The sequence below is a fragment of the Peptoclostridium sp. AF21-18 genome (assembly GCF_003478825.1).
Lineage (GTDB): Bacteria > Bacillota > Clostridia > Peptostreptococcales > Peptostreptococcaceae > Peptacetobacter.
This window is the reverse complement of sequence record NZ_QUGE01000004.1, coordinates 57,672-115,342: the sequence shown is the minus strand read 5'-3', so window position 1 is coordinate 115,342 and position 57,671 is coordinate 57,672. Positions and strand designations below refer to the sequence as shown.

General features: G+C 32.7%; 51 protein-coding genes, 1 tRNA gene, 3 rRNA genes and 1 other annotated feature (2 of these 56 cut by a window edge). Of the genes, 50 read left to right on the top strand and 5 right to left on the bottom strand.

What is annotated here, in order from left to right:
- The 6 genes from DWX74_RS03650 to DWX74_RS03625 form a co-directional block, all read left to right on the top strand.
- Positions 1-1,309: the 3' portion of a MutH/Sau3AI family endonuclease gene (locus DWX74_RS03650; RefSeq protein ID WP_158573232.1), read on the top strand. It extends 266 nt beyond the left edge of the window; 1,309 of the gene's 1,575 nt are visible here — the last part of the coding sequence; the start codon falls outside the window, past its left edge; its stop codon occupies positions 1,307-1,309.
- Between the two features lie 267 nt (positions 1,310-1,576).
- A complete protein-coding gene (gene dcm / locus DWX74_RS03645) occupies positions 1,577-2,779 on the top strand; it encodes a DNA (cytosine-5-)-methyltransferase (RefSeq protein ID WP_118548754.1) in 1,203 nt (400 codons plus the stop codon).
- A 263-nt stretch (positions 2,780-3,042) separates the two neighbouring features.
- Entirely contained in the window at positions 3,043-3,603 is a 561-nt protein-coding gene (locus tag DWX74_RS03640; RefSeq protein WP_118548753.1) for a CD3072 family TudS-related putative desulfidase, read from the top strand.
- Positions 3,604-3,625: 22 nt separating this feature from the next.
- Positions 3,626-4,456 (top strand): ABC transporter substrate-binding protein, encoded by an 831-nt coding sequence (locus tag DWX74_RS03635; protein ID WP_118548752.1) that lies wholly within the window; start codon positions 3,626-3,628, stop codon positions 4,454-4,456.
- Between the two features lie 12 nt (positions 4,457-4,468).
- On the top strand, positions 4,469-5,134 hold the full coding sequence (locus DWX74_RS03630; RefSeq protein WP_118548751.1) for an amino acid ABC transporter permease: 666 nt from the start codon (positions 4,469-4,471) through the stop codon (positions 5,132-5,134).
- Positions 5,122-5,859: an amino acid ABC transporter ATP-binding protein gene (locus DWX74_RS03625; RefSeq protein WP_118548750.1), complete on the top strand. Its 738-nt coding sequence runs from the start codon at positions 5,122-5,124 to the stop codon at positions 5,857-5,859. The genes DWX74_RS03630 and DWX74_RS03625 overlap by 13 nt, the downstream gene beginning before the upstream one ends.
- A gap of 75 nt (positions 5,860-5,934) precedes the next feature.
- Here the strand turns inward: DWX74_RS03625 and DWX74_RS03620 are convergent, their stop codons facing one another.
- The gene (locus DWX74_RS03620) at positions 5,935-7,386 is read right to left on the bottom strand and encodes a Sau3AI family type II restriction endonuclease (RefSeq protein WP_286164175.1); all 1,452 of its coding nucleotides are present in this window, start codon (positions 7,384-7,386) and stop codon (positions 5,935-5,937) included.
- A gap of 276 nt (positions 7,387-7,662) precedes the next feature.
- Between DWX74_RS03620 and DWX74_RS03615 the strand changes: the two genes are divergently transcribed.
- Positions 7,663-8,643: an FRG domain-containing protein gene (locus DWX74_RS03615; protein ID WP_118548748.1), complete on the top strand. Its 981-nt coding sequence runs from the start codon at positions 7,663-7,665 to the stop codon at positions 8,641-8,643.
- A gap of 2 nt (positions 8,644-8,645) precedes the next feature.
- Complete coding sequence (locus tag DWX74_RS03610; RefSeq protein ID WP_118548747.1) at positions 8,646-10,856, top strand: AIPR family protein; 2,211 nt, start codon at positions 8,646-8,648, stop codon at positions 10,854-10,856.
- 143 nt (positions 10,857-10,999) lie between these two features.
- Here the strand turns inward: DWX74_RS03610 and DWX74_RS03605 are convergent, their stop codons facing one another.
- On the bottom strand, positions 11,000-11,413 hold the full coding sequence (locus DWX74_RS03605; RefSeq protein WP_118548746.1) for a hypothetical protein: 414 nt from the start codon (positions 11,411-11,413) through the stop codon (positions 11,000-11,002).
- Between the two features lie 149 nt (positions 11,414-11,562).
- Between DWX74_RS03605 and DWX74_RS03600 the strand changes: the two genes are divergently transcribed.
- The 17 genes from DWX74_RS03600 (at position 11,563) to cobA (ending at position 28,329) form a co-directional block, all read left to right on the top strand.
- Positions 11,563-13,101 carry a cobyric acid synthase gene (locus DWX74_RS03600; protein WP_286164174.1) on the top strand — a complete coding sequence of 513 codons (1,539 nt, stop codon included), beginning with the start codon at positions 11,563-11,565 and terminating at the stop codon, positions 13,099-13,101.
- An 80-nt stretch (positions 13,102-13,181) separates the two neighbouring features.
- Complete coding sequence (locus DWX74_RS03595; protein WP_118548745.1) at positions 13,182-14,558, top strand: cobyrinate a,c-diamide synthase; 1,377 nt, start codon at positions 13,182-13,184, stop codon at positions 14,556-14,558.
- 18 nt (positions 14,559-14,576) lie between these two features.
- Positions 14,577-15,590, top strand: coding sequence for an adenosylcobinamide-phosphate synthase CbiB (cbiB, locus tag DWX74_RS03590; RefSeq protein WP_118548744.1), 1,014 nt, complete (start codon positions 14,577-14,579; stop codon positions 15,588-15,590).
- A gap of 39 nt (positions 15,591-15,629) precedes the next feature.
- The gene (gene cobD, locus DWX74_RS03585; protein WP_118548743.1) at positions 15,630-16,766 is read left to right on the top strand and encodes a threonine-phosphate decarboxylase CobD; all 1,137 of its coding nucleotides are present in this window, start codon (positions 15,630-15,632) and stop codon (positions 16,764-16,766) included.
- Position 16,767: 1 nt separating this feature from the next.
- Entirely contained in the window at positions 16,768-17,688 is a 921-nt protein-coding gene (locus DWX74_RS03580; RefSeq protein WP_118548742.1) for a GHMP family kinase ATP-binding protein, read from the top strand.
- Between the two features lie 21 nt (positions 17,689-17,709).
- Positions 17,710-18,348 carry a cobalt-precorrin-8 methylmutase gene (locus DWX74_RS03575; RefSeq protein WP_118548741.1) on the top strand — a complete coding sequence of 213 codons (639 nt, stop codon included), beginning with the start codon at positions 17,710-17,712 and terminating at the stop codon, positions 18,346-18,348.
- An 8-nt stretch (positions 18,349-18,356) separates the two neighbouring features.
- Positions 18,357-19,592, top strand: a complete 1,236-nt coding sequence (gene cbiD, locus DWX74_RS03570; protein ID WP_118548740.1) for a cobalt-precorrin-5B (C(1))-methyltransferase CbiD — start codon at positions 18,357-18,359, stop codon at positions 19,590-19,592.
- Positions 19,593-19,627: 35 nt separating this feature from the next.
- Entirely contained in the window at positions 19,628-20,239 is a 612-nt protein-coding gene (locus tag DWX74_RS03565) for a cobalt-precorrin-7 (C(5))-methyltransferase (RefSeq protein WP_118548739.1), read from the top strand.
- Between the two features lie 66 nt (positions 20,240-20,305).
- Positions 20,306-20,857, top strand: a complete 552-nt coding sequence (locus DWX74_RS03560; protein ID WP_118548738.1) for a decarboxylating cobalt-precorrin-6B (C(15))-methyltransferase — start codon at positions 20,306-20,308, stop codon at positions 20,855-20,857.
- A gap of 19 nt (positions 20,858-20,876) precedes the next feature.
- On the top strand, positions 20,877-21,647 hold the full coding sequence (locus DWX74_RS03555) for a cobalt-precorrin-4 methyltransferase (RefSeq protein ID WP_118548737.1): 771 nt from the start codon (positions 20,877-20,879) through the stop codon (positions 21,645-21,647).
- Complete coding sequence (locus tag DWX74_RS03550; protein ID WP_118548736.1) at positions 21,634-22,818, top strand: cobalt-precorrin 5A hydrolase; 1,185 nt, start codon at positions 21,634-21,636, stop codon at positions 22,816-22,818. The genes DWX74_RS03555 and DWX74_RS03550 overlap by 14 nt, the downstream gene beginning before the upstream one ends.
- Positions 22,819-22,822: 4 nt before the next feature.
- Positions 22,823-23,548, top strand: coding sequence for a precorrin-3B C(17)-methyltransferase (gene cobJ, locus DWX74_RS03545; RefSeq protein WP_118548735.1), 726 nt, complete (start codon positions 22,823-22,825; stop codon positions 23,546-23,548).
- A gap of 16 nt (positions 23,549-23,564) precedes the next feature.
- Positions 23,565-24,353, top strand: a complete 789-nt coding sequence (gene cobK / locus DWX74_RS03540; RefSeq protein ID WP_118548734.1) for a precorrin-6A reductase — start codon at positions 23,565-23,567, stop codon at positions 24,351-24,353.
- Between the two features lie 40 nt (positions 24,354-24,393).
- Positions 24,394-25,164, top strand: a complete 771-nt coding sequence (locus tag DWX74_RS03535) for a sirohydrochlorin cobaltochelatase (RefSeq protein ID WP_118548733.1) — start codon at positions 24,394-24,396, stop codon at positions 25,162-25,164.
- 11 nt (positions 25,165-25,175) lie between these two features.
- Positions 25,176-25,886 (top strand): cobalt-factor II C(20)-methyltransferase, encoded by a 711-nt coding sequence (locus tag DWX74_RS03530; protein ID WP_006439620.1) that lies wholly within the window; start codon positions 25,176-25,178, stop codon positions 25,884-25,886.
- A gap of 13 nt (positions 25,887-25,899) precedes the next feature.
- Positions 25,900-26,799 carry a hydroxymethylbilane synthase gene (gene hemC, locus DWX74_RS03525; RefSeq protein WP_118548732.1) on the top strand — a complete coding sequence of 300 codons (900 nt, stop codon included), beginning with the start codon at positions 25,900-25,902 and terminating at the stop codon, positions 26,797-26,799.
- A gap of 33 nt (positions 26,800-26,832) precedes the next feature.
- Positions 26,833-28,329, top strand: a complete 1,497-nt coding sequence (cobA, locus tag DWX74_RS03520) for a uroporphyrinogen-III C-methyltransferase (RefSeq protein WP_118548731.1) — start codon at positions 26,833-26,835, stop codon at positions 28,327-28,329.
- Positions 28,330-28,495: 166 nt separating this feature from the next.
- Here cobA and DWX74_RS03515 read toward each other — a convergent pair whose 3' ends face one another.
- Both DWX74_RS03515 and DWX74_RS03510 read right to left on the bottom strand, forming a co-directional pair.
- Positions 28,496-30,490 (bottom strand): oxidoreductase, encoded by a 1,995-nt coding sequence (locus tag DWX74_RS03515; RefSeq protein ID WP_118548730.1) that lies wholly within the window; start codon positions 30,488-30,490, stop codon positions 28,496-28,498.
- 362 nt (positions 30,491-30,852) lie between these two features.
- Entirely contained in the window at positions 30,853-31,737 is an 885-nt protein-coding gene (locus DWX74_RS03510; protein ID WP_118548729.1) for a LysR family transcriptional regulator, read from the bottom strand.
- 217 nt (positions 31,738-31,954) lie between these two features.
- On the opposite strand from DWX74_RS03510, the gene DWX74_RS03505 reads away from it, so the two are divergent.
- The 19 genes from DWX74_RS03505 (at position 31,955) to DWX74_RS03415 (ending at position 51,291) form a co-directional block, all read left to right on the top strand.
- Positions 31,955-32,827: a shikimate dehydrogenase gene (locus DWX74_RS03505; protein ID WP_118548728.1), complete on the top strand. Its 873-nt coding sequence runs from the start codon at positions 31,955-31,957 to the stop codon at positions 32,825-32,827.
- A gap of 112 nt (positions 32,828-32,939) precedes the next feature.
- A complete protein-coding gene (locus DWX74_RS03500) occupies positions 32,940-34,151 on the top strand; it encodes an MFS transporter (RefSeq protein ID WP_118548727.1) in 1,212 nt (403 codons plus the stop codon).
- 155 nt (positions 34,152-34,306) lie between these two features.
- Positions 34,307-35,068, top strand: coding sequence for a type I 3-dehydroquinate dehydratase (gene aroD, locus DWX74_RS03495; protein ID WP_118548726.1), 762 nt, complete (start codon positions 34,307-34,309; stop codon positions 35,066-35,068).
- Positions 35,069-35,186: 118 nt separating this feature from the next.
- Entirely contained in the window at positions 35,187-35,681 is a 495-nt protein-coding gene (locus tag DWX74_RS03490) for a TRAP transporter small permease (RefSeq protein WP_118548775.1), read from the top strand.
- 10 nt (positions 35,682-35,691) lie between these two features.
- Complete coding sequence (locus DWX74_RS03485) at positions 35,692-36,981, top strand: TRAP transporter large permease (RefSeq protein WP_118548725.1); 1,290 nt, start codon at positions 35,692-35,694, stop codon at positions 36,979-36,981.
- A gap of 11 nt (positions 36,982-36,992) precedes the next feature.
- Positions 36,993-38,066: a TRAP transporter substrate-binding protein gene (locus tag DWX74_RS03480; protein WP_118548724.1), complete on the top strand. Its 1,074-nt coding sequence runs from the start codon at positions 36,993-36,995 to the stop codon at positions 38,064-38,066.
- 145 nt (positions 38,067-38,211) lie between these two features.
- Entirely contained in the window at positions 38,212-38,982 is a 771-nt protein-coding gene (locus DWX74_RS03475; protein WP_118548723.1) for an arginase family protein, read from the top strand.
- Between the two features lie 53 nt (positions 38,983-39,035).
- On the top strand, positions 39,036-39,620 hold the full coding sequence (locus DWX74_RS03470) for a precorrin-2 dehydrogenase/sirohydrochlorin ferrochelatase family protein (protein ID WP_118548722.1): 585 nt from the start codon (positions 39,036-39,038) through the stop codon (positions 39,618-39,620).
- Between the two features lie 262 nt (positions 39,621-39,882).
- Positions 39,883-41,383 (top strand): 16S ribosomal RNA (locus DWX74_RS03465).
- Between the two features lie 52 nt (positions 41,384-41,435).
- Positions 41,436-41,511 (top strand) — tRNA-Ala (locus DWX74_RS03460).
- 103 nt (positions 41,512-41,614) lie between these two features.
- A 23S ribosomal RNA gene (locus DWX74_RS03455) occupies positions 41,615-44,516 on the top strand.
- A gap of 68 nt (positions 44,517-44,584) precedes the next feature.
- Positions 44,585-44,701 (top strand): 5S ribosomal RNA (gene rrf, locus DWX74_RS03450).
- The 16S, 23S and 5S rRNA genes sit together here with 1 tRNA gene alongside, the layout of an rRNA operon.
- 39 nt (positions 44,702-44,740) lie before the next feature.
- Positions 44,741-46,237 carry an aminotransferase class I/II-fold pyridoxal phosphate-dependent enzyme gene (locus DWX74_RS03445; protein WP_118548721.1) on the top strand — a complete coding sequence of 499 codons (1,497 nt, stop codon included), beginning with the start codon at positions 44,741-44,743 and terminating at the stop codon, positions 46,235-46,237.
- A 64-nt stretch (positions 46,238-46,301) separates the two neighbouring features.
- The gene (locus tag DWX74_RS03440; protein WP_118548720.1) at positions 46,302-46,976 is read left to right on the top strand and encodes a dTMP kinase; all 675 of its coding nucleotides are present in this window, start codon (positions 46,302-46,304) and stop codon (positions 46,974-46,976) included.
- Positions 46,977-46,989: 13 nt separating this feature from the next.
- Entirely contained in the window at positions 46,990-47,934 is a 945-nt protein-coding gene (locus DWX74_RS03435; protein WP_286164177.1) for a DNA polymerase III subunit, read from the top strand.
- Entirely contained in the window at positions 47,931-48,803 is an 873-nt protein-coding gene (locus tag DWX74_RS03430; RefSeq protein WP_118548718.1) for a PSP1 domain-containing protein, read from the top strand. Before DWX74_RS03435 ends, DWX74_RS03430 begins: the two co-directional genes overlap by 4 nt.
- 104 nt (positions 48,804-48,907) lie before the next feature.
- Positions 48,908-49,663, top strand: coding sequence for a tRNA1(Val) (adenine(37)-N6)-methyltransferase (locus DWX74_RS03425; protein WP_006441137.1), 756 nt, complete (start codon positions 48,908-48,910; stop codon positions 49,661-49,663).
- Between the two features lie 56 nt (positions 49,664-49,719).
- A complete protein-coding gene (rsmI, locus tag DWX74_RS03420; RefSeq protein WP_118548717.1) occupies positions 49,720-50,553 on the top strand; it encodes a 16S rRNA (cytidine(1402)-2'-O)-methyltransferase in 834 nt (277 codons plus the stop codon).
- 33 nt (positions 50,554-50,586) lie between these two features.
- Positions 50,587-51,291 carry an HD domain-containing protein gene (locus DWX74_RS03415; RefSeq protein WP_118548716.1) on the top strand — a complete coding sequence of 235 codons (705 nt, stop codon included), beginning with the start codon at positions 50,587-50,589 and terminating at the stop codon, positions 51,289-51,291.
- Between the two features lie 88 nt (positions 51,292-51,379).
- On the opposite strand, the gene DWX74_RS03410 is transcribed toward DWX74_RS03415, so the two are convergent.
- Positions 51,380-51,832, bottom strand: a complete 453-nt coding sequence (locus DWX74_RS03410) for an Lrp/AsnC family transcriptional regulator (RefSeq protein WP_118548715.1) — start codon at positions 51,830-51,832, stop codon at positions 51,380-51,382.
- A 392-nt stretch (positions 51,833-52,224) separates the two neighbouring features.
- Positions 52,225-52,450, top strand: a binding site (T-box leader).
- 71 nt (positions 52,451-52,521) lie between these two features.
- Here DWX74_RS03410 and metG point away from each other — a divergent pair.
- The 6 genes from metG to DWX74_RS03380 form a co-directional block, all read left to right on the top strand.
- Positions 52,522-54,456 carry a methionine--tRNA ligase gene (gene metG / locus DWX74_RS03405; protein ID WP_118548714.1) on the top strand — a complete coding sequence of 645 codons (1,935 nt, stop codon included), beginning with the start codon at positions 52,522-52,524 and terminating at the stop codon, positions 54,454-54,456.
- A 16-nt stretch (positions 54,457-54,472) separates the two neighbouring features.
- Positions 54,473-55,243, top strand: coding sequence for a TatD family hydrolase (locus DWX74_RS03400; protein WP_040410742.1), 771 nt, complete (start codon positions 54,473-54,475; stop codon positions 55,241-55,243).
- Between the two features lie 366 nt (positions 55,244-55,609).
- Positions 55,610-55,918: a PTS fructose-like transporter subunit IIB gene (locus DWX74_RS03395; RefSeq protein ID WP_118548713.1), complete on the top strand. Its 309-nt coding sequence runs from the start codon at positions 55,610-55,612 to the stop codon at positions 55,916-55,918.
- A gap of 46 nt (positions 55,919-55,964) precedes the next feature.
- On the top strand, positions 55,965-56,930 hold the full coding sequence (locus DWX74_RS03390) for a type I phosphomannose isomerase catalytic subunit (protein WP_118548712.1): 966 nt from the start codon (positions 55,965-55,967) through the stop codon (positions 56,928-56,930).
- A gap of 76 nt (positions 56,931-57,006) precedes the next feature.
- Positions 57,007-57,660: an HAD family hydrolase gene (locus DWX74_RS03385; protein WP_118548711.1), complete on the top strand. Its 654-nt coding sequence runs from the start codon at positions 57,007-57,009 to the stop codon at positions 57,658-57,660.
- A protein-coding gene (locus DWX74_RS03380; protein WP_118548710.1) for a PTS sugar transporter subunit IIA crosses the window boundary here: on the top strand, positions 57,645-57,671 show its start. Its footprint extends 420 nt past the window's final position; 27 of the gene's 447 nt are visible here — the first part of the coding sequence; the start codon lies at positions 57,645-57,647; the stop codon falls past the right edge of the window. The genes DWX74_RS03385 and DWX74_RS03380 overlap by 16 nt, the downstream gene beginning before the upstream one ends.

Sequence of the window (57,671 nt, the reverse complement as noted above, 5' to 3'; positions counted from 1 at the left end):
ACCTAAAAGGGGAAATAAAAAATTCGTTGCAAAAGAGCCAATGTCTATTACAGCAGTAGGTATTTATGATATTGCAAATCAAAAATTTTCAAATTCACACTTTTGGAGTAAGGCAGAAAATATGTTTATAATTTTTTATCATTACCTTGCTGATAAAGCGGTTAAACCATATGAATATGCTTCTTTTCCAATAAAAGATTATACTTTTCATAAATTTACAGAGGATGAAATTAAAGGTTTAGAAGTTGATTGGAATATTGTTCATGATTTTTGTAGTGAAATAGTATCTAATCACCCTGGAGAACATACAAAAGAATGGAAGGAGGAAATTAAGCAAGAGTACATTGATAGACACGGTTCTATGCGTAAAAAATTAAGTTATATAAATTTAGCACCCAAATTTCCACCAAGATTTAGATTAAAAAAATCAATGGTTGATACGATTGTAGCAAATTATTTTAATCATGATTTAGAAAAACTTGAGGATAAATATATAACAGTATCAGAGATAGATGAAAAATGTAAAGAACTTAGTAGAGAATATGGAGGGCTTACAATTGAAGAAATTGCAAGTAAACTAGGAGTTCCAATACTAAATAGTAATGGAACAGAGAATAAGAATATTGCGGAGCAAATTCTAGTAAGAATGTTTGGTGGAAAATCTAAGAAATTAAATGAAATTGAAATATTTAATAAATTTGGGCTTATTGCAAAGTCAATTACAATAACTCAAAATGGTGGAAGAACAGAGGATATGAAATTATATCAAATTGATTTTAATGAAATGACAAAAACTGACTATACTGATGAAGATGGTAATAAGCGTGAATTTGAATTTGAAGATTCAGAGCTATATGAGTATTTTTCTAGTAATGAATTTCTTTGCATTATTTTCCAAGAACCAAAGAAAGAATATTATAAAAACCCAAAAACAAATAGAAAAAAAGAGAAAAAACACCCATTAGCGATGAACAAATTTATAGGATTTCAACGTTTAGTATTTTCTGAAGAATTTATAAATACTGTAGTGAGAAGATGTTGGGAAGATACAAGAGAAAAAATATTTGAAAATTCTTTAGAAGATGTGGTACAAATGTACAAAGATGGTAGAAAAAAATATAATTCTAATGGTGAAGTTAGTACTGCACCTAATTTCATAAAAGTATCTCAAAATACTGTATTTATTCGAGGTGGGGGAAAAAATTCTCATAAGAAGAATAAAAAAGAATGTGTTAATGGAATAAAAATGATTCCACAACATATTTGGATTAGTGGAAAAGCAATTGTTGAAGAGCTAGGTCTTAAGTAAATTATGATAAAATAATAAAGTGATTAACTGTAATATTTGGTTAATCACTTTTTTTGCAGATATTTAAGTAAGAAATGAATTTTTTTATAGTATAAAGTAAATAATAAAATTAGAGTTAACTAAGTAAAAAATCAAAATGTGCAAAATAATAAAGTTAAGAATATGCCAACTTTATATTTATAAAATTAATTAAATGAAAAATGTATTGATCGAAATACAAAAGTATGTTATAATTACCTAAGAAAATAAAGAAAGGTGCGTAAAACAATGAAAAAAACAGTATGTGAGTTATTTGCCGGGGTTGGAGGATTCAGACTTGGTTTAAACAGAGCATCAGACGATTGGGATTTTGTTTGGGCAGACCAATGGGAACCAAGCAGAAAATTACAACATGCGTTCAACTGCTACTGTAAAAACTTTGGAGACACCGAAAACCATGTAAACATTGATATAGCACAAATTGATAAAAAAACTATTCCAGACCATAATCTTTTAGTAGGTGGATTTCCTTGTCAGGATTATTCTGTTGCTAGAACTTTATCTGGAAATACAGGAATACAAGGAAAAAAAGGTGTATTATGGTGGGAAATCAGAGAAGTATTAAAAGAAAAAAGACCAGCTTTTGTGCTACTAGAAAATGTAGATAGATTACTAAAATCACCTTCTACTCAGAGGGGAAGAGATTTTGGTATAATGTTAGCTTCATTCAAAGAATTTGGATACAATGTTGAATGGAGGGTTATAAATGCTGCCGAGTATGGTGGAACACAGAGAAGAAGAAGAACATTTATATTTGCATATAATGAAACAACTAATTATGCAAAAGAGATACTAGAATTTACACCATTAGAAAGAATAAATGAAAAAGGATTCTTTGCTAATGGATTTCATATTGAAAAAGTAGAGAAGTTAAATGAAACAGAAGTAGAAGGCGATTTAGTAGATGTATCAGATTCATTTAAATTTGAATTTAAAAACTCTGGTTGCTTAATAGGGAATAAAGTTTATACAGCAGAGGTTACGCCTATATATGAAGAACCGATACCACTAAGAGAACTTCTTGAAAAAGATGTTGATGAAAAGTATTATTTAGGTGATAAATTAGAGAAATGGGAATACCTAAAAGGAGCTAAAAAAATAGAAAGAGTTAGCAAAACTGGTCACAAGTATACATTTAGTGAAGGACCAGTAGGATTCCCTGATGATATAGATAAACCAGCAAGAACTATGCTTACAAGTGAGTCTAGTGTAAATAGAAGTACTCATGTTGTCAGAGATCCACAGACTGGTAGACTTAGACTTATAACTCCAGTAGAAGCTGAAAGAATAAATGGATTTGATGATAACTGGACTAAAACAGAAAAAATGCCAGAGAAATTTAGATATTTCTGTATGGGTAATGCCTTAGTTGTTCCAATGGTAACAAGAATGGGAAAAATATTAAATAAAATTTTTGATAATGAAAAGTAAAAAAGTACTGTTGTAAAAATGATTTAAAATTACATTTTACAACAGTACTTTTTTTATGAACTAAGAGAAAAATAATTATAGAAAAAATATATAAATATATAGAAATAAACTATTTTTTTAAAGAAGGGAAAAATGATAGTATAAGAGTTGGGAAAATATATATTAATTAAAGTTTAATATAAAAAAAGAAATAAAAAAATTAATTAATAAAATAAAATAAGATTTATACAAAATAATATTAATGTAAACTAAGGAGATAGGAAATGAAACGAGGAAAAAAAATAGTATTAATATCTCACTGTATATTAAATGTTAATGCAAAAGTCGAAGGAATAGCAAACTATTCTTCAGGACTAAAAGAGGTAATTTGTACACTTATAGAAAACGATTTCGGAATAATACAGCTTCCTTGTATAGAACAAGCTATGGGAGGTATAAACAGATGGGGACAGGTTAAGGAGCAGTTAGATTTCCCTAGCTTTAGAGATAAATGCAAAGAAATGCTTATACCTGTAATAAATCAAGTAGAGGACTTTTATAAAAATGGATATGAAATATCTGCAGTAATAGGTGTAGATGGGAGTCCTACTTGTGGTGTAAGTAAAACTTGTAGTGGAAAATGGAATGGCGAAATATGTGGTCAAAATAATATAGAAGAAAAGATAGCTACACTAAAAGAGATTGAATCATCAGGAGTTATGATGGAGGAATTAAAGATATTATTAGAATTAAAAGGAATTGATGTTAGATTTTTTGGGATTAATGAGTCAAATCCTCAAAATGGTATAAATACTATTTTGGAGAATATATGTAAAAAAAATTAATTATTTAGGAGGGCTTTTTATTATGAAATTAAAAAAAGCATTAGGTTTAATAATGGCATGTACAATGGCATTAACTGTATTTACTGGATGCGGTAATACAAAAGAAGAAAGTAAAAATGAAACAACACAGGAAGCAACAGATACTTCTTGGGAAGATTTAAAATCTAAAGGAACATTAAAAATAGGGATGTGTCCTGAATATCCACCATTTGAATCTATAAATGATTCAGGAGAAATAGAAGGGTTTGATGTTGATTTAGCAACAGCTATAGGAGAAGAAATGGGTATAAAGGTTGAATTTGCTAATATACCATGGGAAGGACTTATATCAGGACTTAATAATAGTGAATTTGACATGATAATGTCAGCAATGTCTCCAGAAGAAGCATCTGCAGCTAAGGATTCAGTAGAAGTAAGTGATGATTATTATGATATAAGTACAGTTATGGCTGTTAGATCAGACGATGATAGTATAAAGTCTAAAGAAGATTTAGCAGGAAAAACAATTGGTTATCAGACAGGAAGCTCTTCAGAACAGGTAGCTGCTAAATTAAAAGATATGGGTATAGAAGTTAAAGCTGAAAATCCATATAATAGAAATTCAGATGCATTTGCAGACCTTGAAAATGGTAGAATAGATGCAGTTATAGTTTCATTCCCATATGCTGTAACACAGTCAAAAGAAGATAAAAACTTTAAAGTTGTAAACGATGCTATAGATAAAACAAGTGTTGTAGCAGTAGTTAAAAAAGGATCTAAATCAATAATAGAAGAATACAATAAAGCTTTAAAAACTGTAAGAGATAGTGGAAAATATAAAGAAATAGAAAGTAAATGGCTTTCAGTAGAATAGTAGTGATATAAAATGATGAATTTAGACTTTTCAATATTATTACCATTTACAAACTTAGTTTGGGAAGCAGCAGAAATAACTATAAAAATAGGAGTTTTATCCTTTGTATTAGCATTAGTACTTGCTATAATAGTAGGTTCATTAAGAGCTGCTAATATACCTAAAGTTTTAAAATCAATATTATCTGTATATGTTGAGTTTTTTAGAGGAACACCATTAATGGTACAACTATTTATATTCTACTATGGATTACCATCTTTTGGAATGAAAGTAGACCCTATATTAGCATCTGTTTTAACTATGGGGTTAAATAGTGGTGCTTATTTATCAGAAGTTGTAAGAGCTGCTGTTTTATCTGTTGATAGAGGGCAGTATGATGCGGCTGCTGTTTTAGGTTATAATCATATACAAACAACTGTACATATAGTATTACCTCAGGCATTCAGAATTGCTGTACCAACATTTATGAATGGATTTTCTTCTATAGTAAAAGAGACTTCTTTAGTATCTGTACTTCCTATAATAGAACTTACTAAATTAGGAAACCAAGTTTATGCAAAAACATATCATCCATTTGAAGTGTATATATCTTTAGCTATAATTTACTTTATAATGACATATACAGTTACATTTTTAGCTAAATGGATAGAAAGGAGATTATCAATATGGATAGATTAATAGAAATAGATAATGTCCGTAAGTCATATGGAGGAAACCAAGTACTTAATGGAATTAGTATGGATGTTAAAAGGGGAGAAGTAATTGCAATTATAGGAGCAAGTGGATGTGGAAAAAGTACATTAGTTAAATGTATTTCAGGATTAGAAAATATACAAGATGGAACTATAACTATAGATGGAAAAGAAGTTAAAAGTGTTAAAGATACAGCAGGAAATGTAGGTATGGTTTTTCAAAGTTTTAATTTATTTCCACACTATACTGTTCTTGAAAATGTATCAAAACCATTAATGACAATAAAAAAAGTTAGTAAGTCTGAAGCGGAAAAAAAAGGATATGAACTGTTAAGTAAGGTCCAGCTAGAAAAACAGGCTAGTCAATATCCATCAACTTTATCAGGTGGACAAAAGCAAAGAGTTGCTATAGCTAGAGCTTTAGCTATGAACCCAAAGATAATGATTTTTGATGAGCCGACTTCAGCGTTAGATCCAGAGCTTTCTAGAGAAGTATTTAAGAGTATAAAAGATTTAGCAAAAGATGGTCAAACTATGTTGATTGTAACGCATGAAATAAATGCTATTAAAAATTTTGCTACAAGAGTGATATTCTTAAAAGATGGAAATATAGAAGCACAGGGAAGCATAGATGAAATATTCAAAGAAGGTAGAAATAAAAATTTAGATAAATTTATCAGAATGGTAGATTTTGAAGATTTAGATGATTAAAACAAAGATGCTGTTGTATAAATTTGTGTACAACAGCATTTTTGTTTTAAATTTGAAATATTTATGCGGTATAGTTTATTCAAAAAATCTATCTTCTAATTGAGATAATACGTATTTATTATTTAACCAGAAACATTGTTTAGTATAAGTATCCCCTGAAGGAAGAACATCTGGTTTGGCATCCTTTGTACTATGAGGTCTAACATGAGATACTCTATTTTCACTTGCTTTAGGGAAATTAGTTCTAACTCTTTTACCTTTATTAGTTGTATCTATTATATTGTTATCTAAAATAACCTGTTTAGTTTTTTCAAATACGGATTTAACATCAACATTTAAATCTTTATAAGGTATATTCCAGAATTGACAACCTTTAAGGATATATTTTTTATCCTCAACTTCCTTAAATACTACAAATAGGAATTTTGTTTCACTCAATTCTTTATAAAAGTCAGATTCCTCCCATTCTTGTTTGGCAATATCCATAAATTTAAATGCTGGGAAAGACATACTTTCTTTGATTTTATTATTTTTATTTAATCTGATAGTTTTAATCTTTATATTAGCTTTTTCAAATTCAGCAGCATGATTTCCTTTTATGCCTAAGATAGCATATACAATATTGGCTTTAGAACTTTTTGCTTTAGCCCCAACTTTAAAGTAGTCAAATAATTCGTCGACATCTCTATCTTTATATTCATTTATTCTATCTACAACATACTGCTCAAATGTAGTATTAACAAGTCTATCTTTAATTATGTTATTATCAGTATTGATAGTTACATTAGGTTTATAAGTATCTATTCCTTGAGAAATATAGTCTCTGAGTATATAAGTCATGTAAGAGTTTTTAAAGGCAAAAGCTCTTGGTTTGGCAGGAATATCACTAAAAGGTTGGCTTCTTCTATTTTCTGAAGTTGCTGCTTTTGGAGCAGCTTCAAGGTATAGAGTGTCAGAGCCAGATAATTCGTGAGCTTTACCAGTTTTTACTTTATTTACTATTGTATTAAAGTCATTTTCTATTATATCTAAATCAGCTTCTGGTGGAGTAAATAAAGATGCAAAATCAATTTTAAAATCTAATCTATTTTTTACTTCTTTTTCGTATAAGTAGTAGATTAAAAGTATTAAATGAGCCTTATTCCAAAAATGGCTATTGTAAAAAGTTTCATCAACTACTGTATGATAGTCAATCATATTTACAACCAATCTTTCTTTAGCTGATATTTGTCCATTTTTCAATTTTTTATATGGTGTTACTTTTAATTCAACACCAGCTTTGTCAAAATCTGGAGTTGGATCTGAATTAGCTTTATAATGGAAATGGCATTCTTCTATTAACTCACCAAGACCACCTTTTCTCTTTTTATTTTCGTGAGATACTGCATATTCTGAACTGTCTTCACTTACTAAAGTATTAATATTTTTCTCGTTTTCTTGTATAACATCATTGAAAGTTTTTCCAATTAATTTTTTTGCATAGGATTCTATGCTTAGAGGATTTGTTTCATCGTATAAATTGTTCATATGAATCACCATCTTTAATATAAATTAAAATTAAACTATTTATATATTATATCACATAAATAAAAATTGAAAGAAAAGAATAAGCATAATATTTCTAGATTAAACAACAAAAAAATAGTATAAAATTATGTTATTATAAGTATATAACTTTATATGTAAATAATACAGAATATGAATAATTAAAAAATAGTACAAAATATAAATGCCTTGTTTATATATTGAAAAGTAAACAGCAAGGGAATTTTGAAAAGAATAATTTTAATAAAGGAGAGAATAATGATATTAAGTAATTATCTTAAAAAAGTTGAAGAAGAGGTTGATAGTTTAATAGAAAGGCATAAAAAAGTTACAAATACTAATTGCTTAATTGCATTTAGAGGTGAAAATAAAGATTATGAAGAAACAAAATTAATGCCTTCGCTATTTCGTAATGAAAACTATATAGAAAAAGAGAAATATTTATTTGAACTTTTAGATGACTATGGGTTTATTCAACCAAATCAAAAGAGAAATATTGAAAAAGCTATAGAAGCTCAACATTATATTGCTATAAGTAGAATGTTAGATATAACTTTTAATTTATTTGTTGCAATATTTTTTGCTTGCAAGGGAAACGAGAATGAGAATGGAATTATATATATTTTCTGTTTTCCAGAACATTATTCACCACACTCACAATATATAGAAGAATTTTATACTCATATTTTGAATGATAAAAATATTTCTTATTCAAGCAATTTTAAAGTAATTTCACATAGTCATTCTAATAATAGAATAAAAGCCCAAAATGGAGGATTTATATTTTTTACAGGAAAAGAATTCAGACCAATTCCAAATGTATATTATAAAAAAGTAATAATAGAAAAAAATGATAAACGAAAAATATTTAAAGAACTAGACTTGATTTTTAATATGAATGAATCAACAATTTTTCCGGAAAAAGAAAAAATAATTCAAGTAGTTAAGCAAAAGTTTGAGCAAGGAGTATATAAGAAACGATTAATTACTATAGAAGGAGAAGTAGATTCATATTTTGAAAGAATTGATTATGAATTAAGTATGAATTGTTATGGAGATAATATTGATTTATTAAGATACTTGCGAAAGGAAAAAAGTGATTTACTATATTATATAAGTCAAAATTATTGCAATAGTATAGACAATAATATATCTGACAATCATATGTTAGAGAAAGAATTAATAAAAAAAATCGAGAATTCATTTAATTTCTTATTATTAAAGTATAGGAGGATATAAAGATGAGAGATTTTATAAATGAAATAATTGAAAAATTTCAAATAGATATAGAAAGTATTATTCAATTTCCAAAAGGAAGTCAAAGAAGTTGGCTTATTGAAGGAGAGGAAAAAAATGGAATAGAGAAAAAATTATTAGTTTATGATTGTTCTGGTGGAAAAAATAAATTTGATTATTATGAGTATACTAAAAATATAGAAGAAAAAGGTGAAATATTTCAATTAATAATGATATTTGATAATTGGGATAGTGAATGGAAAATTATGAAAGATGCGTATAAAAAATTAAAAAATTCTAAGGATAGGAAAGATTTATTGTATTTATTTGATAATAAAATTTCATATTATATTGATTTAAGTAACTCACTAAAAATAGAAGTTGATGAACAAGGAGAAAATTATCTAGAGTATTACAATTATGATAATGATGAGAATATAATAAGTTTAAAGGGAAGAGTTTATAATATTTCATTCAAGGAACTGAAAAAAATTTTTAATGTAACAGGTAAAGAACTTTTCAGAGAAAATGTAAGATATGGTTTGAAAAAAAATTCTCTTGGAAATTCATTGCAATTAAAATTTAAGGAATATATAAAAATTGGTGCATATATGAAATGGAATGAAGAAAATAAAGATTGTGATGATGAAAAAATAAAACAAGTATTCGAAATTGATAATGATTATAAAATAAGAAGTCCTAGAAACTTTTGGTTTTATCATAATGGAATTACAATATATGGGAAAGATGCATTTGACTTTAGTGGAAAATATGTAAGGGTGAATCCCAAAAATATAAGTGTTATAAATGGCGCCCAAACATTAACCAATTTTTTTGAGTGTACAAAATCATTGCCAGAAGAATTTAATAATATATGTGAAAATATTATTGATGATGAGGGTTTGAAGTTAGAATTAAAAAAACATATGGAATTATTTATATTAGAAGTAAAAGATATTATGAAAGTAAAAACTATTTTTATTGAAGGTAAAAAAGAATACTTACAACCTATCACTTGTGGTTTAAATACTCAAATTCCAATTAAAGAATCAGATATTTTAGCTATTTCTGATGATGTTAAGACAATTAATAAATATCTTCTAAAAAGAAATATGAAAATTGTAAAAGATGGCGAAAACTTGAATGTTGAAAAAATGTTTTCTGTAGTAGAATTTATTAAATATTATTTAATGATAAAAAATAAGCCAGGTGAAAGTAAAAATTTAAATCGTAAAGATATAAACAAATATTTAGTTGAAGCAAAAGAAGAATTTGAAAATGCTAAATATATTAATCAATTATTAGAAGCATTAATAAAAATAAATCGTATTGAATGCTGGTGGATTGAATCTAAAAAAATGAGAAATGAAATGTATAATAAAGAATCTGAAAAAAAATATTCAAAATATGGTAGAAATTATTTTTCTAGCTTTATGCTAAAACAGGATATAGATTTTTTAGATGATGAGTCACTTATTCAATTTTATGATATTTTTATAAAAACTTTTATGGAAATAAGTAGTTCTCCAGATTTATCTGAATTTAAAAATGATAAACTATTTGAAAAGTATTTAGAAGAAATTAATAAGAATAAATCAAAAGCAACACAATTATTTATAGATGATTATGATGATTTAAAAAAATATTTAAATTCTAATAAAAAATCACAATATACTCTTCAAAAGAGTATTCGTGAGTATTTAACTTTAAAAAATAAGGATATTTCAAAATTTATTTTTAGAGTAGTTCCAAGAAGTAATAACAAAGTTAATGAGGCATTTTCATTTCCAAATACTACTTTTAGTGATATATATCAAAATCAAAATATTGATGAGGGAAAAATATATACGGAGTTTAAAAATTCTCAATTCTATAAAGATATAAAAAAAATATTTCCAGTATTTATAATTGATTGGGAAAAAAAGAATAATGAAAAAATTATAAAAAATATAGGTTTAATAGAAGAATTTAGTTTTAAATCTCTAGAAGAAGAAGCTAAAAATGTATATGATAAAACAATAGAGGCTTTTAAAGAAGGTGATGAAACAAAATTTCCAAAAATGAGTGATAAATTATCATTTCATGTTAGACCAAAGGCTATTAACTCAGATGATACATTTGAATTTACAAATGGTATAGAAATTACAAAAAGAACATTTTGGGCAAATAAAGAAACAATGAATAAGTTAATAGATGAAATGTACAAAAATAGTTAGTAAAATATTTTAAATACATAATTATAATATAAAGATTTGTAGGTAAGATAATGTATTAAAACCTATAAAGTAATCTAAATATAAAAATTCTTTATGAGGTCCCAATTTGTTAAACTTTTGAAATATAGTTATTTCACAAAAGTTCAACAAATTGGGACTTCATCATATTTTTGAGTCATAAGTTGAATTTCTCTAACCTTCATTCCCATATCATTCCCAGAAAAACTATTCCAATCAGCTAAAACAACAATTTCATCTCCTGATTCAAAATCATCTAATGATAATCTTTTTAAATAGTCTGATGCAAATTCAGCATAAATTAAATCAGCATTAGAACAATCTAAATATCTGGGAGAACCAAAATCATTTCCATTATCTACTGATTCAGCATATAGTCTATTATTACTTGAATCAACTTTTGTCACGACTGCATTAAAAGAGATTGAATCAGAAGAATTTGAATTATCCTTTGTACAAGAAGTTGCGCCTAAAGATAAAGAAACAGTAAACAATATTAAAATTAATTTATTTAAAAATAATTTATTAAAAATTTTCATTCAAAAATCCTCCTAAAATTCCTATTTAACTAAATATATAACATAAAATGAGAAAAATAACATTAAAATCATTAAAAAAGATAATTATTATCGTTGTTAAATAGTATAATATAAGATAGGAAAATTATACGTTGAAAGGAGTGAAATTTTTGAAAGGAAAAATAATGTTTCAAGGAACTGCATCCAATGTAGGAAAGAGTATAATCGCTGCAGGTATGTGCAGAATTTTTGCTCAGGACGGATACAAAGTAGCTCCTTTTAAACCACAGAACATGGCGCTAAACTCTTTCATCACAGATGAAGGACTAGAGATGGGAAGAGCTCAGGTATTTCAGGCAGAAGCAGCAGGGATAAAGCCAAAAGCGGATATGAACCCAATCCTATTAAAGCCATGTGGAAATCATAGAAGTCAGGTGATTGTTAGAGGAAAAGTTGTTGGAGAGATGCATTCCTCTGAATATCATGAATATAAATTAGAGTTAGTAGATATTTTAAAGGACACATTTTATGATTTAGAAAATGAGTATGACGTAATTGTTATGGAAGGGGCAGGAAGTTGTGCCGAGATAAATTTAAAAGAAAGAGATATCTCAAATATGGGTATGGCACAAATCGCCGATGCTCCAGTTGTTTTGGTATCTGATATAGACAGAGGAGGGGTATTTGCCTCTATTGTAGGCACACTTGCACTTTTAACTGAGTACGAGAGAAAAAGAGTGAAGGGTGTAATTATCAATAAATTTAGAGGAAAAAAAGAGTACTTTGCTGAAGGTGTGAAGATGCTTGAGGATATTATACATATACCTGTTTTGGGAGTTGTTCCGTATTCTGATATTAAGATTGAGGACGAGGACAGTGTAACTACTAGATTTAAAAAGGCCACAAAGAAAAATGATATAAATATCGAAATAGTTAGGACTCCACATATGTCAAACTTTACAGATTTCAATATCTTTGAAACACAGAGCGATGTAAGTCTTAGATATGTTGATTTTGGTGAGTCTATTGGAAATCCTGATATGCTAATTATTCCAGGAACTAAGAGTACAGTAGAAGATTTAAAATATTTAAGAGAAACTGGTCTTGAGGAGCAGATAAAGGAATGTGCTAGAAGAGGAAAACTAGTATTTGGAATCTGTGGTGGATACCAGATGTTAGGCAAAAAAATCGTCGATAAATATGGTGTTGAAAGCGACGATTTAGAAGTAGAAGGAATAGGACTTTTGAATACTGTAACTGAATTTGAAAAAGAGAAAACTACTGTGCAGACAGAGAGAGTTATTTCTGATAGTGTGCGAGGCTATTTAAATGATGTATCAGGGAAAAAAGTTAAAGGCTATGAAATACACATGGGAACTACAACAAAACTAGATGAATGTGTAGACGAAATATTTGCGAGTGAGCCTACAGATTTAATAGAAAAAAATGCTGAGAACTGTTTAATAGGATGCTCAAATTCAGAAGGAAATGTTGTAGGAACTTACATACATGGAATTTTTGATGAGATAGACTTTACTAGAACTCTTCTAAACACAATAAGAGCTAAGAAGGGACTAGAACCTGTAGCTAGTGAAGTAGAATCATTTGAAGAGTTTAAAAATAGAGAATATGACAGACTTGCGGATATGCTAAGAGAAAACTTAGACATGGAAAAAATCTATGAAATAGTTAAAAACTCAAGCAAGTAATTAAATTAAATAAGTTAAGAAATAGAAAAGTTAGTCTGAAAAAGTGTATCAAAGTAGATTAATAATAGGAGATTTTAAATATGAAAAAGATTATGATTGCAGGTACTTCAAGTGGAGTTGGAAAGACTACAATTTCGCTTGGGATTATGCGGGCACTTACAAAGAGAAATCTAAAGGTGCAGCCATACAAGGTTGGGCCTGATTATATAGATCCGTCTTTTCACACATTTATAACTGGTAGAGATTCTAGAAATCTGGATTCTTATATGTTAGACGATGAAAAGATTAAATACATAGTAAATACTGCATCAAAGGATGCCGATATTTCTGTGATTGAGGGAGTTATGGGGCTTTATGATGGATTTGGAACTGATATAGATAACTGTAGCAGTTCTTACACATCAAAGATTACCAAAACTCCAGTAATACTAGTTATAAATGGTAAGGCAATGGCTGCATCTGCTGCAGCGACAGTACTTGGTTATTTAAACTTAGATAAAAATGTAAATATCATAGGTGTTATTGCAAATAACGTAAAAACTGAAAGCCACTTCAACATAATAAAAGAGTCTATAAAAAAATACTGTGGACTAGAAGTTTTTGGATATTTTCCACCAAATGATAAATTTGCACTTGAGTCAAGACATCTAGGTCTTGTTCCAATGGATGAGGTTGAAAAATTATCTGAGAAATTCTCATCTCTTGCGGATGAGATTGAAAAATACATAGACATAGATAGAATTATAGAATTATCAGAGAGCGAAGAGATTGCCAGCAAATTTGACTTAGCTGAGGAAATGGAAAAGAAGAATTTATTTGAATTAGCTAAGGAAAAAACTGTTGCGATTGCACATGATAAGGCATTTAACTTCTACTATAGAGAAAATATAGAGATTTTTGAAAAACTTGGAATAAAAATAAAATACTTTAGTCCTCTTAAAGATGAAGAAGTTCCAATGTGTGACTTTGTATATATTGGTGGCGGATTCCCAGAAATTTTTGCTGAGGAATTAGAGAAAAATGAGTCTATAAGAAAATCAATATTTGACTTATACGAAAACAATACTCCAATATATGCAGAATGTGGTGGACTTATGTATTTAGGAAAATCTATTATAGATAAGTCTGGAGTAGAGAGAAAAATGGTTGGTATTTTTGAAGGTGTCAGTGAAATGACTCCTAGACTTAGAAGATTTGGATATTGTGAAGGACAGGCGCTTGAAGATACAGCTATCTCAAAAGAAGGAGATTGTATAAAAGGACACGAATTCCACCATTCAATATTTAAAAGTGACGAAAAATGTGCATATAAGATGAGAAAAATTAGAGATGGAAAAGTTGTAGATGAATGGGAAGGTGGTTATAGCAAGAAAAATACACTTGCGACATATCTTCACACTCATTTTTACAACAATTTGGATTGTATAGAAAATATACTTAAAAACTGTGAAAGATAATAGAAGGAAATTTTAATTATGGGAAATTTATTTACACCACAGGTAACAAGTACGGTTGTTTTTACTGTGATTGGATATAGTTTTGCAAATATACTTATTATGATTCTTGGATACATAATGGACTTGGTGTTTGGGGATCCGTATTGGTTTCCACATCCAGTTAGATTTATAGGTAAGTTGATAAGCAAGACAGAAAAATTTATAAGAAAGCATGCGAAATCAGAGAAATCTCTAAAATATTGGGGAATTTTGATGTGGTTAGTGCCTGTTGTTACAACAGCGCTTGTTACAGCATTGATTGTAAAGATTGCAAGCTTCAATAAATATGTAGAAATTTTTATTAGTGCATTTATAATCTACACAACACTTTCTACAAAGTGTTTAAAAGATGAGGCTACAAAGATTTACAACGTACTTGAAACTGGAGATATAAAAAAATCGAGAGTGCAGCTTTCATATATAGTAGGTCGTGATACTACAAATCTTAGCCAATCTGAGATAATAAGGGCTACAGTTGAAACAGTTGCCGAAAATACTGTAGATGGAACAATTTCTCCTATGTTCTACGGATTTTTATTCGGCCCTGTAGGAGCAATGACTTATAAGGCGATAAACACATTAGACTCAATGGTCGGATATAAGAATGATAAATATTTAAACCTTGGATGTGTATCTGCAAAATTAGATGATGTAGCCAACTTTATACCAGCAAGATTAACTGCGATATTTATGCCTTTAGGAGCATTTTTATGCGGTATGAATGGATCAAACTCGTTTAAAATAGCGATTAGAGATAGAAAAAATCACAAAAGTCCAAACTGTGCATTTGCAGAAGGTGCAGCAGCTGGAGCTATTGGAGTACAGCTTGGAGGGACAAATATCTACTTTGGGAAGGAAGTATACAAGCCTACTATTGGAGATAAGAAAAGAGAATTAGAAAACTACGACATAGTTAGAATGAATAAGCTTATGTATGCGACAACAGCTAATGCACTTTTAATTTTATCAGCGTTGTTTTGCATTATGATATAATATATTAATACTGTTAAAAGGAGAGTTTGGAAAGAATTGATGGAAAATAATTTTAATAAAAAAAATAAATCTACCAAAGAAAAAGAGTTCAACAAAGAAAAAGTTAATATAAACTCAGTTCATGGGGCAGATATCAATTCAGCGGCCGAACTCTATGGACTTGAAGCAGATAAAATTATCGACTTTAGCTCAAATATCAATCCATTTATTGTAGATAGTATGGATAAGATTGTCGCAGCTGGAGTAGGTAGTTTACAAAAGTATCCAGATATAAAATACAGACGACTTAGAAAAAATATAGCAGACTACCTTGGAGTAGATGATAGTCAAGTTATTCCTGGAAATGGAGCAACGGAGATAATCTATCTCCTTATGAGAAATCTAAGTGGAAGACTTGCTATAATCAATCCAACTTTTTCTGAGTATAGAAAAGGTGCAGAGATTGCAGGTCTAAGTGTAGTAGATTTTGTGATGGATTGGAAGAAAAATTTTGAACTTGATTTAGACGAAATTTACAGAAGAAAAGACGAGTTTGACAGTATATTTATCTGCAATCCAAACAATCCAGATGGATCTGTTAGAGAAATAAAAAAACTATTGGAATTTGCGGAAAAAGAAGGGAAGTTGCTTATAGTGGACGAAACCTTTATCGAATTTGCTGACTCTGAAAAAGATAGAAGTCTTGTAAATATGGTCGAAAAATCAAAGAACTTATTCATAATTAGAGCAGTCACAAAATTCTTTGGAATACCAGGAATTAGGCTAGGTTATGGAATAAGCGCAAATAGGGAATTACTTCAAAAAATGTACGATGAAAAAGAGCCTTGGACGATAAACTCATTTGCAGATTCTGCATCTGATTTTATATTTAAAGAGGAGGAGTACATAAGAAAAAGCAAGGAGTATTTTTCTAAAGAAAGAGTATGTATGATAAATGAAATAAATAAAATAGATGGAATAAAGGCATTTAATTCAGATGCGAATTTTATTCTAGTTAGATTTGAAAATAGAAATGTATTGGATGTGAAAGAAAATTTATTAAAAAGGGCAGGTCTTCTCATTAGAGATGCGTCTAATTTTATTGGTTTAGACTCTAGTTTTGCTAGAGTAGCTATTAAAAATCATGAACAAAATATTGTACTTGTAGATGCACTTAGATCTGTATTGGGTGAATAGAGTGAAAGGTTACGCAAAATGCCCTGCTTCTTGTGGAGAGTTTGTTCAGGGAATGATAGGAAATGAAGAGTACCTCTGCTCCTATGCAGTAAATCTTTTTTCAGAAGTTTACCTTGAAGAGAGAAAAGATGGTGAGGAAGAGGATTTAACTGAAAGAGTTAAAGGAACAGAAAAGAAAATATACATAAGAAATGTAAAAAAATCGAGATTGGCTATAAGAAAAGTATTTGAAAAATACGATATACCAGTTGAAACGCTAAACAATTTATCTGTAAAAATAATAAGTGAGGTTCCTGTAAGCAAGGGAATGGGTAGCTCAACTGCAGATATAGGAGCTGCTATAGGAGCTGCATTAAATCTAATAGGTGAGGAAATGACTCCAGAAGAAATTGCAGAAATAGCATCGTCAATAGAGCCTACAGATTCTGTATTTATGGAAGATAATGTAATATTTAATCCAGTTAAGGGTAAAGTGAAGGAAAAACTTGGGTATATAGATGATATGAAGGTTCTTCTTTTAGAGCCTAATAAATATCTAAATACTGTAGACCTTAGAAAGAACAGAATGTACAAAGAGGCAAAGATGAGAAATAGAGAAATCATCGAAAATGCCTTTAGAATGCTTAAAAAAGGATTCACAGAAAAAGATAGAGAGATGATAGGTAGAGCTTGTACTGCTAGTAGTTTAGCAAATGAAAATATCTGTAAAAAAGAGTATCTACATGAGATTATCGAGGTATCTGATAAATGTGGTGGATTTGGAGTAAATGTGGCACATAGTGGTACAATAGTCGGAATTTTAGTGGATAAAGACTTTGATTGTACTGAGATGATAGCTGAATTAAAAAGAAGAGAGATAGACAAAGTTTATTCAGATATGTACACACTAGATATTATCAAAGGTGGAATAAGATACGAATAAAAAATAAAAGGAGGGATTTTTTTGGATTATATTAAAAACCCTATGAAGATTGAAGAGAGAAGCTTTGAGATTATACAGGGAATAATAGACGATATAAGACCTGGATACGAGTACAAAAGTGAAATAGAAGAAAAAATAATAAAAAGAGCGATACACACAACTGCAGATTTTGAGTATTTAGATATTCTAAAAATATCTGATAATGCAGCTGAGATAATAAAGGATGCTCTTGAAAATAAGGCTAGTATTTACACAGATACTACTATGGCTTTAAGTGGGATAAACAAGAGAAAGCTAGATAAATTAGGTTGTAATTATGCTTGTTTAGTTGCAGATGAGAGAACTGTTGCAAGAGCTAAGGAAAAAGAGATTACAAGATCTATGGCTGCGGTTGAGATAGCTGCTGAGGATAAAGGAAGAAAGATTTTTGTTCTTGGAAATGCGCCAACAGCATTGTTTAAGGTTATAGAAATGGTAGAAGCAGGAGAGATGGAAGTCGATGCAGTTATAGGTGTTCCAGTTGGATTTGTTGGAGCAGCTGAGTCAAAAGAAAAACTTGCAGAAACAGATATTCCATATATACTTTCTGAAGGAAGAAAGGGTGGAAGTAATCTAGCTGCTGCAATAATCAATGCGATACTTTACAGCATAGAGAGATAGTTTGTATTATGGAAGAATTTGTATATATAGACGGGAAAAAATACAGAAGAGGATATACAACAGGATCTTGTGCAACTGCAGTTTCAAAGGCTGCTGTGTATGTGCTTTTAACTAATGAAAAAATAGATACGGTAAATATAGATACACCTAAAGGAATATATTTATCTATTCCTGTTGTTTCTAGTGAGATTAAAAAGAATGAAGATACGGGAGAAATTTATTCAATCTGCTCTGTTCAAAAAGACGGTGGAGATGATATAGACGCAACAAATGGGATAGAGATATTTGCAAAGGCAACTTGGGTGTATGAAGATGAGATAGATAAAAGCGAGAATAATTTCTCTTTTGAAGGAGATGGATTCTGTGTATTTTCTGGAGAGGGAGTAGGAATTATCACTAAAAAAGGTTTGAGTGTAGAACCAGGTAGACCTGCGATAAACCCAGTTCCACAGAAGATGATTGCAAAAGAAGTAGAGTCCGTTTTAAAAGCAAGTGGAGAAAATGTATTAAACGATAAAAATAATTTAGATGATGAAAATAGATTAGATAATCTAAAAAAAGTAATAAAGATAACTATTTTCATACCTAAGGGAGAAGAAGTTGCAAATAAGACATTTAACCCTAGACTTGGAATTGTAGGTGGGATATCTATAATTGGAACAAGCGGCATTGTTGAGCCAATGAGCGATGATGGTTGGAAAAAGTCGCTTTCAATAGAGCTAAATATGAAAAAAGAGCTTGGAATGGATAAGATTATACTTGTTCCAGGAAATCATGGAGAGAGCTTTATTTCAGATAGGATTGGAGAAAATAGTTCTGTTGTTAGGACGAGCAATTTCTTAGGATATATGTTAATGGAAGCTAAGAGAATGGGATTTAAAAAAATTCTTTTGGCCGGACATATTGGTAAATTTATAAAATTATCTGCAGGAATTTTTAACACTCACAGCAAGGTCGCAGATGCTAGAAATGAGATACTTATAGCAAATTTGGCATTGATGGGTGCTTCAACAGAGTTAGTGAGAAAGATTGACTCTTGCCTTACAACTGAGGAAGCTACAGATATTGTATATGAAAATGGATTTGGAGAAGTTTTTGATATAATTTGCGAAAAGTGTAAAAAAAGAGCAGAGATGCATGTAGATAATGAGATTGAGATAGAAGTATTTATTTTTAAAATGGACAAGACAGTACTTGGAAAGAGTAAAAATGCCGAGGAGATGTTGGACAGTTTTAGAAAATAAAATGTTGATAGAGTTTTAATTCTTTGGAGGAAGATATGCTAAATGTAGTTGGGATAGGACCTGGAAACGAGGGCTATATAACTGAGGTTGGCAAAAAAATTATCGCTGAATCAGATGTATTAATCGGTGGTAAGAGAAATCTTGAGATTTTTGAGAATTTTTGTGGCGAGAAAATTGTTTTAGGTGCTAATCTAGTGGAAATAAAAAATTATATAAATGAAAATATAGAAAAAAATATAACTGTTATAGCATCTGGAGATCCATCAGTCTACGGAATAGGCAAGTATCTGAGCAAAAATGTAGATAATGAAAAGATGGAGATAATTCCAGGGATTAGCTCAATGCAGTATATGTTTTCAAGAATAAAAGTAGATATGAACGATTTATATATGACTAGCAGTCATGGAAGAGAGCCGGATTTTGATTATCTGCTATCTCACAGTAAAGTGTGTATGGTTACGGATTCAAAGATTGGGCCTAGAGAAATTGCCCGGGAAATAATTAAAAGGGATTTGAAAAAAACTATGGCTGTCGGCGAAAATCTTTCATATGATAATGAAAAAATAACTATTGGAAAACCAGAGGATATTTTAAAAATAGAAAACTACGATATGAATATCGTTGTAATATTGGACGATGAGCAATAGTTGATATATAAACAGAAACATAGATTTTAAGGAAATAATAGATTTTACGGAAATAGGTGAAACTTAATGAAAAATAGTAGCTTTATTACAGGTAAAGTGCCTATAACAAAGGAAGAGGTTAGGGCGATTGCACTTTCTAAGCTAGAAATAGAAAATGCCAAAAGTTTTCTGGATATAGGAGCTGGAACGGGGAGCGTATGTATAGAAGCAGCATTAAAAAATCCCAATATGAAGGTTGTAGCTGTTGAAAGACATGAGCACGCAGTTGAACTGATTGCGTCTAATAAGGAAAAATTTGGTGTGAAAAATCTAGATATTTTAGAAGGATACGCTCCTTTTGAAACAGATGAAAAGTTTGATGCTGTTTTTATAGGAGGAACTGCAAAAAAATTAGAGGAAATAGTGGATTGGACGTATGAAATTTTAAACGAAGGTGGAAAATTATGCGCCAATTTTATTATAATAGACACTTTTTATAAAGCATTAGAGCTTTTAAGAAATAAGGGATTTAAGGATATAGATGTAAGTCAGGTATCTGTATCAAAACTAGAAAAATTGGGTAGTGGGGATTATTTTAAACCACAAAACCCTATTTTTTTAATATCAGCGGAAAAATAAATTAATTTGGAGGTTTGCTATGAGTAAAGTTCATTTTGTCGGAGCTGGACCTGGAGATAAAGAGCTTATAACTTTAAAAGGTTACAAGCTTTTAAAAAATGCAGATATAGTTATATACGCAGGTTCTTTAGTAAATCCAGAACTATTAGACTACTGTAAAGAAGATTGTGAGATATACAATAGTGCGGTTATGGATTTAGGCGAAATAATAGATGTTATGGAAAGAGGAGTTAGAGAAAATAAAGAGGTTGTAAGACTTCAGACAGGAGATTTCTCTATATACGGATCAATAAGAGAACAGGTTGAGGAACTAAATAAAGTAGATGTAGGATTCGACTGTATTCCTGGAGTTAGCTCATTTTTAGGTGCATCTTCTGCGCTTGGCGTTGAATATACAGTTCCTGAAATTTCTCAGAGTGTGATTATAACTAGAATGGAAGGAAGAACTCCTGTCCCAGAAAAAGAGTCTATACAGGAATTTGCAAAACATCAGACTTCTATGGTTATTTTCCTATCTGTTCAGGAAATAGAAAAAGTTGTTGAAAGATTAATCGAGGGTGGATATCCAGAAGATACTCCGGTTGCAGTAGTTTATAAGGCTACTTGGCCAGATGAAATGGCTCTAAGAGGAACACTTACAGACATTGCAGCAAAGGTAAGAGAAAATGGAATAAACAAAACTGCACTTATAATGGTTGGAAGATTCTTAGGTCAGGACTACAACAACTCTAAACTATACGATAAAGATTTTGTACACGAGTACAGAGGAAACGAAGATGGAGAAAACTAAATTCGATTTGGATACTATTTCTATAGATAAAAATATTGATTTAAAGAATGAAGTAGACAGGATTTTAGAAAATGGAATATCTAAAAAAGATATCGTTATTGCTAAGAAAAATATAAGAATAGCTATTATAGCTGTTACAGAAAAGGGAAAAAATACTGCAGAAAAAATAGCTTCAGAGCTAGAAAATGTAGATGTATTTTTCCAAAAGAGAGGGATAAAAGAGCTTACAGGAGAGCTTTTTAATAAATACGAATGTATAATTTTTGTATCTGCCTGTGGGATTGCGGTTAGATGTATAGCACATTTTTTAAAAAGTAAGTTTGAGGATCCAGCTGTGTTGGTTGTGGACGATAATGGGAATAATGTGATTAGTTTACTAAGTGGACATATAGGTGGAGCAAACGAAATAACTTTAAAAATAGCAGATATTTTAAACGCAAATCCAGTGATTACAACATCTACAGATACTAATAAAAAGGGTGCTTTAGATGTAATTGTGTCTAAAATCGGTGGATATGTGGAAAACCTTAGAGAATCTGCAAAGCTTGTAAATTCATATCTTGTGGATGACAAGCGAGTGGGGATATATTTTGATTCGGATTATGAAAGTGAAAAAGATAGTCTAAATCTATCTGGATTTGAGTTGATAGATGAAAAAACTGAGATTGATGAAATAGTAAAACTAGACGCACTCGTTTCAGTTACTGATAAGCTTAGATGCTGGATAGATGAGATTGTTTATAATATAAAGAAAGATAATGAAGAAAAAGAGGATTTAATTTATATAAAGCTAGTTCCAAGAAGAATTGCACTTGGGATGGGGTGTAGAAAGAATACAGAAACTGAAAAAATGATTGAAGAGTTTTCTACGTTTTCTGCTTTGAAAAATATACATCCTGCTGCAATTGTAAAGACAGGGAGCTTGATTATAAAAAAAGACGAAAAATGTATGATAGATTTATCAAAAGCTCTTTGTGCAGAGTTTAATCTATTTGATGTAGACGAGATTTGTACTTGTGACTATATGTTTGATAAATCGGAATTTGTAAAGAAAAACACTGGTGTTTATTCTGTTGCACAGCCTTCAGCATATCTCCTAAGTGGAAATGTTATTTCGGATAAGTATAAAAATAATGGAACAACTTTTGCTTTTGGCAGAATGAAAGGATAAAGTTATGATTTACGTTATAGGAATTGGCCCTGGTGGAAAAGAGTACATGACTCTTGAAGCTATTGAGGCGATAAAAAATTCAGATGTAATAGTTGGATATAAGACATATATTAATTTAATAGAAGATATGATTTCTGATAAGGAAGTCGTACAAAATGGGATGAGAAAAGAAATTGACAGATGTAAGATGGCTGTCGAAATAGCTAAAGAAGGAAAAGATGTAGCTGTTGTAAGTAGTGGAGATTCTGGAATTTACGGAATGGCAGGGCTTATTCTTGAGCTTGTTGTTAAAGAGGACGAGGATATTAAAGTTAAGGTTGTACCTGGTGTAACTGCAAGTATTGCAGCGGCTTCTGTTTTAGGTGCACCGATAATGCACGACTTTTGCCATATAAGTCTTAGTGATCTTCTAACTCCTTGGGAGGTTATAGAAAAAAGATTAAGACTTGCAGCTGAAGCAGATTTTGTAGTTTGCCTATACAATCCAAGAAGCAAGGGAAGAAGTGAACATCTTGCTAGAGCTTTTGAAATAATGGGAGAATTTAAAGATGGAAGCACTCCTGTTGGAATTGTAAAAGATGCAGGAAGAGAAGGCGAAGAAAAACATATCTGTACATTTGATACAATGAATTTTGAAATAGTTGATATGACTACAATGGTAATTGTCGGAAATAAATCGACATTTATAGATAAGGATATGATGATAACTCCTAGAGGTTATACAGTTTAGAAAAGGGAGTGATTTTTTGGTACTAGTTTTAGGTGGTACTTCGGACAGCATAAAAATATGCGAATTAATAAATAAAAAAGGATTTTGTAATAGATATATACTTTCTGTAACAACTGAATACGGAAAAGATTTAGCTGATGGCATTGCGAAGAAGATTCATCTTGGTAAAATGAGTGAAGAAGATATGGAGAAATTTATAATTGAAAACGAGGTTTCATTTATAATAGATGCAACTCACCCTTATGCCACAGAGGTTTCAGTAAATGCTATAAAAGCTGCTGAAACTACAGATACAGGATATATAAGATACGAGAGAAAATCTTTACTTGAAGAGATAGATTATAAAGGTTGTCGTTTTGCAGATAGTATTGATGAGATGTGTGAAATGGCTAAAAATAACGGGTATAAGAGAATACTCATTGGAACTGGAAGTAAGAATTTAGCTAAGTATAGAGAAAATTTACCTGAGATAGAATTATTCCCTAGAGTACTTCCGACGTCAGAAGTTATTATAGAATGTGAAAAACTTGGATTTAATGCGGATAATATAATTGCGATGAAGGGTCCATTTTCAAAAGAGATGAATGTAGAAATGATCAAGCACTATGACATAGACCTTATGCTGACTAAAGAAAGTGGAGCTGCGGGTGGATTTTTAGAAAAAATCGACGCCTGTGAGGAATGTGGAATAGATGTACTCGTTCTTAAAAGACAGAGAATGGACTATCCAAATCAGACTAGTGAATTAAAAGATATTGAAGAGATACTAGATATTTGGAAAGACGAAGCAAAATTTGATTGCTAAGAAAATATAAATCTATTGTAGAGAAATGGAGATAAATAATATGAAAAAGGCGATACTTGTTGTAAGTTTTGGTACTAGCTACCACGATACTAGAGAAAAAACTATACATGCGGTTGAGGATAAGATAAAAGCTGCTTTTGAAGGATATGATTTCTTTAGAGCTTTTACATCTAATATGATAATAAATAAATTGAAAAAAAGAGATGGAATAGAAATAGATAATCCAATTCAGGCTATGGATAGACTTTATGAAATGGGATACGAAGAAGTAGTTATCCAGACATTACACATAATATGTGGACATGAATATGTAAAATTAAAAAATCAGATAGCTGAGTACAAGGATAAATTTAAGAGCATAAAATTTGGTAGACCGCTTCTTTTTGGAATAGAGGACTACAAAGAAACTGTTGAAGCTATAAAAGAGGTAACAGATGAAATGGACTCTACTGTTGTTCTTATGGGACATGGTACTGACCACGAAAGCCATAGCGCATACCCTGCAATAGAGTACTATTTCAGAGATATGGGTGCAGATGTATATGTTGGGACAGTTGAAGGTTATCCAGAAATAGACAGTGTAGTGAAAAGATTAAAAGAAAGAGATGTTAAAAAAGTACACCTTATGCCACTTATGCTTGTTGCAGGAGATCATGCACAGAATGATATGGCGGGAGATGAAGAGGACTCTTGGAAAACTATAATAGAGTCTGAAGGAATAGAAACAGAAGTTCATTTAAAAGGACTTGGGGAGATAGAAAAAATTCAGCAGAAATTTGTGCAGCACGCATTAGAAGCTGAAGAGGTTTAGAGGAGAAAAGAATGGCAAAATTTTACGGAATAGGTACAGGGCCTGGAGATAGCTCGTTACTTACGATAAAAGCAGTGGAAACTTTAAAAAAGATAGATATATTATTTACTCCAGAGCCTAAAAAGGGTGGAGAAAGTTTAGCTTTATCTATAGTTAAAGACTATTTACCAGAGGATTTAGAGATAAGACAGAGACATTTCCCGATGAATTTTAACGGAGAAGAGAAGATAAAGGCTTGGGAAGAGATAGCTCTAGAAATAGAAGATGAGATAAATATAAATGGAAAAGATGTAGGATTTGTAACTCTTGGAGATCCAATGATTTACAGTACTTATGTTTATATAATGGAAAGACTTAGCGAGGATGTGGAAGTGGTTACAATACCTGGAATTTCTTCGTTCTCTAATATAGCATCTTCTAATAATTTCCCTCTAGTTATGGATACAGATGCACTTGTTGTAACTCCATGTACAATAGAAGAGGAAAAGTTAGACTTTATACTTCAAAACTACAACTGTATAGTTTTGATGAAGGTTTATAAGAATTTTAAGGAAGTAATAGCTAAGTTAGAAGAGTATGGATTAATTGATAATGCAATACTTGTCAGCAATTCATCTCAGGAGAGAGAAGTTGTATATAAGGATTTAAGAGAGGCTGGACTTGAGGATAAGATTTCATATTTCTCAACAATTCTAGTAAACAAAAGCTATAAAAATAAATAGAAAGGCGATAAAAATGAAGATACGAGTAGGAACTAGGGGAAGTAATTTAGCGCTTATACAGACAAATTGGGCGATTGATAGATTAAAAGAAAAATTCCCTGAAGTTGAGTTTGAAGTTAAGATAATAAAAACAAAGGGAGATAAAATCCTACATTTATCATTAGATAAGATAGGGGATAAGGGACTTTTTGTTAAAGAGATAGAAAGTCAGCTACTAGAAGGTGAGATAGATTTAGCTGTTCACAGTATGAAGGATATGCCAGCTGAGGTGGTTGAAGGTTTAAAATTTGCAGCAGTTCCAAAGAGAGAAGACCCTAGAGATGTAATTATACTTAGAGAAGGGTTAAATAGTTTTGATGAACTTCCAATAGGAGCTACTATAGGAACTGGGAGCAAGAGAAGAAAATATCAGCTTTTAAGAAAAAGACCAGATTTAAATATTGTTCCAATAAGAGGAAACATAGAAACTAGAATATCTAAAATTGAATCTGAAAATTTAGATGGGATAGTTTTAGCTGCATCTGGTGTAATTAGAGCAGATTTAGAGGAAAAGATAACAGAATTTCTTCCTGTAGATTTAATGATACCAGCACCAGCACAGGGAGCCCTTGCTTTAGAAATAAGGGAAAATGATGAAGAGCTTGAAAAGATGATAGATGCTATAAAGGACGAGATTTCTCAGATTCAGATTGATGCAGAGAGAAGTTATCTTGCTGGAATAGACGGAAGCTGTCATATTCCAATGGGTGCATACTGTGAAGTAGACGGAGAAAAATTGACTCTTACTGGAATTTTTGGAGATGAGGACGGAGAAAAGATAACTGTTGCATCTCTTGAAGGGGAGAAAGATAATCCAAAAGAGCTTGGAAGTAAGTTGGCTAAGCTTGTTTTGGAAAAGCATAGAGAAGAATAAACTAAATTAAATAGATAGAAATGAGGATTTTTGATGAAAGGAAAGGTATATCTTGTAGGTGCAGGGCCTGGAGATACAAAACTTATGACTTTAAAAGGTCTTGAGTGTATCAAAAAGTCCGACGTAATAATATACGATAGACTTGCAAATGATGAATTTTTAAAAGAGGCTAAAGAAGGTTGCGAGTTTATTTATGTCGGGAAGAAGTCGAGCAATCACATTCTTCCACAGAATATGATAAATGAAGTAATCGCTCAAAAGGCACTTGAAGGAAAGACAGTAACTAGATTAAAGGGTGGCGACCCTTATGTTTTTGGTAGAGGTGGAGAAGAAGCCGAGGTACTTTATGATCAAGGGATAGACTTTGAAATTGTACCAGGGATAACTTCTGCAATAGGTGGACTTTGTTATGCAGGAATACCAATAACTCACAGAGATTATGCGTCTTCATTCCATGTAATTACAGGACATCTAAGAGAAGACGAGGATAAAGAAATTAACTGGAATGCACTTGCTAACTGCAAGGGAACACTAGTATTTTTAATGGGTATAGGAAATCTTAAACATATAAGTGATAGACTTATAGAAGAAGGTAGAGATCCTAAAACACCCGTTGCTTTTGTAAGTTGGGCTACTAGATACAATCAGAGAACAGTAGTTACAGATTTAGAAAATGCGTATGAAGTTGCACAGGAGAAAAAGGTAAAAGCTCCATCGTTAATCGTTGTTGGAGATGTTGTAAAGGTTAGAGATAAGCTGAATTTCTTTGAAAATAGAGATTTATTTGGCAAGAAAGTGGTTGTGACTAGAGCTAGAAAACAGAGCAGCGACCTTTCTGAAAAAATAAACTCTCTTGGAGGAAAGGCAGTAGAGCTTCCAGTTATCAAAATTGAGAAAAATGACGATACCGAGCTTAGAAAAGAGATAGAGAATTTAAGAGATTATACACATATTGTATTTACAAGTAGAAATGGTGTTGAACTATTCTTTGAAACTTTAGATGATATGGGACTTGATTCTAGGGTGTTCTTTGGAGTTAAAGTCTGTTCAATAGGAGCAGGTACTTCTGAGGAACTTATGAAGAGAGGTATAAAAGCCGATATAGTGCCTGAAAGATTTGTGGCAGAGTCGCTGTTTGAAGAGATGAAAAAGACTGTGAAAAACAGCGATAAAATTTTAATTCCTAGATCTGAAAATGCTAGAGAGTTTTTAGCAGATAGGTTGAAGGAAATATGTGAGGTAACAGAGGTATTTAGTTATAAGACTGTTATAGATGAGAAGAGTAGAGAGATTGCGGAGGACGTGCTGGAATCTGATGTGGATTATGTTACATTTACAAGCAGCTCTACTGTTAAGAATCTTGTTGAGATTGCAGGAGAGAATTATAAGGAGTTGCTTGAAGGCAAGAAGCTTGTGTCTATTGGGCCTGTGACTAGTAGGACGATAGAGGAGTTTGGGCTTGAGGTATATAAAGAGGCTGAAGTAAGTACGATTCAGGGAGTTATGGACGTGCTTGTAGGAGATAGATAAAAAGAAAAAAGCTACGAATAGTATAGAAAACTCGTAGCTTTTTCTTTTTTTAGTTTTATTAATATAAGGATTTAATATGGTAAGCTTTTTTAGTATCTGGCCTTCTAAGGAAGAAATTTCCTCTTGAAGGCCAGAGCTATATATATTTTATAGAGTGTATTGCTATCTATTTTAAGAAACCTTTTTTAGTAAGGGCAAGTATTACCTGATCTCTACCCTCAGAAGTACCTTCTATTATTCTTCTAGCACGCATACTGTCTCCGATGTTTATTATTTCAACACCATCTTTATCAAAGGCTTCATGAAGTCCTGATAATACTGGAGTCTGAGCTTTCATTCCTAAGCAGATAAATCCGTAATCAAAGTATAAATATTTAGGACCTTCTTTTGTTTCAACGTGGAAGTGATCTGCAAATACTTCTTTAAGTGCTGTGTTAGGCATCTGGTTAACACCATGTTTTTTCATTAATGTGTTTATATCAACTTTTGTTATTGGGTCTATTCCTGCACCGATTGCTGGCATCATTTCTATTATGCTAACTTCTGCTCCTCTTGGTGCAAAGAATTCTACAACATCAAGACCAACAGCTCCACCACCGATTACAGCAACTTTTTTGCCAGTTAAATCAGCTGGATATGAGTCTATGTGGTTTATCATATTTACTATTGAAGAAACTTTTCCATCTTCTTTATCTATATTGTCGTGAAGTCCTTTTATTGGTGGAAGAAGAGGAGCTGAACCTGTAGCATTAACTATTAAATCTGGGTTTAGTCCTTTTATAAATTCTGGATCTCCATTATTTGATGTAAATATGAATAAGTTGTGTAATTTTTTAGCTCTATTTATTAAATATTTAGGGAAATCACCTAATCTGTTTTTATCTGGTATCTGAGATATTAGAGCAGATAATCCACCTAAATGGTCATTCTTTTCTAATAGGAATGTTGTGCATCCTAATTCTGCTGCAGTACAAGCTGCTTCAAGTCCTGCTGTACCACCACCTACAACTACTACATTGCAAGCTTTTTCTATTTTTCTATTTTTGTATTCTTCACCGTCTATAACTGATGGGTTTATAGTACATCTTATTGGTTTATTAAGCCCTATACGATGTCCTGCACAACCTATATTACAAGATATACATTTTCTTAAGCAATCTAATTTACCAGCTTCAACCTTGTTTACCCATTCAGGATCTGCTATAAGCCCACGTCCCATACCTATTATATCTGCATCTCCATCTGCTAATATTTTTTCAGCAACTTCTGGGTTTCTTATATTACCTGTTGTAACGCAAGGTTTACCAAATTTTTCTTTAACAGCCTTAGCCATGTAAGATCTCCATCCGTCTTTCATGTAGTTTGCATCTATCTGATACTGAAGTGATGCATTAAGAGCAGCTGATACGTCTAATACGTCTGCCTCTTCCTGGAAATATTCAAGAAGTTCAAGAGTATCTTCTAAAGTATTTCCACCTTCAACAAAATCTTCTGCACTAAATCTTAAGAATATAGGGAAGAATGGTCCAACCTGTTTTCTAACTTCTTCTAAAACTAATTTAGCAAATCTTGCTCTGTTTTCTGGACATCCACCAAATTCATCAGTTCTTTTGTTATATACTGGTGAAAGGAACTGGCATAAAAGATATGAGTGCCCTGCATGTATTTCAACTGCATCAAATCCAGCTATCTGAGCTCTTTTTGCTGCTTCTCCGTATTTTTTTACAATAGCGTATATTTCTTCAACTTCTAGTTGTCTAGGAATTTCTCCACCGTCTTTTGATGGTATATTAGATGCTGATACTGGCTGCATTCCTGTTCTTGAAGACATTGCAGATGCTCCAGCATGATTTATCTGAATTCCTATACAAGCTCCATATTTATGTACTGTTTCTGTAAGATTGTAAAGTCCTGGGATGTAGCTATCGTGGTCTATTCTTAACTGAGTAGTTCCGTTTGATCCTTCTGGTGAAGAAACACTTGCGTTTTCAACCATTATAAGACCAGTTCCACCTTTTGCTCTCTGTTCGTAGTATTTTATATGTTTTTCATTTATTTCTCCGTTCTGTCCTGCAAAGTTTGTTCCCATTGGAGTCATCATAACTCTGTTTTTCATTGTCATTCTTCTTATAGTAAGTGGCTCAAAAATATGATTGTACATTTTTTATTCTCCTTTAATAATCTGTGTAAATTTTTAATTTATAAGTTGTTGTTAAAAAGTGTTCAAATTCTCTAGAGGTTGTTGTTTTAAAATTTTTAAGTTTGAAAATCATTAGAATGTCTAAAAACTAATGCTTTGTTTGTTGTGATAATTATATAACGACTTTAATGATAAATCTAATACTAATTTAATTCAAAATTGATAGTTTATAACTATCAATGAAACGTTTTTATTTTTAAAAAATTAACAGACTATATTTTAGCTATAATTAGTAGTGGAGTTTTGATGTAATTAAAAATTTTAAAAGTAAAGAGTCAAATGAAAAATGATATTTGAAAAAATAAAATAAAAAGAGCTCAATTTTATTCGAGCTCAAAAGTATTTACGAATTTTATGAAGTTTTTAAGTGATTTTGGTTGGAAACTGTCTTTTTTATAGGCTAGACAAACTGTATGGTATAAATTTTCTCCATCTATTTTAATTTTTTTGATATTGTAATTTTCAAGAGAGTCTATATCGGCTACGATAGCTATTCCGAAATCTTCAACTACAAGTGAGGCGATAGAGTTTTCGTCTGGGCATTCATATATTATATCCGGATGTATTTCGTTATCTTTCAAAATAGCTCTAGTGTAATTACCAAGGGCTGATGTTTTATCGTATCCTATGAAAGGATATTTTTCTATATCTTTTAGTTCTATTGAGTCATTATCTGCTAGTTCGTGGTTGATAGAAGTTATAACGACCATTTCTTGTTTTATAAGAGGTGTAAATTCTATATCATTTTGATAATCTTCTACAAATGCACAAAATCCAGCATCGTACTTATCTTTCATTATCCCGTACAATACGTCCTTAGTTAAACATTGGTGGAAACTAAATGTGACTTCTTTGTTTTCGTCTTCTTCTAAGAAGTTTCTTATAAGTTTTGGGATGTATATATAAGATAGAGGAGCAACATATGCGATATCTATATGACCTCTATTCCCAGAAAGCCGCTTCATCTGCTTTTCTGCTAGATGAATTTCAAATAATATAGAGTCTACTTTTTCTAAGAAAATCTTCCCATATTTTGTTAGAGTTACATTTCTTCCGTTTCTTTGAAATAATTTTACTCCGAGCTCATCTTCTAAAGATGCTATCGAGTGGCTTAGACTTGGCTGAGATATGTTTAATTCTTCGGCAGCTTTTCTAAAATGTTCTAATTTAGCTACAGTTTGAAAGTATAGAAGTTGATTTAATGTCATAATTCTCCTCCTTTAAAAATTTTAATCTTGTTATAATAAGTATAACATTATTGATAGTTTAATACTATCAAAAAAAGATGAAAGATATATTGGAATTATTAATTGAGCGTGGATATAATATGGGTAAAGAGGTTGTTTGATAAATATTAAATAAAGTATCTGTGATAGAACAGACTTGAAACAAAAATATACTTTATAACTTTTGGAGGAAAAGAAAATGGCAGAAAGAATAACAGGACATACAGAATTAATAGGATTAATGGCTTACCCAATAAGACATTCAAGCTCACCAGCAATGCAGAATGAAGCTTTTGCAAAATTAGGTTTAGACTACGCATACCTAGCATTTGAAGTAGATAACGATACTTTAGAAGATGCAATAACAGGGCTTAGAGCATTAAAAATGAGAGGATCAAATGTTTCAATGCCTAACAAAACAGTAGTTCATAAATATTTAGATGAATTATCACCAGCAGCAGAAATGTGTGGAGCTGTAAATACAATAGTAAATGATAACGGAAAATTAACAGGACATATAACAGACGGAATAGGATATATGCAGTCATTAAAAGACAATGATATCGATGTCATCGGTAAAAAAATGACAATAGTTGGTGCAGGTGGAGCTGCAACAGCAATAGAAATACAGGCAGCACTTGACGGTGTAGCAGAAATATCTATATTCAACAGAAGAGATGAATTTTGGGCAAATGCAGAAAAAACTGTAGAAAAAATAAACACAAAAACAAATTGTAAAGCTACTTTATATGATTTAGCAGACTTAGATAAATTAAAAGAAGAAATAGCAGATAGTTACTTATTTGCAAATGCAACAGGAATGGGAATGAAACCACTTGAAGGACAGACTTATATACCTGATAAATCATTCTTTAGAAAAGATTTAATAGTTACAGATGTTGTTTACTTCCCAAGAGAAACAGAAATGTTAAGAATGGCTAAAGAAGTTGGATGTAAAACAATGAATGGTTTAGGAATGATGTTATTCCAGGGATCAGCAGCATTTGAATTATGGACTGGACAGCCAATGCCAATAGAATACATGAAAGAAACTCTAGGAATAAAATACTAAAAAAGAAATAAACACCTTATAGAAATAGAAAAAATAAACATAAAAAACGGGAATAGATACAAAAAACTAAAAAAGGGTAGATTTAAAAATATTAAATGGATGGAGATTTAAAATGGGAAATACTCAGACACAGGAAAAGAAATTATACTCAAGTGCTTTTATACTGTACCTTAACTATTTTATACATGGTATAGGTTGTAGTATATTAGGACAGCAGGTTATAAAAGAATCATTAGCTATGCAGTGGAATTCATCAGTGGACTCAGTTACTATGATAGCTGCAGCATTGGGACTTGGAAGACTTATAACACTTCCATTCTCAGGGCCGATATCAGATAAATTAGGAAGAAGAATATGTTCTCTTATAGGTGTAGCATCTTATGCAATATTCTTTATAGGATTAGCATTTTCACCAAATGTTCAGGTTGCTTATATAGTAGCAATATTAGGTGGGGTAGCAAACTCATTCCTTGATACAGGGGTAATACCAGCATGTGTTGAAATACTTGCTCCAAAATCAGGACTTGCTACAATGCTTACAAAATTATTCATATCAGCAGCTCAGTTATTATTACCAATAACTCTTGGATTATTTGCAACAAACAATATATCTTACTCAACATTTATGATAGGTTGTGCAGTAGCTTTAGTAGTTATAGGTTTATTAGTTACTAGAATAAAACTTCCAGAAATTAAGGTTGAAAAAGGAGAAAAAGCTCCTGGTCTTATAGAAAATATAAAACATACTAAATTTACAAAAGAAAGTGTAGCTTTAATAGCTATAGGATTTACATGTACAGCTACATTCCAGTTATGGTTAAACTGTGCTCAGACTTTTGGGACAGAAGTAGCGGGAATGCGGGATGCAGGACAGATGCAGGTATGGTACTCAGCAGGTACAATAGTTGCGATAATACTTACTTCAATACTTGTAAATAAAATAAAAGAAGTTAGATTCTTATTCTTATATCCATTAATATCTTTAGCGATGTTAGTTGCTGTATTAATGATAAAAACTCCAACAATATGTATGATAGGATCATTTGTTATAGGTTATTCAGCAGCAGGTGGGGTTTTACAGCTTGCAACAGCTACAGTAAACGACTTATTTCCTAAAATAAAGGGAACTATAACAAGTATAATAATGATAGCTTCATCATTATCAAACTATACTATATTAACAGCTGCTGGTAAAATAGGTGCTACAAGTGGACCAGAAGCAGTTATGATGATGAACATAGTTATAACAGCTATAGGTGTATTACTTGCACTTCTAGTAAATATGAGATTTTCTAAATTAGAAGAAGCAGCTAGAGAAAACTAATAGAAATAAAGTATAGATATAGTAGAAAAGAAAACATAGACAAACGGTGAAATCATAAGATATATTTTAAATTAATATAGTTAGAGTATATCGGACAAATAAAAGGAAATAAGGTTATTAAAATAAAAAATAGAGTTAGATTTGTGGAGGAAAGTATGAATACTTGTAAAATAAGAAATATAGTACTAGGAGAAGGGACTACAAAAGTATGTGTACCAATAGTAGGACAGACAAAAGAAGAAATAATAGATTCAGCTAAAAAAATAAATGAAGTTGGAGCAGATATAGTAGAGTTCAGAGTTGACTGGTTTAATGATATATTCGACTTTGGAAAAACTGAAGAAGTTTTAAAAGAACTTAGAGAAGCTCTAGGAGAAACTCCAATATTATTCACTTTCAGAACTTCAAAAGAAGGTGGAGAAAAAGCTATAGAAGCTGATAAATACGTTGAATTAAATATAAATGCTGCAAAAACTGGTTTAGTAGATGCAGTTGACGTTGAAGCATTTACAGGAGATGAATATGTTAAAGCTGTTGTAGAAGCAGCTCACGAAAATGGAGTAAAAGTAGTTGGATCAAACCACGATTTCGACAAAACTCCAGAAAAAGACGATATAGTAGGTAGATTAAGAAAAATGCAGGAATTAGGAGTGGATGTTCCTAAGATAGCAGTTATGCCTCAGAATAAAAAAGATGTTATAACTCTTCTTGCAGCTACTGAAGAAATGTTCACTAATTACGCTGATAGACCTATAATAACAATGTCAATGGCAGGAACAGGAGCTATAAGTAGATTAAGTGGAGAAGTATTTGGATCAGCACTTACTTTTGGAGCTGTAGGTAAAGTATCTGCTCCAGGACAGATAAATGTTGAGGATTTAAAAACTGTTTTAAATATAGTACACGCTAGTTTATAATAGTAGAAATTATATATTGTAGAGAATACGCCCTTTTCAAGTAGTATTGATTTATTGAATTAAATTGAATGAGATAGAGAAATGCTTTTGAAAGGGCGTAATTAATTTGAAAGGAGATATGGCGGTGAAGAAGATAATACCGGATAGATTTGAAGAGGTTTTGCTGGTTTTACTTTTAATAAGTATGACCTTAGTGTTGGGGGTTCAAATTATAGCTAGATATGTATTCCAAAATTCACTAACATGGTCTGAAGAGTTAGTAAGATATCTATTTATATGGTCAGCTTTTTTAGGTGTACCTTATTGTATTAATAAAGGCGCATCATTAAAGGTTGTGCAGTTTATAGATTATTTACCAGCGAAATTAAAAAATATCGTATTGATGATAGATAGAGTCTTAATGGTTGTATTTTTCGCTGCGATATTTGTTTTTGGACTTTTGGTTGTTAAGAACTCATTTTTAAGTGGACAGAGAAGTCCAGCTTTAGGACTACCTATGTATATAGTTTATTTGTCAGTTGTTGTAGGTAGTGGGCTAGCTATAATTAGGGTAATTGAAAAGATTGTATTGTGTTTAAAGAATAAGGATGAAAGAATAAAGTCGGATTTTTAAGGAGGTTATTATGGCAGTAGGAGTTTTAATGTTTTTATTTGCACTGTTGCTTGTAGCTGGGCTACCAGTTGGGGCAGTACTGGGTTCAATTAGTATATTGCCTAATTTAGCGGATCCTTGGTTTCCGGCAGATGCACAATATATTATAAGATCTATGATAAATGGAGTTAATAGTTTCCCTATTTTAGCGGTTTCAATGTTTATTTTATCTGGGAATATTATGGCTAGAGGAAAGATTTCAGAGAAATTATTTGATTTCTTTGCATATTTTGTATCAGATAAGACAGCAGGATTACCTATAGCAGTTATTTGTACTTGTTTGTTTTATGGAGCTATTTCTGGATCTGGACCTGCAACCACTGCAGCTGTAGGTGCGATGACAATTCCAATATTGGCAAGAGCGGGTTATAAAAAGGAATTTAGTACAGCACTTGTTGCGGTTGCTGGAGGTATAGGTGTTATAATTCCACCATCTATTCCATTTATTTTCTATGGGCAGGCATCAGGTTCATCTGTGTCTGATTTGTTCAAGGCAGGTATAATTCCAGGGCTACTTATAGGATTTGCACTTATGGTTTATTCTTGGATGTACTGTAAGAAATATGGTGAAGATAAGAAAAAATTAAACGAGTATAGAGATAGTCTTAAAGCTATGGGATTTTTAAATTTAGTTAAGGATAGTTTTCTAGCTTTAGTATGTCCCATAATCGTACTAGGATCTATATATAGTGGGATAGCTTCTCCAACAGAGGCGGCAGTTATATCTGTGTTTTATGCACTTATACTTTCTGTTTGTGTGTATAAAACGCTTAAAATTAAAGATGTTTGGGATGTTTTAGTTGAGTCAGTGAAAACTTATTCTACTATATTATTTATAATAGCAGTTGCGACTGCTTTTTCTAGGGTATTGATTTTCTTAAAGGTACCTGAAATGATGACAGATATGATTACAGGTTCTGTGTCTAGTAAGTTTGTCCTTTTAATTTTAATAAATTTACTTTTATTATTTGTAGGTATGATTATGGATACAACACCAGCAATTTTAATTCTTACACCAATACTTTTACCAATAGTGCAGAGCTACGGAATGAATCCAATTCACTTTGGTATTATGATGGTTGTAAACTTGGCAATAGGTTTTGTAACTCCTCCACTTGGTGTAAATTTATTTGTTGCGAGTACAATAACGAATATAAAGATGGAAGAGATTATAAAGAGTGCAATTCCATTTATTATTGCGTTTATGGTGGTGTTAGTATTGATAACATTCATACCTCAGCTGAGTTTGGCTCTGCTATAGGTTTCTAGGAGGTGAAATTTTTGAACAGAAAGACGAATTTATTTGCTAAAAAGTTTAAAAAGTTAATATCTTTAGGAGTTTTATCTGTTTTAACCTTTTCTATAGTAGGGTGTTCTTCATTAGATAGTGCAGAGAGAAGGGAAAAATCTGCTAGAACTGGTGAGAATGTTACTCTTTATGCAGCTTGTGATTCTGGTGCAGATACTGTTACAGCAAAGTTTATGAGAGATTTTGCGAAGAGAGTAGAGGAGAAATCTAATGGAAAGATAAAAGTTGAGACGTATAGTGATTCTCAGGTTGGAGGAGATAGTGAAATTTTTGAGGCTTGCCAAGGTGGAAATATTAGCTTTGTTTTTCAGGCGACTTCACCACAGGTTTCTTTTATTCCCGAAGCAGCTGTGTTAGATGCTCCTATGGCATTTGATAATATTGAGATTGCTAGAAAGGTTCTTGATGGAGAGCTTTTTGAAAAGTTAAAAGGATATTATAGTGAAAAGGATCTAGAGCTTCTTGGGATTGCAGATCAAGGCTTTAGAGAGACTACTTCCAACAAGAAGATAGAGAAATTGAGCGATTTTAAGGGATTAAAGATAAGAACTATGGAAAATCCATATCATATAAATTTCTGGAAATCATTAGGTGCAAATCCGACACCTATGTCTTATTCTGAGGTTTATATTGGTCTTCAGCAGGGGACTATAGATGCTCAGGAAAATCCGCTAGAGGCGATAATTGTTCCAAGATTTTATGAGCAACAAGATTACCTTGTAAATACTAATCATTTTATACATCCAGTTACTTGCATCGCTTCATCTAAGGTTATGAATTCACTTACTGATGAAGAAAGAGCTATTGTTTATGAGGCTGCAGAAGAGTCTAAGGTATGGGCGAGAAATACTACAGATAAACATCTTGATGATAGAATTAAGGTTATTGTGGATAGTGGAACAGAGATTGTAAACCTTGATAAGAAAATTTTAGAGGAAATGAAAAGAGCAAGTGAGTCGGTTTGGGATGATATTGAAAATGACATAGGTTCTGATTTGATAGATACACTTAGAGAAGAGATAGAAAAGTATAATTAGATTACTTGTGAAAATATTTTAGTTTAAAGTTAGACAAAGTAGTTTAGTTGATATATAATAAATGAATACGGGGAAAAGGGGGGCTAATATTTTAGGCTCCCTTTTTTGCTAGTGGGGACTAGCTTTTGAAAGGGATGAATAGATAATGCAGTATAAGGATAGAAATTTGGTTGTTAATTTTAGTAATACATACTCTAAGGAGATAGCAGAGAGTTTAGGAGATACAGATTGGATAGATTGTTCAGATATATCTGGGACAAATATGTATTGTACAGATGACGCAGCTAATGAAATAAAAAGAAGGTTAGAAGGATACAGTCCAAATGGAGTGCATTTTATAGATTCTGGAAATTATCATTATATGACAGAGTTTTTTGTAGAAAAGCTAGAAGGTAAGTTTTCCCTTGTTTTGTTTGATTATCATAATGATATGCAAGTTCCTATGATCCATAGTTTTACTAGTTGCGGAGATTGGGCTAGGGAAGTATTAGAAAATAATGATAATTTAGAGCAATTGATTTTAATAGGTCCAAGCCAAAAAAATATAGATGATATTGATGGGATATCAAAGGAAAAGTTTGATAAGTTGGTGTGTATTAGCCTTAGAGATTTGGAAGAGAAAGTTGCTGAGGAGAAATTGGAGCTTATAAAAAATGATGTACCATTGTATGTTTCTATAGATAAAGATGTTTTGAGCAAGCATTATGCAAAGACTAATTGGAGTCAAGGAAAGATGTCGGTTGAGCTTTTGAAGAAGATATTGAAACGATTTTTAGTGAATCATGATATTATAGGTGCTGATATTTGTGGAGAACGGAATCCATATGAACCAATGCCAAAGTTTTTTGAAGATAGAGGGATTAATAAAAAAACAAATAAGTCACTTTATGATTTTTTAACTAGGGTTATTGGATAAAGTTATAATAGAGGTTATTATTTTGGGTGATTTTTTGAAAAGAGGTGAAGTTATTGTTTTATCCAGTAAATTTGAATTTAGATAATATGGAGATAATAATAGTCGGTGGAGGTAATGTAGCGCTGAGAAAGTGTATGAATTTTTTAGATTTTGGAAAAAGCGTTACTGTTTTAGCTCCAGATTTTGACAGTAGATTTTTAGAGCTTGGAAATAAAGTAGATTTAATAAATGATATTTTTAAAGAGGAGTATATAGATAAGTTTGATATAGTTGTAGCTGCTACTGATGATAAAGAGGTTAATGAGGAAATTGCTTGTATATGTAGAAAGAAGTCTAAATTGATAAATGTAGTAGATAGCAGAGATTTATCTGATTTTACTGTTTCTTCTTATGTAAAAAGAGGAGATTTATTGATAGGAATATCTACTGGAGGAAAAATTCCAGCTTTATCTGCAAAAATTAGAAGAGATTTAGAAGAAATTTATGATGAGTCTTTTGCTGAGTATGTAGATTTGCTGGGGGAACTGAGAGAAAAAATTATAAAAAAATATGAAGATAAAATAGAAAGAAAAAAAGTTTTAAAAGCATTGGTAGAACTGGATATAGAAGAGTTAAAAGAAATTGAAAAAAATATATAAATCAATTGTTTATGAGAGTTTTTTAAAAAAAGTTTTAAAAAAGTGTTGACACAAAATGTAAAAGCTGATATTATAATACTTGTCCTTGAGAGAGGGCAAGAAAATAAAAAATAAAACGAAAGTTTTAAATGAACTTTGAAAACTGAACAGCAGATATATTTAGTTCGAACAAATAGTTCGAACGCCATACAAACCATGCCAGATATTTTGAGATAACATCTGAGCGGATTTAAATTGAAATTTAGGTTTCAACAAACTATTTTTATTTGAGAGTTTGATCCTGGCTCAGGATGAACGCTGGCGGCGTGCCTAACACATGCAAGTCGAGCGATCTCTTCGGAGAGAGCGGCGGACGGGTGAGTAACGCGTGGGTAACCTGCCCTGTACACACGGATAACATACCGAAAGGTATGCTAATACGGGATAATATATAAGAGTCGCATGACTTTTATATCAAAGATTTTTCGGTACAGGATGGACCCGCGTCTGATTAGCTTGTTGGCGGGGTAACGGCCCACCAAGGCGACGATCAGTAGCCGACCTGAGAGGGTGATCGGCCACATTGGAACTGAGACACGGTCCAAACTCCTACGGGAGGCAGCAGTGGGGAATATTGCACAATGGGCGCAAGCCTGATGCAGCAACGCCGCGTGAGCGATGAAGGCCTTCGGGTCGTAAAGCTCTGTCCTCAAGGAAGATAATGACGGTACTTGAGGAGGAAGCCCCGGCTAACTACGTGCCAGCAGCCGCGGTAATACGTAGGGGGCTAGCGTTATCCGGATTTACTGGGCGTAAAGGGTGCGTAGGCGGTCTTTCAAGTCAGGAGTTAAAGGCTACGGCTCAACCGTAGTAAGCTCCTGATACTGTCTGACTTGAGTGCAGGAGAGGAAAGCGGAATTCCCAGTGTAGCGGTGAAATGCGTAGATATTGGGAGGAACACCAGTAGCGAAGGCGGCTTTCTGGACTGTAACTGACGCTGAGGCACGAAAGCGTGGGGAGCAAACAGGATTAGATACCCTGGTAGTCCACGCTGTAAACGATGAGTACTAGGTGTCGGAGGTTACCCCCTTCGGTGCCGCAGCTAACGCATTAAGTACTCCGCCTGGGGAGTACGCACGCAAGTGTGAAACTCAAAGGAATTGACGGGGACCCGCACAAGTAGCGGAGCATGTGGTTTAATTCGAAGCAACGCGAAGAACCTTACCTAGGCTTGACATCCTTCTGACCGAGGACTAATCTCCTCTTTCCCTCCGGGGACAGAAGTGACAGGTGGTGCATGGTTGTCGTCAGCTCGTGTCGTGAGATGTTGGGTTAAGTCCCGCAACGAGCGCAACCCTTGTCTTTAGTTGCCATCATTTAGTTGGGCACTCTAGAGAGACTGCCAGGGATAACCTGGAGGAAGGTGGGGATGACGTCAAATCATCATGCCCCTTATGCCTAGGGCTACACACGTGCTACAATGGGTGGTACAGAGGGCAGCCAAGCCGTGAGGTGGAGCAAATCCCTTAAAGCCATTCTCAGTTCGGATTGTAGGCTGAAACTCGCCTACATGAAGCTGGAGTTACTAGTAATCGCAGATCAGAATGCTGCGGTGAATGCGTTCCCGGGTCTTGTACACACCGCCCGTCACACCATGGGAGTTGGAGACACCCGAAGCCGACTATCTAACCTTTTGGGAGAAGTCGTCGAAGGTGGAATCAATAACTGGGGTGAAGTCGTAACAAGGTAGCCGTATCGGAAGGTGCGGCTGGATCACCTCCTTTCTAGGGAGAATTATCTGCTGTTCAGTTTTGAAAGTTTATACAAACTTAATATGGGGGTGTAGCTCAGTTGGGAGAGCACTTGCCTTGCAAGCAAGGGGTCAGGAGTTCGAATCTCCTCATCTCCACCATTTGTACTTTGAAAACTACATATATATTATGATATGACATCATTTATTTCCTTAATATGATAAATAAGGACGACAACCTTACTAAAAAATGACAAATGTAACTGGTCAAGTTATTAAGGGTGCAGGGCGGATGCCTTGGCACCGGGAGCCGATGAAGGACGTGATAAGCTGCGATAAGCTATGGGGAGTTGCACGTAAACTTTGATCCATAGATTTCCGAATGAGGAAACTCACCATGAGTAATGTCATGGTATCTTCGAGTGAATACATAGCTCGTTGAGGGGAACTCGGGGAACTGAAACATCTAAGTACCCGAAGGAAGAGAAAGAAATTCGATTCCGCTAGTAGCGGCGAGCGAACGCGGAACAGCCCAAACCTAAGAAGTTCGCTTCTTAGGGGTTGCGGACATATCATCAGGAAGAGGTTATTACAGACGAAGAGTTTTGGAAAGCTCCGCCACAGAAGGTAACAGCCCTGTAGTCGAAGTGAGAAGACTTCCGATATGATCCAGAGTACCACGGGACACGTGAAACCCCGTGGGAAGCAGGAGGGACCACCCTCCAAGGCTAAATACTACCCGGTGACCGATAGCGCATAGTACCGTGAGGGAAAGGTGAAAAGAACCCCGGGAGGGGAGTGAAATAGAACCTGAAACCCTGTACTTACAAACTGTGGAAGCACATTTCTTGTGTGACCGCGTACTTTTTGTAGAACGGGCCAACGAGTTACGTTATGCAGCAAGGTTAAGTACTTCAAGTATGCAGCCGCAGCGAAAGCGAGTTTTAACTGAGCGTTTAGTTGCATGACGTAGACCCGAAACCGGGTGACCTATCCATGAGCAGGTTGAAGCGAAAGTAAAATTTCGTGGAGGACCGAACCCACGAGCGTTGAAAAGCTCGGGGATGACTTGTGGATAGCGGTGAAATTCCAATCGAACCCGGAGATAGCTGGTTCTCCCCGAAATAGCTTTAGGGCTAGCCTCAGATTCAGAGATACGGAGGTAGAGCACTGAATGTCCTAGGGGGTATTGCACCTACCGAAGACTATCAAACTCCGAATGCCGTCATCTTTTATCTGGGAGTCAGACCGTGGGTGATAAGATTCACGGTCGAGAGGGCAACAGCCCAGACCGTCGGCTAAGGTCCCCAAATGTAGGTTAAGTGGTAAAGGATGTGGGATTGCACAGACAACCAGGATGTTGGCTTAGAAGCAGCCACTCATTCAAAGAGTGCGTAATAGCTCACTGGTCGAGTGATCCTGCGCCGAAGATTTCCGGGGCTAAAACCTACTACCGAAGCCACGGCATCATTTATGATGGGTAGGGGAGCTTTCTTTACTGGGCAGAAGCATGACCGTAAGGACATGTGGACTGTAAAGAAGTGAGAATGTTGGCATGAGTAGCGAGATGTGGGTGAGAATCCCACAGGCCGTAAACCCAAGGTTTCCAGGGGAAGGTTCGTCCTCCCTGGGTTAGTCGGGACCTAAGCCGAGGCCGAAAGGCGTAGGTGATGGACAACAGGTTGAAATTCCTGTACCGCCAATAAGCGTTTGAGAAATGGGATGACACAGTAGGACAGGATGAGCGTGCTGTTGGTTATGCACGTCCAAGCACTGAGGCAGTATCCGGAGGCAAATCCACGGATATAATGCTGGGGTGTGACGGGGAGCGAAATTTAGTAGCGAAGCATCTGCATTCACACTGTCGAGAAAAGTCTCTATCGAGTTTAAAGGCGCCCGTACCGCAAACCGACACAGGTGGGTGAGGAGAGTATCCTAAGGCCAGCGAGAGAACTGTTGTTAAGGAACTCGGCAAAATGACCCCGTAACTTAGGGATAAGGGGTGCCATCGAAAGATGGCCGCAGAGAATAGGCCCAAGCGACTGTTTACCAAAAACATAGGTTTCTGCTAAGTCGCAAGACGATGTATAGGAGCTGACGCCTGCCCGGTGCTGGAAGGTTAAGGGGATCTGTTAGAGCAATCGAAGCAGTGAACTTAAGCCCCAGTAAACGGCGGCCGTAACTATAACGGTCCTAAGGTAGCGAAATTCCTTGTCGGGTAAGTTCCGACCCGCACGAAAGGCGTAACGATTTGGGCACTGTCTCAACAACAGACTCGGTGAAATTGTAATTCCGGTGAAGATGCCGGATACCTGCGACAGGACGGAAAGACCCCATGGAGCTTTACTGTAGCTTGGCATTGGGTCTTGGTACTACATGTACAGCATAGGTGGGAGGCTTTGATTCCAGGACGCCAGTTTTGGATGAGCCACCGTTGGGATACCACCCCTGTAGTACTGGGACTCTAACCAGAGGCCTTGAATCAGGTCTTGGGACACTGTCAGGCGGGCAGTTTGACTGGGGCGGTCGCCTCCCAAAAGGTAACGGAGGCGCTCAAAGGTTCTCTCAGCACGGTCGGAAATCGTGCATAGAGTGTAAAGGCATAAGAGAGCTTGATTGCAAGACATACAGGTCGAGCAAGGACGAAAGTCGGACTTAGTGATCCGGTGGTTCTGAGTGGAAGGGCCATCGCTCAACGGATAAAAGCTACCCTGGGGATAACAGGCTTATCTCCCCCAAGAGTCCACATCGACGGGGAGGTTTGGCACCTCGATGTCGGCTCATCACATCCTGGGGCTGTAGTAGGTCCCAAGGGTTGGGCTGTTCGCCCATTAAAGTGGTACGCGAGCTGGGTTCAGAACGTCGTGAGACAGTTCGGTCCCTATCCGTCGCAGGCGTAGGAAATTTGAGAGGATCTGCCCTTAGTACGAGAGGACCGGGGTGGACGTACCGCTGGTGTACCAGTTGTCTCGCCAGAGGCATGGCTGGGTAGCTATGTACGGAACGGATAAGCGCTGAAAGCATCTAAGCGCGAAGCCAGCCTTAAGATAAGATTTCCCATTCTTCGGAAGTAAGACCCCATGAAGACTACGTGGTTGATAGGTCGGAGGTGGAAGTGCAGTAATGTATGCAGCTTACCGATACTAATAGGTCGAGGACTTGACCAAGAAAATATTTGGTGATTTGATTAATATGTATGTAGTTTTCAGAGTACAATCTCTGAAAATAAAGATTATGTGGTTATTATAGAAGAGAGGATACACCTGTTCCCATTCCGAACACAGAAGTTAAGCTCTCTATCGCTGATGGTACTTGGGGCGAAGGCCCCTGGGAGAGTAGGACGTAGCCACGTAATCTTTTTTTTTACAAAAAATTAATTGAGGGCAAATCTATGAATAAAAATAATAATGAACTTTTTATAAATAATGGATTAAATAAGATAGTAGATGAAAAAGTAGTATCGTTTCATATGCCAGGACATAAAAATGGAAAGCTTTATAATAAATTAGAATATACTAATAGACTAGAGAACCTTTATAAAAATGATACTACAGAAATTCCAGGAACGGATAATTTACATTCACCAGAAGATATAATAAAGAATAGTATATTAAGGGCGCAGAAAGTATTTAAAAGTGGCAAAACATATTATTTAATAAATGGAAGTACATGTGGTATTGAAGCAGCTATAATGGCAATGTGTTCTCCAAAAGACAAGTTAATTCTTAGTAGAGACTCTCATCAATCTGCGGTAAATGGATGCATATTAGGTGATATAGTTCCTATATATATAAAATCAAAAATAGATAAATACACAAATATTCAAAGAGGAAATTCATTTCATGATGTAAAAAAAGAAATAGATGAAAATCAAGATGCAAAAGTACTTTTCTTAACATATCCAACATACTATGGGATAACATTTGAACTTAAGAAAATGATAGACTATGCTCACAGCAAAGGTATTATAGTTATAATAGATGAGGCACATGGAGCTCATTTAGGGCTTAGTGAAAAGCTTCCTAAAACTGCCTTGGAATGTGGTGCAGATATAGTCATACAGAGTACACATAAAACACTACCAGCATTTACACAATCTTCTATGATGCATATATCAAAAGATGCGTTGGAAAGCGGAAGAGTGGATACAGATAGAATAGAAAAAATGCTTAAAATGACTGAAACATCAAGTCCTTCGTATATATTAATGCAGTCATTAGAAATTGCAGTTGATATATATGAAAAATACGGAAAAGAATTGATGGAAGAGCTTTTAGAAAATATAGATGAGTTTAAGAAAAATATAGATAAAATAAAAGAGGATACAAATAAATTAGAAAATAAAAACGTAGAGTTTTTCAATATACATAATGAAAATGATCTAACAAAAGTATTTATATCAAGCTTAGAAGTAGGATTAACTGGATACGAATTTGAAGAAATACTTAGAAAAGAGCATAATATACAAGCTGAGTTATCAAACTATTCAGGAATACTTATGATAACTACAATAGGAAATGAAAAACAGGACTTTGAAAAACTTGAAAATGCACTTATAAAAATATATAAAAAATCATTAAAAGAAAATCTCAAAAAAATTGAGCCAGTAGATTATCCATATGAGCTAATTCCACAGATGGCACTAACTCCAAGGGAGGCATTCTACTATAAAAAAGCAAAAAAAAATGTTAAAATAGAAGAGGCAATTGGAAAAATTTGCGGAGAAAATATAGTCCCATATCCACCAGGAGTATGTATGATTGCTGCTGGAGAGATAATTCCTAAAAAAATAATGGATTATCTAAAATATTGTAAAAAAGAAGGTATGGAAATAACAGGAGTAAAAGACTCAAAATTCGAGTATATACAGATAATCGACGCTGAATAAAAATTGCCGTAGAAAATAGATATAAATAAAATATCTAAAATAAATTGCTACGGAGATGTTAAAAATGAACGGAAAACTAATAATAATAGAGAGTGGTTCAGATGCTAGTGGTAAGGCTACACAGTCTGAAGAACTACTAAAAAAATTAACTGCAGATGGATACAATGTAAGAAAAGTAGAATATCCAAACTATAAATCAGAATCATCTACACTTGTAAAAATGTACTTAAGAGGTGACTTTGGGAAAAATGCAGATGATGTAGATGCTTACATAGCTTCTACATTCTTCACAGCTGATAGATATGCTTCATTTAAAACTGAATGGGAGGAATTTTACCGCTCAGGGGGAATAGTAATTGCTGATAGATATACAACATCAAATATGGTTCATCAAGCCTCTAAAATGGAAATAGAAGAACGTGACAAGTATTTAGATTGGCTAGAAGATTACGAATATAATCTATTCAAAATTCCTAGACCTGATGAAGTGATTTTCTTAAATGTACCAGTTGACTACAGCATAAAGCTAATGGAAAACAGAAAAAACAAATTTACAGGTGAAGATGAAAAAGATATACATGAAAGCGATAAAAACTATCTTAAAAAAACATACAACAACTCTCTTTATATAGCGGATAAGTATAATTGGAAACGAGTTGAATGTGTAGAGAATGAACAACTTAGAACAATAGAAGATATAAGCAATGAAATATATGAAATAGTAAAAAATATACTATAAATAAAAAATGGAGGTGACTCGATTGTATTTTGACCAAATAAAAGGACAAGACTTTGCAAAAAGATATATAACAAATGCAATGAATAAAAACATGCTAAACAATGCGTATATATTCGAGGGAATAAAAGGCATAGGTAAAAAGACTTTTGCTAGAGAATTTGCCAAAATACTTATAGGAGTATCTCCAGAAAACAGTCCAGACTTTAACGTAATAGCTAAAGAAGAAGGATCGCACAGAATAAAAATAGAAAAAATAAGAAAAATGAAAGAGGATGTATACGAAAAGCCTATTTCAGACTATAAAATATATATAATAGAAAATGCAGAATTAATGAGTGAAGAAGCTCAAAATGCAATATTAAAAACGATAGAGGAACCTCCAGGATATGCGATATTTATCCTAATAGCAGAAAATAAAGAAGCTCTTCTAAATACTATAAAATCTAGGTGTGACATAGTAAAATTTGTTCCACTATCTAATGATATAGTAAAAAATCATCTAATAGAAAATCTAGGACTAGACGAAGAATATGCTAAAATGTGTGCAAACTTCTCAAAAGGAAGCATAACTAGAGCAATAGAGCTTGCTAATGATGAGGAATTTAAAGAGATGAGAGAGTTTATACAGAATTGTATATCCATAATATCAGAAAAGAAAAAACTAGACATAGAAAGACTAGCCGATGGTGTTGAAAAATATGAAAAACAGATTATGAATTTCCTAGATATTATGGTAAACTATTTTAGAGATATAATAATGTTTAAAGAAGGAATAAATCTTCTTATAAATACAGATAGAATAACATTTATTGAGAATATGTCTGAAAAAATAAATGGTTCTCAAATAGCTAAAATTATTGATATAATAGAAGATACCAAAAAGAAGCTAAAAGGATTTTGTAGCTTTAAAATGAGTATGCAAGTTATGTTTTTAAATATATACGAGGTGATTAAATGATAAAAATAGTAGGAGTAAGATTTAAAAAAGCTGGCAAAATTTACTATTTTGACCCAGCTGGACTTGATATAGAAATAAATCAGGATGTAATAGTTGAAACAGCTAGAGGTCTTGAATTTGGACATGTTGTAGTTGGAGGAAAAGAGATATCAGAAGAAGAACTAGTATCTCCATTAAAACCGATAATAAGAATTGCAACGGAAGAAGACAAAAAAGTATACAATGAAAACAAAGAAAAGGCAAAAGAAACATTTGTATTATGCCAGGAAAAAATAAAAGAACATGGACTTACAATGTGCCTTATAGATTGTGAATACACATTTGACAGAAATAAACTTATATTCTACTTCACTGCAGAGGGAAGAATAGATTTCAGAGAACTTGTAAAAGATTTAGCATCTATATTCAAAACAAGAATAGAATTAAGGCAGATAGGTGTAAGAGATGAAGCTAAATCAATAGGTGGTCTTGGACCTTGTGGAAGAAAACTTTGCTGCTCAGCTTGGTTAGGAGATTTCCAGCCGGTTTCTATAAAAATGGCAAAAGATCAGAGCTTATCTTTAAACCCAACAAAAATATCTGGAATATGTGGAAGATTATTCTGCTGCTTAAAATACGAGCACGATGTATATGCAGAAGCACTTGAAAAACTACCAGTTGTTGGAGCATTAGTTCAGACTTCTGAAGGAAAAGGTAAGGTAATAGAAGTAAATCCTCTTCTTGAACAAGTTAGAGTAGAATTCCAAGATAAGACCATAAGAGTTTATCTAAAAGACGATGTACAAATACTAAAAGAACCTAGAAGAGAAAGAAATAACGAATATATAGATGCCGAAACAATGAAAGAATTAAAAAGACTAGAAGACTAGCTTACGATTTAAACTGCCCAAAAGAGAATACTCTTTAAACTTGGGCAGTTTTTTTAAACTAAATTTTAAAAAAGATAATAAAATTGTGAAAGGAAAACTTTTCAATGAATGTTGAGATAAAAGAACAGGAAAGAGTTGATGACCTACAGTTAAAAGGTCTTAAAATAATTCAGAATACAGATGGATTCTGCTTTGGAACTGATGCAGTACTACTTGCAAACTTTGCTAGGGTAAAAAATGGAGCAAGAGTAGCTGACTTAGGGACAGGAACGGGGATAATTCCTCTTATAATATACGGGAAAAACAATGTAGAAAAAATATACGGTGTTGAAATACAAGAAGAAGTCTTTGAAATGGCATCGAGAACTGTAAAAATGAATGAAATAGAAGATAAAATAGAGATAGTAAATGCTGACTTAAAAGAAATAAAAGAAGTACTTCCTCAAAATACATTTGATGTTGTAACATCAAATCCTCCGTATATGCATAGTGAAGGTGTAAAAAATCCAAATGATAAAAAGATGATATCTAGACACGAGGTAAAATGCAATCTAGATGATGTTATAAAGGCTGCGTCAATACTTCTAAAAGAAAGAGGAAAATTCTTTATGATACATAGACCTACAAGACTTATAGATATAGTTACAATAGGTAGAAAGTATAGATTAGAGCCTAAGATAATGAGATTTATACATCCTAGAGCAGATAAAGCGCCAAATCTACTGCTAGTTGAATTTACAAAAGGAGGAAAACCAGACTTGAAAATAATGGATCCTCTTTATGTATATGATAATGAAGGAAACTACACTCAAGAAATACTGGACATCTACTCAGAGGATTACAAGACTCCTAGTAGATAGGCCAACTTTGCAGATATAGAAAATTTGAATAAAAAATTTGTAAAAAGGAGACAAAAATGGCAGGAAAATTATACATATGCCCAACACCAATAGGGAACTTAGAAGACATTACATATAGAACATTGAGAATACTAAATGAAGTTGATTTAATAGCAGCGGAGGACACAAGACATAGTTTACAGCTTTTAAATCACTTCGATATATCAAAACCTCTTACAAGTTATCATGAGCATAACAAAGATTCAAAAGGAGGATATCTAATAACAAAATTATTAGAAGGAGAAAACATAGCTTTAATAAGTGATGCAGGAATGCCTGGAATATCAGATCCGGGACAGGATATAATCGCCGAAGCTATAGAAAATAACATAGAAATAGAAGTACTTCCTGGGGCGACTGCATTTGTAACAGCACTTGTTGGATCTGGAATGGATACACACAAATTTGTATTTGAAGGATTTCTAGACAGAGATAAAAAACTTAGAAGAAAAAGATTAGAAGAAATAAAAAATGAAAAAAGAACAATAATATTCTATGAATCTCCACACAGATTAAAAGAAACTTTAAAGGATATGCTAAAATATCTTGGAAATAGAAAAATTGCTGTAAACAGAGAACTTACTAAAAAATATCAGGAAATAATTAGAGAAGATATAGAAACTGTTATAGAAATTTTCAATAATAGAGAAGTAAAAGGAGAATTCGTTCTAATTGTAGAAGGATTTTCAGGTGAAGTAGAAGAAATAGGAAAATACGACGATTTAAGTGAAAGAGAATATGTTATCCAATTAATGGAAGAGGGTATAAATAAAAAAGACGCTATAAAAATAGTATGCAAGGATAGAAAGCTAAAGAAAGATATAGTTTATAAACAGGTACTAGATTTATAAAATAAACCGTCTAATACGATTTGAGGTGGTTTTATGGAAAAAATAAGAAGGAAATTTCTTGAAGCATTAAAAGCACAAAATACTTCTGAAATTATAGAGCAGATGGATAAAGATGGAGAATTAGAAAAAATATTTCCACACATAATAGAAATGAAAAAAATTGGGAAATGTAGATATCATGTTGTAGACAGCTTTACCCATTCAATGAATGCTTTAAAAGAGCTTGAAAAAGTTATAAATGAACGATTTTTCCCAAATCATCTTGTAGAATTTGTAAGAGATGATATTGAAACGCAAGTAGATGATGAGTTTAAGAAAGTCGAACTTTTAAAACTAGCGACATTTTTACACGATATGGGAAAACCTAAAAGTATGACTATTGGAGAAGATGGAAATGCTCACTTTAAAGGTCATGAAAAGCTTGGAGCAAACATGCTTCACGATGTTATTGCCGACTTTGGAATAAGCGAAGAAGCAGAAAAAATAGTACACAAATACATAGAATATCATATGATGCTACTAGAATTTTATAAGAATGACAATATGGGCAAAAAAGTACTTTATAAAGCATTCAGAAAAGTTGGAGCTGATGTAGCTGGTGTTATGATTATAGGTTATTCAGATGTCGTATGCACCAGAAGGCTAATATACGAAAATGAAAACTACGGTGTTCTTAGAACGTATATAGACTATGCTCTTACAAGCTATTACTACAGATTTGATGAAGAATCAGAATAGTAAAGTGAATAAATAAAATTAAATGGACAAAAAATAAAAGCTGATGATTTCATCAGCTTTTTTAATATCCAAATTAAAAATAAATTAATTATAGAATAGATTTTGCCTGTATAGGAGTTGATAATATAACAGATGTTTTTGTTGAACCTATTTTTTTGATGCTGTCTATAACATTTTCTAATTCCTGCATATCACGTACAAGAACTTTTAAAAGAGAGCAGTCATCGCCTGTTATATGATGGCATTCAACTATTCTTGGGTCGCTTTTTGCATTTTCTAAAAATTCAGCATAACTTTGGCTACCAGGAAGTGAAATATGTATAAATGCTTTTATATTTCTTCCAAGAGCATCTGGATTTATTATTGCTTTATAGCCAGATATTATACCACAGTTTTCAAGTCTTTTTATTCTCTCTGAAACCGCTGGAGAAGTTAAGCCAATAAGCTTACCTAAATCCTTCATAGAAATTCTACCATCTTCCTGAAGTATTTCAATTATCTTTTTATCTGTTTCGTCTAATTTTTTAACTGTGTTTTCCATAAACACTCCTCCTTTGTATAATTTATATACCTATAATATCTTGTAACAACGTCCTTTGATTTATAAAGCTTTAATATGCAAAAATAAATAAAAGATAGATAAATTAAGTATTTATTGTTAGATATGTAAAAAAAATAACCCCTATAATTATAATAAAGCATAATATTTATAAAGTTTCAAGAGTAATTTGAAGAAAAAAGTAAAAAAATTTAAAAAAATATAAAAAAACCTTTGATATTACAAGTAATTGGTTATGAAATAAAAATTTTGAAAAATGACATTCATTTTTAAAAGAAAAAGTATTTCTATTTTGCATAGTTGTAAAGATAAATAAATTGACAATAGCTGATAAATTGGATAAAATTAAAGTAATTGTAAAAGAATTCAATAAATTAAAAGCGATGAAGAGAATAGTAAGAATAGAGTAATTCTACAGAGAGCCAGATTAGGTGAAAGCTGGTGTTTTGACGATATTCTGAATATGGACTTGGAGCTTTTTGGTCGAGCATATATGTAAGGCCTAAACGTTTGGACACGTTACAGTCCACTTGAGATATCCACTATTTGTAGATATTGTGGATAAATTAGGGTGGTACCGCGAATACAATCGCCCCTATGAGAAATCATAGGGGTGTTTTTTATTTTATTCTCGAAAACGAAAAATATAAACAATATACAGGAGGAAAATCATGAGCAAACCAACTTTTTATGTAACAACACCAATATACTATCCAAGTGGTAAATTACACATTGGACATACTTACACTACTGTTGCAGCAGATGCAATAGCTAGATTTAAACGTTTCTGTGGATACGATGTAAAATTCCTAACAGGAACAGATGAACATGGAGAAAAAATACAGAAAAAAGCTAAAGAAGCAGGAATGACTGAAATAGAATATCTTGATGGAATGATTGCTGATATAAAAGCTTTATGGAAAAAATTAGATATATCTTATGATGATTTCATAAGAACTACTGAACCAAGACATACAGAAATAATACAGAAAATATTCACTAAATTATATGAACAGGGAGATATCTACAAAGGTACTTACGAAGGTAGATACTGTACTCCATGTGAAAGTTTCTGGACTGAATCTCAGTTAATAGATGGAACAAAATGCCCAGACTGTGGTAGAGAAACTTATGTAGCAAAAGAAGAAGCTTACTTCTTCAAACTATCTAAATACGAAGATAGATTAAAAGAATTATTCAAAAGAGATGACTTCTGTCTACCAGTTTCAAGAAGAAATGAAATGGTTTCTAACTTCTTAGACAAAGGACTAGAAGATTTATGTGTAACTAGAACTACATTTGACTGGGGTATACCAGTACCATTCGATGAAAAACACGTTATATATGTATGGGTTGACGCTCTTTGCAACTACATAACAGCTTTAGGATATATGACTGATAACGATGAAGAATTCAAAAAATACTGGCCAGCATCAGTTCATTTAACAGCTAAAGAAATAACAAGATTCCATACAATAATATGGCCAGCTATACTTATGGCACTTGGACTAGAAGTACCAAAACAGGTATACGGACATGGATGGATATTATTCGACGACGATAAAATGAGTAAATCAAAAGGTAATGTTGTTTACCCAGGTCCAATGATAGAAAGATATGGAGTAGACGCATTAAAATACTTCCTACTTAGAGAATTCTCATTTGGTCAGGATGGAAGCTACACTAATAGAAACTTCATAAACAGAATAAACTCTGACTTAGCTAATGATTTAGGAAACTTAGTAAGTAGAACAGTTGCAATGGTAGAAAAATACAATGAAGGTTTAATACCAGAAGCTACAGTAGCTACTGAATTTGATGAATCATTAAAAGAACAGGCTGCAGCATCAGTTAAAGATTTTGAAGCTCAGATGGATGCTTTACAGTTCCACGAAGCACTAGAATCAGTATGGAAATTAGTAAGAAGAACTAACAAATACATAGATGAAACTATGCCTTGGGCTTTAGCTAAAGATGAAGCTAAAAAAGAAGAATTAAACACAGTATTATACAACTTATGTGAATCTATAAGAATAATAGCAACACTTATAAACCCAATAATGAATACTACTGCTAACAGAATATACGATCAGTTAGGAATAGCTGGACAGGAAGATATAACTAATTGGGAAAGTGTTAAATCATTCGGCTTAATAAAAGTTGGAACAAAAGTACACAAAGGTGAAGCTTTATTCCCAAGATTAGACGTTGAAAAAGAAATAGAAGAATTAGAAAAAATGTTCGCTCCTAAAAAAGAAGAAGTAAAACCTCTAGAACATAAAGAACAGATAACTATAGACGACTTTGATAAAGTAGAACTTAGAGTTGGTGAAATAGTTAAATGTGAAAAACATCCAAAAGCAGACAAATTATTAGTATCTCAGGTTAATCTAGGTGCTGAAACAAGACAGATAGTATCTGGAATAGCTAAATGGTACAAACCAGAAGAAATGGTTGGTAAAAAAGTAATAGTTGTTTGCAACTTAAAACCAGTTAAACTTAGAGGAGTAGAATCTGCAGGAATGATACTTGCTGCAGGAGATGATGGAGACGATCTTGTAATACCAACAGCTCAGGATGCAAAACCAGGCTGTGAAGTATGCTAATGAAAGGAAATTAAAAATGTTATTTGACTCACATGCACATTTAAATGACGAAAGCTTCGATGAAGATAGGGAAGAAGTGATAGCGTCTTTAAAAGAAAAAGGACTAGACTATGTAGTTAACCCAGGTGCTGATATGGAAACATCTAAAACTGCTATAGAGCTAGCCAACAAACATGACTTTATATACGCCGCAGTTGGAGTACATCCACACGACGTTGAAAATATGACTGAAGCAGATATAGAATTATTAAGAAAATATGCTTTAGAAAATGAAAAGGTAGTTGCTATAGGGGAAATAGGATTAGACTATTACTACGATTTATCTCCTAGAGAAACTCAGAAAAAATGGTTTAAAAGACAGATTGAGCTTGCCAATGAATTAAAATTACCATTTATCGTACATGACAGAGATGCTCATGGAGATACAATGGAAATAATAAAATCAACAAAGGCAGCTGAAACAGGATGTCTACTTCACTGCTATAGTGGAGAAGTTGAGCTTGCAAGAGAATATGTTAAGATGGGATGCTATCTTTCAATACCAGGAACTGTTACTTTCAAAAATAATAGAAAGACAGTTGAGGTAGTTAGAGAAATTCCTCTTGAAAGACTTATGATAGAAACAGATTCTCCATACATGGCTCCAGTTCCTCATAGAGGAAAGAGAAATGACCCTTCACTAGTAACTTTTGTAGCTGAAAAAATAGCTTACGAAAAAGGAATATCTTATGAAGAGGTATGTAGAGTAACAAAAGAAAATGCAATGAAATTCTTCGGAATTAAATAAAACTAAGGCTGTTTATTGCCAATAGAAAAAGACTAGTTAACCTTAGGCTCCAGGCTTCGACGCTTGACTTTGTTCTTGTAACACATTTAGAAGAAGTCAAGCGTCTCCAGATTGTCGCTAAAGGTTAAACTAGTCTTTTTCTTTGCCGATAGTAAACCACAATTTAATTTTATTTATATTCCGAGCGAATTTCTGTAATATGCTAGGAGTTTGAGGAATTGTCGATGCAAATTAATTTGTTGTTTCAAAAAATTGGAAACGTTATACTATTTATAAATATTGTAGATGTGTAGAAAAAAGGGTTTGTTAGAGTTATAATAGTTTAGATAGTATAATAGATAATTGAGATAGGAGAGAGGTATTTGTATGAAGGTTGTAGCAGTGACAGCATGTTCATCTGGGATAGCTCATACTTATATGGCAGCCGAAGCATTAGAGGTAGTGGCAAAGAAGTATAATATTGATATATCTGTTGAAACACAAGGCTCTATTGGTATTGAAAATGAGCTAGTTCAAGAAGATATAGATAATGCAGTATGTGTTATTCTTACAAATGATATGCCGATAATAAATGAGCATAGATTTGAAGGAAAGAAAGTTATTAGAATGAGTACATCTGATGTTATCAAAAAAGCAGATGTTATAATGAAAAAAATCATAAGTACGTTTAAGTAATTATATGAAATAAATTATATTAAAATAAATCTAAAGGAGAACTGCCATGTTAAAACCAGTAAAATTAAAACCAGCATTCCAGGATTACTTATGGGGTGGTACAAAATTAAGAGATGAGTACAACAAAGATTGTGACTTCGATAAAATAGCAGAAAGCTGGGAATTATCAAACCACAAAAATGGACAGAGTATAATTGATTCTGGAGAATTTAAAGGATTAAAATTTGGAGAATATGTAGAAAAATTAGGTGCTAAAGGATTAGGAACTAATTGCGATAGTTTTGAATTCTTCCCAATACTTATAAAATTCATAGATGCAAAAGGATCACTTTCTATACAGGTTCACCCAAATGATGAATACGCATTAAGAGTTGAAAAAGAATACGGAAAAACAGAAATGTGGTACGTACTAGAAGCTGAAGAAGGAGCTTCTTTATACTATGGTGTAAATAAAGAAATAAGCAAAGAAGAATTTGCTGATAGAATAAAAAATGACACAATACTAGAAGTATTAAACAAAGTTGAAGTTAAAAAAGGTGATGTATTCTTCATAGAAAGTGGAACAATACACGCTATAGGTGCAGGTCTTGTAATATGCGAAATACAGCAGAATTCAAACACAACTTACAGAGTGTACGACTTCGGTAGACTTGGAGCAGATGGAAAACCAAGAGAATTACATGTAGATAAAGCGATAGATGTAACAAATCTTACTCCAAATGCTAAGAGTGCAGAACCAATGGGAGAATTAGAAAAATTCGACGGATACACAAGAGTATTATTAAGTGAATGTAAATACTTCACTACTCTAAAATATGAAGTAGAAACTAAAGCAGAAGTAGAAATAGATGAAAAATCATTCAACTCTGTAATCATAACAGAAGGAAACGGAAAACTAGTTATGGGAGATACAGAATTAGAATTTATAAAAGGTGATAGTATATTTATACCAGCTCAGAATGGAAAATATTCAGTAGAAGGAAAATGTGAATTCATACTATCAAGAGTGTAATAAAAATAGTATATAAATAATGAAATCTCCCTAATATCCTAGATACTAGGGAGATTTTCAATTAAAGAGGTGGAATATGAACGACGTAAAAGGTGTAATATTTGACATGGATGGTGTAATCCTTGATACAGAAACACTTTCACTAATGTTTTGGGAAAAAACATTAAAGAGCCATGGAATTGAAATGGATCGAGAAAAACATATCTTACTTATGGGAAAAAATAGTGAAGAAACTCTTAAATGTCTTAAAGAAATATATGGTGAAGATGTACCGATTAAAGACTATTATTTAGAAAAAGGTCAAGCAGTTATTGATTACTTAGAAGAAAACAAACCAGGTGTTAAAAAAGGATTTGAAAGTCTTTTAAAATACCTTATAGAAAATGGATATAAAAGCGCAATTGCAACATCTACAGCTAGATGGAAGATGGCGAATAGAATGAAGTTTTTACATTTCGATGAAATGGTTGATTGTGTAATCTGTGGAGATGAAGTAAATAAATCTAAACCAAATCCAGAGATATTCTTAAAAGCAGCTGAAAAATTAGGTCTTAAACCAGAAGAATGTATTGTAATAGAGGATTCAAAATCTGGAGTGGAAGCTGCTTACAAAGGTGGATTTAGATGTATAATGGTTCCAGATTATAAAAAGCCGGATGAAGAGATGAAAGAAATGATATTTAAAGTAATGGATTCTTTAGAGGACGTGGAAGCATGGCTGAAAAAATAGATTTTTTAATA

What these genes read in the sequence shown, in the direction of transcription:
- DWX74_RS03395 (WP_118548713.1), top strand. Translation starts at nt 55,610, where the DNA reads ATGAAGGTTGTAGCAGTGACAGCATGTTCATCTGGGATAGCTCATACT.
- DWX74_RS03640 (WP_118548753.1), top strand. Translation starts at nt 3,043, where the DNA reads ATGAAACGAGGAAAAAAAATAGTATTAATATCTCACTGTATATTAAAT.
- DWX74_RS03505 (WP_118548728.1), top strand. Translation starts at nt 31,955, where the DNA reads ATGGCAGAAAGAATAACAGGACATACAGAATTAATAGGATTAATGGCT.
- DWX74_RS03605 (WP_118548746.1), bottom strand. Translation starts at nt 11,413, where the DNA reads ATGAAAATTTTTAATAAATTATTTTTAAATAAATTAATTTTAATATTG.
- DWX74_RS03475 (WP_118548723.1), top strand. Translation starts at nt 38,212, where the DNA reads ATGCAGTATAAGGATAGAAATTTGGTTGTTAATTTTAGTAATACATAC.
- DWX74_RS03635 (WP_118548752.1), top strand. Translation starts at nt 3,626, where the DNA reads ATGAAATTAAAAAAAGCATTAGGTTTAATAATGGCATGTACAATGGCA.
- DWX74_RS03490 (WP_118548775.1), top strand. Translation starts at nt 35,187, where the DNA reads ATGGCGGTGAAGAAGATAATACCGGATAGATTTGAAGAGGTTTTGCTG.
- hemC (WP_118548732.1), top strand. Translation starts at nt 25,900, where the DNA reads ATGAAGATACGAGTAGGAACTAGGGGAAGTAATTTAGCGCTTATACAG.
- DWX74_RS03625 (WP_118548750.1), top strand. Translation starts at nt 5,122, where the DNA reads ATGGATAGATTAATAGAAATAGATAATGTCCGTAAGTCATATGGAGGA.
- metG (WP_118548714.1), top strand. Translation starts at nt 52,522, where the DNA reads ATGAGCAAACCAACTTTTTATGTAACAACACCAATATACTATCCAAGT.
- DWX74_RS03485 (WP_118548725.1), top strand. Translation starts at nt 35,692, where the DNA reads ATGGCAGTAGGAGTTTTAATGTTTTTATTTGCACTGTTGCTTGTAGCT.
- DWX74_RS03620 (WP_286164175.1), bottom strand. Translation starts at nt 7,386, where the DNA reads ATGAACAATTTATACGATGAAACAAATCCTCTAAGCATAGAATCCTAT.
- cobJ (WP_118548735.1), top strand. Translation starts at nt 22,823, where the DNA reads ATGATTTACGTTATAGGAATTGGCCCTGGTGGAAAAGAGTACATGACT.
- DWX74_RS03410 (WP_118548715.1), bottom strand. Translation starts at nt 51,832, where the DNA reads ATGGAAAACACAGTTAAAAAATTAGACGAAACAGATAAAAAGATAATT.
- DWX74_RS03535 (WP_118548733.1), top strand. Translation starts at nt 24,394, where the DNA reads ATGAAAAAGGCGATACTTGTTGTAAGTTTTGGTACTAGCTACCACGAT.
- DWX74_RS03550 (WP_118548736.1), top strand. Translation starts at nt 21,634, where the DNA reads ATGGAGAAAACTAAATTCGATTTGGATACTATTTCTATAGATAAAAAT.
- DWX74_RS03385 (WP_118548711.1), top strand. Translation starts at nt 57,007, where the DNA reads ATGAACGACGTAAAAGGTGTAATATTTGACATGGATGGTGTAATCCTT.
- DWX74_RS03615 (WP_118548748.1), top strand. Translation starts at nt 7,663, where the DNA reads ATGATATTAAGTAATTATCTTAAAAAAGTTGAAGAAGAGGTTGATAGT.
- DWX74_RS03515 (WP_118548730.1), bottom strand. Translation starts at nt 30,490, where the DNA reads ATGTACAATCATATTTTTGAGCCACTTACTATAAGAAGAATGACAATG.
- DWX74_RS03630 (WP_118548751.1), top strand. Translation starts at nt 4,469, where the DNA reads ATGATGAATTTAGACTTTTCAATATTATTACCATTTACAAACTTAGTT.
- DWX74_RS03400 (WP_040410742.1), top strand. Translation starts at nt 54,473, where the DNA reads ATGTTATTTGACTCACATGCACATTTAAATGACGAAAGCTTCGATGAA.
- DWX74_RS03565 (WP_118548739.1), top strand. Translation starts at nt 19,628, where the DNA reads ATGCTAAATGTAGTTGGGATAGGACCTGGAAACGAGGGCTATATAACT.
- DWX74_RS03445 (WP_118548721.1), top strand. Translation starts at nt 44,741, where the DNA reads ATGAATAAAAATAATAATGAACTTTTTATAAATAATGGATTAAATAAG.
- DWX74_RS03425 (WP_006441137.1), top strand. Translation starts at nt 48,908, where the DNA reads ATGAATGTTGAGATAAAAGAACAGGAAAGAGTTGATGACCTACAGTTA.
- DWX74_RS03430 (WP_118548718.1), top strand. Translation starts at nt 47,931, where the DNA reads ATGATAAAAATAGTAGGAGTAAGATTTAAAAAAGCTGGCAAAATTTAC.
- cbiD (WP_118548740.1), top strand. Translation starts at nt 18,357, where the DNA reads ATGGAAGAATTTGTATATATAGACGGGAAAAAATACAGAAGAGGATAT.
- DWX74_RS03610 (WP_118548747.1), top strand. Translation starts at nt 8,646, where the DNA reads ATGAGAGATTTTATAAATGAAATAATTGAAAAATTTCAAATAGATATA.
- DWX74_RS03415 (WP_118548716.1), top strand. Translation starts at nt 50,587, where the DNA reads ATGGAAAAAATAAGAAGGAAATTTCTTGAAGCATTAAAAGCACAAAAT.
- cobD (WP_118548743.1), top strand. Translation starts at nt 15,630, where the DNA reads ATGGAAAATAATTTTAATAAAAAAAATAAATCTACCAAAGAAAAAGAG.
- cbiB (WP_118548744.1), top strand. Translation starts at nt 14,577, where the DNA reads ATGGGAAATTTATTTACACCACAGGTAACAAGTACGGTTGTTTTTACT.
- rsmI (WP_118548717.1), top strand. Translation starts at nt 49,720, where the DNA reads ATGGCAGGAAAATTATACATATGCCCAACACCAATAGGGAACTTAGAA.
- DWX74_RS03440 (WP_118548720.1), top strand. Translation starts at nt 46,302, where the DNA reads ATGAACGGAAAACTAATAATAATAGAGAGTGGTTCAGATGCTAGTGGT.
- aroD (WP_118548726.1), top strand. Translation starts at nt 34,307, where the DNA reads ATGAATACTTGTAAAATAAGAAATATAGTACTAGGAGAAGGGACTACA.
- DWX74_RS03390 (WP_118548712.1), top strand. Translation starts at nt 55,965, where the DNA reads ATGTTAAAACCAGTAAAATTAAAACCAGCATTCCAGGATTACTTATGG.
- DWX74_RS03595 (WP_118548745.1), top strand. Translation starts at nt 13,182, where the DNA reads ATGAAAAAGATTATGATTGCAGGTACTTCAAGTGGAGTTGGAAAGACT.
- DWX74_RS03560 (WP_118548738.1), top strand. Translation starts at nt 20,306, where the DNA reads ATGAAAAATAGTAGCTTTATTACAGGTAAAGTGCCTATAACAAAGGAA.
- dcm (WP_118548754.1), top strand. Translation starts at nt 1,577, where the DNA reads ATGAAAAAAACAGTATGTGAGTTATTTGCCGGGGTTGGAGGATTCAGA.
- DWX74_RS03530 (WP_006439620.1), top strand. Translation starts at nt 25,176, where the DNA reads ATGGCAAAATTTTACGGAATAGGTACAGGGCCTGGAGATAGCTCGTTA.
- DWX74_RS03510 (WP_118548729.1), bottom strand. Translation starts at nt 31,737, where the DNA reads ATGACATTAAATCAACTTCTATACTTTCAAACTGTAGCTAAATTAGAA.
- DWX74_RS03555 (WP_118548737.1), top strand. Translation starts at nt 20,877, where the DNA reads ATGAGTAAAGTTCATTTTGTCGGAGCTGGACCTGGAGATAAAGAGCTT.
- DWX74_RS03500 (WP_118548727.1), top strand. Translation starts at nt 32,940, where the DNA reads ATGGGAAATACTCAGACACAGGAAAAGAAATTATACTCAAGTGCTTTT.
- cobA (WP_118548731.1), top strand. Translation starts at nt 26,833, where the DNA reads ATGAAAGGAAAGGTATATCTTGTAGGTGCAGGGCCTGGAGATACAAAA.